This window comes from Gordonia sp. NPDC003585, from assembly GCF_040610755.1.
Taxonomy (GTDB): Bacteria; Actinomycetota; Actinomycetes; order Mycobacteriales; family Mycobacteriaceae; genus Gordonia.
Window position 1 is genome coordinate 1 of record NZ_JBEXMX010000040.1, and the last position, 48642, is coordinate 48642.

Below are 48642 nucleotides of genomic sequence, written 5' to 3' on the forward strand. Positions count from 1 at the left end.
GCCACCCGCGCCGCAGCGACCCGCACATCCTCGGCAGCCCCCACCGCAGTGATCTCCCCGGTCCCGTCCTCCAACTCGGCCGTCCACACCCCACGCGCATCCAACGCGTCTTTACGGCGCTGACGCACCGCATCCGGGTCATGGCGGTACACCACCCGGTCGATCATGTCGCGCATCCGCGCCCGCGACCACGTACCTTTCCGGGTGCGCAACAACGCAGCGATCTCCGCATCCACCACAGGTGCCGCCGACGACTCGTCCAACAGTTCGGTGCGTGTCACCGCGAGTTGTGCTTGCCAGGGTGCGATGATCCCGTCGCGTAAACAGTCGAACACCTCGGGCAGCCGGTCCCGCAACGACACCGCCTCACCCAACAGTTTCTCCGCGGCACGCTGCCCGATCCCACGGGCGCGGGCGATCCGCGCCGCACAATCGGCGTACCCATCGGTCACGAACCCCGACCCGGATGGTTCGACGAGTTTGGCCGCCACATACCGGTCATAGAGCACCGCCGCGGACCGATACTCGGCATACGCCAACGACGCACGCCCACGATCAATCTCAGCCATCCCCAACAGAAGATCGTTGGTTGGGGTTTCATCCGGATAGGCCGGGTCGACCCCACCGAGCAGCCCGGCAGCAAACTGCTCAGGCCACGGCGACGGCGTCGACAACACAGACACGACAATCCCTTCCGACACGACGAACCAACGGATCGGGACCATCCGCTCAACATGCTCATCATCAAAAGGAATCAGACCGGCAACCCGGTCTCAGTCATCAACTACCCAGTCATCACATCCCGTGTACAAACCAAGCTAAACCATGCCACCGACAAAACTCGTCAGCCCTGGTCAGCGCCCTTCATGCCGGCGTTCCGGAGCAACGTCGGGCAGTGCGCATTCACGAGGAGCAGGTCGGGTTCGTGCGCTGCCCACATTTCCGCAAGTCGATCGTGGTTGTCGCGCACCCGCTTCCAATCCTGAGCGATCACACGCTCCATCAGCGTGAGTGCTCGCGGTACATCACCGCTGCCGTCGACCTGACCGTGGTGGTAGAACGAGTCACCGACGTGCAGGACCCAGTGATCACCTGCGTCGACCGCGACTGCGGCATGTCCGCGACTGTGCCCCGGCAGGCCGATGAGCACGATTCCCGGTGCGATGTCGGTGAGCTCGATCGCCGACGCAAAGCCGCGCCAGGCATCGCCCGCACCGGGATCGTGCGCCACGATGTGGGGTCCGTGTGCACGCGACGCGGGCCGATATCGTTCCCGTTCCTTCAGCGTCGCCGGGTGGTAGGCGATCTGGTGTTCGGCCGCGGTGAGATGCACTCGCGCATGGGGAAAGTCGGCCAGGCCACCGATGTGGTCGGCATCGAAGTGCGTGAGCACGATGTCGCGAACGTCGGCCGGTTCGTGGCCGAGCGCGCGTACCTGAGAGACTGCGGCTTCCGCGTCGTCGAAGACCGGTCGCACGTAGTGGCGTGCGGGACCGAACCTCTTGCCCGGGTACTTACGGTCGAGGAGACCGAGTCCGGAGTCGACCAGCGCCAGACCATTCGGCGTCTCGATGAGCAGAACATGACACACGAGACCTTCGGGAGTGCGCCACGGACGCATGGTGCCACAGTTCAGATGCCGGACCTTCATGCGACTACCCGACCACTCAACCGAGTTCGGCCAGCAGTCGAGCGGCGGCCTCGGGATCTCCGCCGATCAATTCTGCGTCGATCTGCTGGATCGGATTGGACCCGTCCCAGTTATCGGCAGCCATTTTGATGAGACCAAAGATCATGGCCTTGGCGCCGCCGACATCAGAGATCTCGACGACGGTGCCCGGATGATGCTCGGTGGCGAGATAGGCGAATCGACCGTCGTCACCTCCGATGCGGCCCTCCTGTCCGACCGTGAAACCCGCTGCGAGAGCGCGGTTGTAAAGTCCCTGATAATCGTCGGTCCAATACGCCACGTGCTGCACGCCTTGGTTGCCGGCGTCGAGAAAGTCGCGATACATCGACGGTGCGTCGTTGGTCGGGGTGATGAGTTCGATCTGAATGTCTCCGCTGTTGGCCACCGCAACATCCATCACCATCTCCGATGGTTCTCCGCGGTAGGTGAAATCGCCGGGCGCGACACCCTTCAGATAGAACCACGGACCAATGCCCGCGGCGAGGAAGCCCTGCATCGAAGCCTCGATATCTTGTACCACGTAACCTATTTGGCGAATGCTGCCGAAGAAGTTCGCGATCGGTTCGGGTGTCGGAGTCCTGTCGGCATGGGCGTCGGCGAACGAGAGCACGACCTTGCCGACCGCGGTGTTCGCAAGTAGCAGTGATGCAGCCTCGTCTGCGTCCTCGACGGCGTGAACCGAGTCGAGGCGTGGTGCGATCGCGCCGGAGGCGACCGCGGGAAGTACCCGGTCGGCAAGTGCGGCAACCACATCACCGAGTTCGGTTCGGGTTCGGATGCTGAAGGTGGTGCCGATCAACCGCTGCCTGCGGAACGCGATGGTATCGAGATCGATCGATGTGGCCGAGCCTCCAAGACGCCCGATAGTGACGATTCGACCCCCGATCGCCGTGGCAGCCGGCAACGATCGGAACAGTTCACCGCCGACATGATCGAGCACCACATCGACTCCCGCACCATCGGTGGCCGCCAGCACGGATTCGACGAGGTCTTCGGCGGTGGTGTCGATCGTCACGTCGGCACCGGCGTCGATGAGGGCGGACTTCTTGTCCGCGCTGGTGGTCGTGGCGACAACCACGGCAGCGCCGAGCGCCTTCGCGACCTGGATTCCGAGCAACCCGACGGCGCTCGTCCCACCGACGATCAAAATGCTTTCGCCCGTGACGAACCCGGCCTGTGTGACCAACGCGTCGTGCTCGGTGATCAGACCGACCGGCAGACTCGCTGCCTCGTCGAACGACAAGCCATCCGGGATGGGCACGACGAGCCGCGGGTGCGCAAGCGCGTAGTCGCCGAATGCGCCTGTCGTGATCCCCATGACCCGGGTACCTGCCGGCAGGTCAGGAGCGAGCGGGCTACCACGCTCGATCACTCCGGCGATCTCCATACCCGCCGTAAATGGGCCCTCGCCTTGCGAATTCGCGGTGTATGAACCGTCGAGCGCATACAGGTCGGCTCGGTTCAGCCCGGCGGCATGCACCTGCACACGCAACGCGCCCAACTGATCGGGCAGCGGGATGCGTTCGAGCAGCCAGGTCGTACCCTTTCCTCCGATCAGGGCGCGCATGGTCTCTGGTGTGTCCACTGGGGTCATCGTCAAGGTCTTTCGCGTCGTTGTCGGTCAGTTGTCGAGGTTGGGCGCAACGGTATTCGTCAGACGTGGGTCCGGTGCCGAACCAACCGCTCCGAGTGCACCTTTCAGAACGCCGAGGAGTTTGAGCAGCCCTCTGGGGCGTCGGCGGTCGATACCCGCGATGAGTTGTTTCAGGATCGTGAGTTGGTCAAAGTAGATGCGCTCGGTGACGAGATGTTCATTCTCGTCGAAGATGAAGTACGCGGTCATCCGCGTTCGATGTCGCGATCCGGTGGGTGGAATGCGGCCGAGTTGGCCGTTGTGGGTACCCAACAGCCAGAATTCGACGATCACCGCATCGTGGCTGTGCCGAAAGGCGATCAGCTCGTGGTCTTGGTCGGGAAACGCGACGCGAGTGTCGTGGCAGTAGTCGCGAACCTCCGCATCTCCGTCGTGCACCAGCATCTGTGCGATCAGCTCGTAGTGCGGATGCGGGAAAGTCGAGAGGGTAGCATCCCAGTCCTGTCGAACCTCGTCGTGAAAGTGGTCGAGCACCAGACGTTCTCGCTCACGGAGTACTGCCTCGGACGGAAGGACGAAGCGGGCGGGGAGGTGCGCGGCTGCAGTGGGCGTGGTGGACATTGCGGCTCCGATGGTTTTACCCACGGCGTGGGTTATCTGCAACTTAGAATACCCACGTTGTGGATTAATGCAATACTTGTTCATACTGGACACATGACGAGCGCCTCTGCGGCCGGCCCAACGAGGCGAGGCCGGCCCCCCAAGGGCAGCACCCAACTCTCCCGCGACGCCATCGTCACGGCCACCCTTCAGGTGATCGACGCCGACGGCATATCAGCGGTATCGATGCGCACAGTCGCCCGCGCACTCGGCGTCGACGCGAAGAGTCTCTACAACCACGTTGACGGCAAGGACGGCCTCCTCGACGCGGTGGCCGAGAATCTTCTCGGAAGTATCGCCATCCCACGGGCCACGGGTGATGCCGCGACCGACCTCCGCGGCATCGCCGACGCCTTTCGCGCTCGGGCGCTCGCACATCCCGAGGCCGCGTCGTTGGTGCTCACCCGTCAGCTGACCTCGATAGCCGGCTTGGCCCCCGTCGAAGCGCTGCTCGCAGTACTCAGGGATGCGGGCTGTCCGGTCGATGAGTCCGTGCGGTTGCTTCGCGTGCTGGTAGCCGCAATCATTGGGACACTGCTGCGCGAGGTCCACGCGGGACCGACGTTCGGGGCCACCGACGCCGAAGGGCGGTCGACCCGACGCGACGCACTCGAACGGACCGAACTACCCCACATCGTCGAAGCCGCAGCGGAACTGGCCCACTACGACCGCGACGCCGAGTTCCGATTCGCGGTCGACGCCGCGATCGAGATCACGCTGCACCGCGTTGCTCATCTCGGCGGCTGATCCGCGTCCGCCAGCGGCGCGATCCGAACCCGCAGGCATGGCCGGACGATCCCGGCGTCACTCTCGACATCTGTGAGAACGGGATCAAGCACGTCACCTGGGCAGTCGAAACCCGTTGTCGGATGATTCATCTTGAACATCGCCCGGGTACCGCGACCGGCTTCCCGCTCGCGTGTCAAGACCTTCATGACCGACATGGCGGCACCCCAACCGGCAGCAGGATGGTGATAGTCGCTCTGCGAGTAGGGCTTCTCGTCGTTGGGGCCGTAGCCGGCCTGGCCGCTCGGATGGTCGCTGACGTCCCGGTCGCTCATCGCTGCGCTCGTCGCACCTCAGGCAGCGGAGTGGAACCTGTCCGGTGGGACAGGAATCGAGCTGACCACTCCGTCTGAACATCTGAGCAGATGAGCAGGTGTCCTTGTGGCGGCTGTGACCTGTGCAACACGGTGGACGGGTACCACCCATTCGCCGCAAGGGAGTAAGACCGCATGGCCATCGAGCTGAACCAGATCTGGGACTTCCCGATCAAGGATTTCCATCCGTTCCCCAACGCCAAACTCGGTGTCGGCGCACACGACATGCTGGGCGTGGAGGCCAAGAACCTCGGCATGACGCGCGTGCTGCTGATGACCACCGGCCTGCGCGGCTCGGGCATCATCGAGGAACTGATCGGCAAGATCGAGTACCAGGGCGTCGACGTCGTCCTCTACGACAAGGTCGAGTCCAACCCCAAGGACTACAACTGCATGGATTCGGCTGCGCTGTATCAGTCCGAGAAGTGCGACGGGATCATCTCGGTCGGCGGCGGATCGAGCCACGACGCGGCCAAGGGCGCGCGTATGGTGATCGCGCACGACGGCCGCAACATCAACGAGTTCGAGGGCTTCTCCAAGGCCACCAACAAGGAGAACCCCAAGCACATCGCCGTATCCACCACTGCCGGAACGGGTTCGGAGACGTCGTGGGCCTACGTCATCACCGACACCTCGGACATGAACAAGCCGCACAAGTGGGTGGCCTTCGACGACACCTGTCTCGTCGACCTCGCGATGGACGACCCGCTGCTCTACTACAGCTGCCCCGAGCACTTCACCGCGTTCTGCGGATTCGACGTCCTCGCCCACGCGAGTGAGCCCTATGTGTCCCGCTTGGACTTCGCGCCATCGCTGGGCAACGCGAAATACTCGATCGAACTCATCCGCGACCACCTGCGGACTGCTGTGTACGAGCCCCGCAACCTCGAGGCGCGCACGGGCATGATGCACGCGCAATACATTGCGGCACAGGCATTCAACTCGGGCGGACTTGGCCTCATTCACTCGCTCTCGCATGCGGTGAGCGCGTTCTACGACAGCCACCACGGCCTCAACAACGCGATCGCCCTGCCGCGCGTCTGGGAGTACAACCTCCCCAGCCGCTACGAGCGCTACGCCGACATCGCCTCCCTGCTCGGCATCGACACCAGCAAGATGACCACCGTCCAGGCGGCCGACGCGGCGGTCGAAGAGGCGATCCGCCTGTCGAAGGATCTCGGCATCCCCGACAACTTCGGTCAGCTCTCCGTCGACAGCTACGACAAGAACCGGATGAACACCGGCAAGTACGAGGGCCGTGGCGACACCATGGACACCTCGGACAAGCAGGTCCGGGCCATCGCCGAGCACATGATGGACGACTGGTGCACCCCGGGCAACCCCCGCGAATGCACCGTCGAATCGTTGATCCCCATGGTCACGCACGCCATGACCGGGAGCTACTGAGCACTGATCGACAGTGGGGCGCTGTCGCGTCGCAGGCCGGGCCGGGCATCTCGATGCCCGGCCCGGGCTCACCCCGTTCGACCAATTCCCTTGCCTGGACGATGAATCCCTGGACGATGAATCGAGGAGACATGTCGCTCATGTCGACAGTGACCGACCAACCCACCACCTTCGAGAGCGTCGACGAGCTCGCTGCCGCTCTCGGCGAGCAGGGCTATCTGATCGATGACGAACTCGCCGTGGTGGTTCACCTCGCCACGCTGCTCGATCGGCCGCTGCTGCTCGAAGGTCCGGCCGGCGTGGGCAAGACGGAACTCGCGAAGGCACTCGCGGCGGCGTCGGGCCGGGAACTGATTCGCCTGCAGTGCTACGAGGGTCTCGACGAGTCACGCGCGCTCTACGAATGGGACTACGCACGACAACTCCTGCACGTGCAGATGCTGCGCGATCGCATCAGTTCCGAATTGGCCACCGAGACAACACTTTCCTCTGCATCGGCCGCGCTCGCACGCACCGACGTCGGCGTGTACACCGAGGACTTCCTCGTACCCCGACCACTTCTGGCCGCCATCATGTCCACGCTCCCGACCGTCCTGCTGGTCGACGAGATCGACCGCACCGACGAGGCGATGGAAGCGATGATGCTCGAGGTGCTCGCCGAGCGGCAGGTCACCGTTCCCGAGCTGGGTACCTTCGCCGCGCGATCGGCACCGTGGGTCATTCTGACCTCCAACGACACTCGCGAACTCTCGCCCGCCTTGAAGCGGCGGTGCCTGCACTTCCAGGTCGACTACCCGTCGGTGGATCGAGAACGGCGCATCGTCGCCGTGCGTGCACCCGAGGTCGAGGAGGCGGTCATCGCTCGCGTCGTCGAGATGGCCCGCGACCTCCGTGAGCTGCCGTTACGCAAGAGCCCGTCGATCGCCGAGGTCATCGACGCAGCCCGCGCCGCAGCGCTGCTGGGTGATCGCACCGGCGACCCGTCGACCAACCGGGCGCTGCTGTCACTGCTGGTGAAGTTCGGCACCGATCTCGACATCGCCCGACGCGCACTCGAGCGCCCGACGAAGAGCGAAACCATCTCCACCACAGGAGAAACCGGACCTCGAGGAACCGTCACCGCTACAGCGTTCGGGGCCGGTCGCGCCCGCAGCGCGCAACGCCGGTAGTTGCTGGTGCTCACCACCGAACGCCCGATATCACCGGGACGAGACGGCGCACTCGACCTTCTCGCCGTGCTCTTCGGACAGGTTCTCCGGTGTCACGGCGTCGCCGCGTCGCCCGCCGAGGTCATCGAGATTCGACGTGTGCTGTCGATCGTCGGGGCCGCGGACCTGACGCTCCTGCGTGCAGCGCTGCGCAGCGTGTGCGTCAAGTACACGCACGAGGCCGACGGCTTCGACCACGCCTTCGACCTGTTCTTCCTTGACACCACCGACGACAGCACTCCCGACGCCCTGCCCCGAACCCGTGGCGCCGCAGCCGAATTGCCCGATGACGTCGAATGGGACGAAGACTTCGAAGGTGCCGCCCGACGCATCGGCGCGGACGAACACACCGACGAGATCGGCGATCTCATGATCGACGATCCGGACGCCGCCGAACGTCACGCCGAGAGCGCCCATCGCGAGGAGAACGACTTCACCGTTTCGGCCGGCACCGAACAACTCGGTGTCGACGCGGAGAGCGACACCGTGTCCGGAGGCATCACGTACACCGTCGAGATCGACGAGGCCGACTCGGCCAGCGTCGGCGAACTCGTGGGGTCGGCAACACGGGTCCGGGGAACTCCGTTGGGGCTCAAGGACGCTGCGGCGATCCTGCGCGCGCTCGACGCCTACGATGCGCGCAGCGCCTATGGCACCGACGGCGCAGAAGGCCTCGACGACCGGCGTCGTGCCGAACTCGAACGCGCCTTGACCGCATTCATCGACGCTCTGGCCGCTCGCCTCGACACCGAGTTGTCGGTGCTCGCGCAGGACACCGACTTGGCGTCACGAACGACGACCGATCAGGCCGACATCGACCGCGCATGTCATCGCCTCGTGCAACGGATGAACGGCGCACCCCGTCGGGTCCCGCGTCGGACCGACCGCGGCCGGCTCGACATACGACGCACGATGCGAGCGTCGGTGCCGACCGATGGCGTGCCGGTCACGTTGTGGCGACGCGCTCGGACGCCCGGCCCGGTGCGCATGCTGATCGTCGCCGACGTCTCGCTGTCGGTGCGACCGGTCGCCGGCTTCATCCTGCGGCTCGCTCAGACCCTCCACCGGATGGGGCGGCACTGCGAGGTCGTCGCGTTCGTCGACCAACCCGTGCTCGTGACGTCGGCCCTGCGCGCCGCCCATACCGACGACGCCCTGGCCGCGGTGCTGGCAGCCGACGGCCTCGATCTCGCCGCGACGAGCGACTACGGATCGATGTGGTCGACGATGCTGGAACGCTTCGGAGATCTCCTCACCGCCCGAACCTCGGTGCTCGTGGTCGGCGACGCGCGCAGCAATGGCTTCGACCCCCGTATCGACCTCGTTGCCGAAGTATCCCGACGAGTCCATCGCCTGGCCTGGGTCACGCCCGAACCGTCGAGGTACTGGACCCAGGCGGGTTGCGCAATGGCCGACTACGCCGACCACTGCAGCACCGTGGTGAGTGCCCGCGACGGTGCGGAGATGCTGAGCCGCGCCGACGAGCTGGGTGCCGCGTTGAGCTGATGCTGAAATCCCGCGCAAAAAGAACCGAGATCCGACCCATCCGCCGACCATCCTCATCCGAACACCCGATATGAATCACAGTATGAATGTCCGGACCACCCGGCCCATCAGGCGTTGGTTGACGGCCCTCGTATGTGCGCTCGGCGCACTCGGGGGGTCGATCGTCGCGACCACCACCACGGCCCCAGCCGCGTCGGCTGCGCCCTGCTCCGACGTGGCGGTGGTGTTCGCGCGCGGTACCGCCGAACCCGCCCCGATGCTGGGGCTGACCGGTATCTCCTTCGTCGAGTCGATGCGGTCGCAGCTTCGCGGGAAGTCGGTCGCGGCCGAGGGCGTCAACTATGCGGCCAGCGACAAGTTCAACAATCGAGTGGTCTTTGTCCGCAGTGTCGCCGACGGTGTTCGGCAAACGCAGCGGGACGTGACGGCGATTGCCCGCAGCTGCCCGAAGACCCGGATCGTGCTGGGCGGATACTCGCAGGGCGCCGTGGTCGCGGGGTACGCGACGAGCGGCAAGATCGCGATCCCCGACCGCTACCGCCAGTACGAGCGTGAGGTACCTCCGCCGCTGCCCGCCGACGTCGCAAGCCACATCGCCGCGATCGTCATGTTCGGTGCGCCGTCGGACCGCTTCATCACCGACATCGGCGCGCCGCCGGTCCGCGTCGGCTCCGCCTATCGCGGCCGCACGGTCCGCTACTGCATCCCCGGCGACACCATCTGCAACGGCGCGCCCGTCGGCGGCCCGAACGCAACCCACGTCCTCTATACGGTCAACGGAATGACGATGGACGCGGCTCGATTCGCGGTGCGTCGCCTCTGAGTCCACTTCATGGGCGATGATGGTCGCGACGTCCGCGACCATCATCGGGAGAGAGCATGGCGACCGGGTTCGACCGCTTGATCCCGTCGTCGATGCTCGCCGTCGATTCCGACCCGGTAGGCCCGCTGTGGCGTGCCGCGCAGATCTTTCGCCTGGCGTCGTTCATCTACGCGCTCGGTTTCCAGATCGTCATCAACGACAACCTGGACAAGCCCGGTCTCACGTGGGCCCTGTTCGGCCTGATGACTGTCGCGAACGTCTGGTGGGCGACGGGCTACCTGGTCGGCTTCGGCCGCCGATGGTGGTTCGTCGCTTCCGAGGTGGCCGTGTCGGTGGTGATGATGCTGTCGACCTCCTACGTCGCCGACGAGGGATGGGTCGCGGGGAACCAGACCTGGCCGACCACGCTGTGGGTGGCCAATTGTGTGCTGTCGAGCGCTCTGCTCGGCGGTCCGGTGTGGGGTGTGATCACGGCGGTCGTCGTCGGCTGCGCCAACTTCTTCGTCAAGGACGACATCTCACTCAACTTCGGCCGCAACGCCACCCTGCTCCTGCTGATGATGACCGGACTGGCGGTGGGGTTGGCCGCGTCGCGGGCCCGGGTGACCCACGCCCGTCTGACCGCGGCCATTCGCACGGCCGCGCAGGCCACCGAACGCGAACGCCTCGCCCGCGAGGTGCACGACGGTGTGCTGCAGGTGCTCGCCCTGGTCGCGCGACGCGGCGCGGAAATCGGGGGTGACGCGGCCGAACTCGCTCGGCTCGCAGCCGAACAGGAGCAACGCCTGCGCCGACTCATCGCCGATCAACCCGAGACCTCGACGGGCGGCCCGACACCGTCGTCCGACGTCGACCTGGGTGCCGCGCTACGTGAACTCGGTGCCGACACGGTCAAGGTCAGCGCTCCCCGTGAGCCGGTACCGGTGTCGGCGCACATCGCCGACGAGGTGCTCGCCGCGGTCGACAATCTTCTGCACAACACCGCAGAGCATGCCGGGAGCGGAGCCCAGAGTTTCATCCTGCTAGAAGACATCGACGACGAGGTGGTGATCAGCGTCCGCGACGACGGACGCGGCATCGCACCGGGCCGGCTCGAGGCGGCACGGCAGGAAGGCAGGATGGGTATCGCCCGGTCCGTCGTCGGGCGTATCGAAGATCTCGGGGGTCGCGCGCAGCTGCAGACATCCCCCGAGTCCGGGACCGAATGGGAGCTGACGATTCCCCTTCAGGAGGGCCGCGTCCGATGACCGAGAAATCCGTGCGGGTGATGGTGGTCGACGACCATCCGATGTGGCGCGACGGCGTCGCCCGTGATCTCGCCGACGAGGGATTCGAGGTGGTGGCGACCGCCGATGGCGTGCGTGCAGCCACCGAACGGGCCGCCGCCGCCCAGCCCGACGTAGTACTCATGGACATGAACATGCCCGACGGCAACGGTGCGACCGCGACCGCCGCGATCCTCGAGAAGTGCCCCGACGCGCACGTGTTGGTGCTGTCGGCGTCCGACGAACGCGACGACGTCCTCGACGCCGTCAAGGCGGGCGCCACCGGGTACCTGGTCAAGAGCGCTCAGCGGGCCGAACTCGTCGCAGCGGTCCTCGCCACCTCGAATGGCCAGGCAGTGTTCACCCCCGGACTCGCCGGACTGGTGCTCGGCGAGTATCGCCGCATCGCCCGTGATCCCGGTCCGTCGACGCCGGTACTCACCGAGCGGGAGACGCAGGTGCTGCGGGAGGTCGCCAAGGGGTTGTCGTCGCGGCAGATCGCCAACCGCCTGTCGATCAGCCCTCGGACCGTCGAGAACCATGTCGGCGCATCGCTGCGCAAGCTGCAACTGGCCAACCGCGTCGAACTCACGCGCTACGCCATCGAACACGGACTCGACACGGACTGACAACTACCCACCGAAAGTGGGTACATCTACGCATGATCGTCGGGAGCCGGCGGTCGAAGGTGGACGGTATGAATGCCACCACTTCATCACCCGGCCCGGAGTCACCGGCCGACACCGTGAATCGCATCCGGGGAGAGTTCGCCGACATCACGCGGCGCCTCTCGCACGCATCCGATGAACTCACCGCACTGCACGGGGTTCTGTTGACGCAGACCGCTGCCCCCGCGCAACCGGTCCACACTCCCCCGATCCCGCCGCAGCCGACGCCGACACAGACGCCGCAATTGCATCCGTTGCAGCCACCAACAGCCACCTTCCCCCCTCCCCTGTTCACACCGAACCATCGTGTGCCGCAGTACGCGCCGACTCCGCCCCGGGTGCAGCCGCTACCACCGCCGCCCCGGCCACTTCCAGTCCCCCCGCGGGCCTCGACCGCCGAGAAGATGACCGCGGCGTCGGAGGGCGGACTGATCGGCAAGATCCTCGCCGGCATCGGTGTCGCGATCACGCTCATCGGCGTCGTGCTGCTCCTCGTGCTTGCCGCCCAGGCCGGACTGCTGCGTCCCGAGCTCCGCGTCGCCGGCGGCGCACTCCTCGCCGCCACCCTGTTCGGCATAGGCGTTCGACTCGGGCACAACGTGCAGAAGCGTTCTGGTGCAGTCGCACTCGTCGCGACGGGGGTGGCAGCCGCGCTGTTCGACGTGCTGGCCGCCACCGCGATCTACCACTGGCTGCCCGACTACGCCGCACTCCTCGTCGCCGCGGTGCTGGCCGGCGGCGGCCTGGTGGTCGCGCATGTGTGGGACAGTCAGGCCCTCGGCCTCATGGTCGGCATCCCGCTGGTTGTCCTCGCACCGTTCCTCGCCGGCGGCGACGACGAGATCCTGGTCGCCTTCCTGCTCACCTACGTCGCAGTGACGTTGTGGATTCAATTGGGCCGCAACTGGACTGCCATGTTCATCACCAACACGGCGGTCGGCACCCTACCTGTTCTGTACGGACTCGTGGCCTGGTCATCGGACGATCGGTGGTTCTTCGTGATCGCCGCATCGCTCAACGTCGTGCTGGCGATCGTGTCGGTGCTGGTGCTGATGCGGTCCTCGACTCGCCCGGTGATTCTCGCTCTGACGTCGTCGGCGACGGTGTTCCCGATGTTCGGCGCCGTGCACATCACCGGCGGTCCGCTGGCGTCGACGCTGCTAGGCGTCACCGCCGCAATCCTTCTCGCGCTGGCCGTCGCCGGTCGCCCGCTGGGCGTCCCGGTTCCCGTCCGGGTGGTGTGGCTCGCGACCAGTTCGGTCACCGCCCTCGTGGCCTGCGCGTCGATTCTCGAGGGTGCGGGTCTCGCCGTCGCCGTGGCCGGCATCGCCGTTGTCACCGCCTGCGCCGCCGCGGTCGGAAAGGTTTCGGGCACCGGAGGGGACCTGAACCTCACCGTCGCGGTCATCGCGACGATCGCCACCGGGATCTCGCTCGCCGGCACCCTGCTCTCCGGTGCTGTTGCCCAGCTGCTGTTCGCCGATGCGCTGCCGACCGGCGATCAGGCGCTGATGCTGATCACCGAGGTCCTCACCCTCGCCGCCATCGTCGTGCTGGCGTGGTCGTGGGCGCAGGGCGCCGGCGGCGAGCAGTTGGAGGCGATCTGGACGGTCGGGACCGTGGCCGCGTTGTGGCAGGTCACGCTGCTGTGCGTGGGACTCGGCGCACTGATCGGCGGCGGCAGCGACGCGGGAATCCGGGGTGGCCACGCGGCGGCCACGATCGTCTGGGTGCTCACCGGTGCGGCCGGTCTGCTGTGGGCCCGCCGCCAACGCGGCAGTGCACGCACCGTGACGCTCAGCGTGAGCCTGTCGATCATCGGTGCGGCCGTCGCGAAACTGTTCCTCTTCGACCTCGCCACGCTCGACGGCGTGTTCCGGGTGATCGCCTTCATCGTCGTCGGACTGCTACTGCTGTCGCTGGGCGTCGCCTACGCGCAGTCGCTCAACTCCGACGACGACCGTTCCGTCACCCCGCGTTGAGATCACGGCCCAGTGAGCCGACGACCGACCCGACTTCCCCGTCGAACTGATGACCGCCGACGGCGTGTTCATACAGACGAGCCTGGGGAAGTCGGGTCGCGTTGAGCTTCAAGTGCCCAACCGGCACAGCCTCATCGTCCCGACAATGGTGCAATGCGAGCGGGACTGTCGGCTGCCGATCGCGGAGGTCGTATTCGGCGATGTCCCAACCGTCCGAACTCCAGTCGGGCATGGCCAGCAGCACCGCCGCGTGCACCGCGATTCCCGGATCGTCGGACAGCACCTGCATCAGCATCGATGCACCGAAGGAGTGGGCGATGACCACGTCGGATGCACTCAGTGATGCCACGGCAGGACGAATGACCGCGGCCCGCGACATGTCGTCGGGCGGGATCACCGGATAGTCGAGCGTCATCCCCAGCGTCTCGGCGAATTCCTCGGCGAGTGGTCGGTCGTCGAGGTCGCCGCCCGCACCGTGAATGAACAGCAATCGTCTCGCCACAATCATCCTTTCGAGCTGCCCCGGAGGTGTCGACTCGGCAACGGGCGACAACTCATCGAAGAATTCGTCACCATCGATGTAGAGGATGGGTCGACGGCTCCGTCTCAGGTATGAACGCGGCCGCAGGGGTCGCGTCGGACCAGAGGAGAAAACAATGGCGAAGTACCTGCTTCTCAAGCACTACCGCGGCGGCAAGCCCGCCACCAACGACGTCCCCGCAGATCAGTGGACCGCCGACGAATGGGAGGCGCACATCCAGTTCATGCGCGATTTCTCCGACCGGCTCGTCGAGACCGGGGAGTTCGTCGACGCCAACGCCCTCGCCGAGGACGGGGTGTGGGTGCGCTATGACGGGGAAGGACGTCCACCGGTCACCGACGGACCGTTCGCCGAGACCAAGGATCTGATCGCCGGCTGGATGATGATCGACGTCGATTCCTACGATCGGGCACTCGAACTGGCCGGGCAGTTGTCGGCGGCCCCCGCGGCCGGTGGCCGACCACTCGGAGAATGGCTCGAACTCCGGCCGGTGATGAGCGAACCGCCCACCATCACCGAATGACCGAGCCCGACCGTGCAGGTGCCACCGCATTGAGCGGACAGGTTCCTGCGGTGATCGGCATCCTCGTCCGGCGCGGAGCAGACTTCGCGTCGGCCGAGGATGCTGTGCAGTCCGCACTGGTGCGGGCGCTGGAGACCGGGGAGCGGCCCCGGGACCCGAAGGCCTGGCTCATCACCGTCGCGTGGCGCAAGTTCTTGGATCAAGTGCGCAGTGATGGCTCACGGTCGGCACGCGAGGAAAGCGTCGCACGAGAGCCCGAACCCGGTGACATCACGGGAGCCGATGACTCGCTGTGGCTGTACTTCCTGTGTGCTCATCCGTCACTGACCTCGTCGTCGGCCATCGCGCTCACTTTGCGCGCCGTCGGCGGGCTGACGACCCGGCAGATCGCCGACGCCTACCTGGTGCCGGAGGCGACGATGGCGCAACGCATCAGCCGGGCCAAGCAGCGACTCCGTTCGGTGCGCCTCGATCAACCAGGTGATGCGAGCACCGTCCTGCACGTGCTGTACCTGCTCTTCAACGAGGGATACAGCGGCGAACTCGACTTGGCCGCCGAGGCCATTCGCCTGACGCGCCAGTTGTCGGAGTTGCTCGACGAACCCGAAGTGGACGGTCTCCTGGCGCTCATGCTGCTCCATCAGGCTCGACGCGAGGCGCGGATGAGTGCGTCGGGTGCCCTGATTCCCCTCGCCGAACAGGACCGATCCCGCTGGGACACCGCGATGATCGCCGAAGGTGTCGAGATAGTGCAGTCCGCGCTGGCCCGCGACCGGTTGGGCCCCTATCAAGCGCAGGCCGCGATCGCCGCCCTACACGCCGACGCCCCGAACGCCGACGAGACCGACTGGGTGCAGATCGTCGAGTGGTACGACGAACTGGTCGCGCTCACCGACTCGCCGGTCGTCCGACTCAATCGTGCCGTCGCCGTCGGGGAAGCCGATGGGGCCCCGGCCGGGCTCGCCGCCTTGGCCGACGTGGATCCCGGCGTTCCGCGGCACGCCGCCGTCTCGGCCTACCTACATGAGAGAATCGGCGACTTCGACACCGCCACAAACGAATACGCTCTCGCGGCGAGGGTAGCGACCAATGAGGCAGAGCGAGACCACCTCGCTCGCAAGTCTGCGCAATGTGCGCGAAAGCGGATCCAGGATCGCTGACCCTGCATAGCATGAGGCAGATGATCAAGCGTCTGCTATTGGTGATTTCCGGTCTCACGATGGCCATCGGCGGGTCGATCGTCGTGGCCGATGCGCCGGCGATGGCCGCACCGTGCGCCGACGTCGAGGTGGTGTTCGCGCGCGGCACCGTCGAATCCGCACCGCCGGTCGGGCTCACCGGACTCTCGTTCGGCGCGGCTCTGCGCCAGCGTCTGCCCGGCAAGTCGGTGAACGTCTACGGGGTCAACTACCCGGCGAGCGACAAATTCAACAACCGGCTTCTGTTCGCACAGACGGTCGCGAACGGTGTGCGTGACGCGCAGAACCGGGTGAAGTACGTCGCGGCGACCTGCCCGCGCACCCGGATCGTGCTCGGCGGTTACTCGCAGGGCGCGGTGGTCGCGGGTTACGCAGTCCAGGCCAACATCGAGGTTCCCGCCCGCTACCGCCAGTACGCCGACCGCGCACCCAAGCCGCTGCCGGCCAGCCTGTCGAAGAACATCGCGGCAGTGGTGCTGTTCGGTCCGCCGTCGGACCGGTTCATCCGCGATGTCGGCGCGCCGCCGATCCGGATTGCCCCGGCATACCGCTACAAGACCGTCCGGTACTGCATCCCCGCGGACACCATCTGCAACGGCTCACCGGTCGGCGGGCCCAACGTTTTCCACGTCCTGTACGCGGTCAACGGCATGACGGTCGACGCAGCGAACTACGTCGCACGGCGCCTGTGAGCTGAGTGCAGGGCCCGCTGGTCGATGCCGACTCAGCGCGGGAAGGCACGCGCTCCGAGGATGGTGTCACATGCGGCAGCACCCCGGTGGAGCCCGGCGTCGAACGCGGCGACCCGTTGCTCGCCGGCGCCATGGCCGGGATCGCCTATCTCCCGGAACAGATTGCGACTCTCCCGGACTACAGCGGACGGCAGCATCCGCTGGGAAACGAACCACGCGATTCCGACGCCGGACCAGCAGTCGGCGGATTGTTCCAGCGGGAAGAGTCGCCGGTTGTCACCGGACAGCGTGACGGCGACCGGGTCGAATCCGGCCCGCTCCTGTAGTCCGTGCCCCGACTCGTGCACGAGCGCGGTGATCGCCCGGACATCGCTGGTCAGGATTTTCGCGTCCCGCCTGGGCTCGATGAACGTCAGCCGATCACAGTGATGCAGGCCGAGACCGATGGGACCCACCCGAGCGAAACCACAGATCCCGTCGGTGGTGCTGCTCGGCCAGACGCCGACGCTCGGCTGCTGCACAAGGACGGTCTCACGCACGACGCCGCCCACACCGCGGTTACGCAGGAAGCGTTCGGTGAACGCGGCGCCGCAGCGCGCATACCGCACGAGGTCGGTGCCGCCACACGCCGCCGTCGACGGCTGGATGCGAACAGTTCCCCACGGCGACGCCTGCGCCGGTTGTGCCGGAACGGCTCCGAGCAACAGGGCCGCGGTCAGCATCGCGCCCGCGAGGACCTTACGCATCCAGTGGAGCCCCGTCGAACCGTTCCCAGGTGACGAACTCCTCCACCGGCCGGCGTCGCAACTTGGTGAGTTGTTTCACCGGCTTGCCGAGGGGTACGACGGCCGCGATTGCGTGAGTATCGGGTAATCCCAACAACTCTCGCATGGCGGGTTCCTCGGCAACCGCCATCGTGGTGAATGTGCCACCGAACCCGAGCGACCGCGCCGCCAGCAGCGTGTTCCAGATCAGCGGGTACACCGACGCCCCACTCACCACGCCGATCCGATCGAGGTTCTGGTCGACGGCCGCCACCACCGCGAGATCGACCGAGAAGACCAGCAGGACAGGGGCTTTCCCAACCGGTGCGACAAAGTCGTCGACGCCGGGCACCTCGGCGATCTCCTGCTGAGTGATGCCCGGCGGACGCACCGGGTTCCACGGACTCTCACCGGCGCCGCGTTGCGCGAGATAGCGTCGAGCCGCTGTCTTGCTCAACTCGGCGACGCGGGCGCGCGTGTCGGGATCACGGATCACCACGACGTGTCCGCCCTGTCGGTTGCCGCCGCTGGGAGCGAACCGCGCGAGGTCGAAGATCTGCCACAGCACCTCGTCGGACACTGGGTCGTCGGTGAACTCTCGCGCCGCGAAGGTCGTTCTCATCACCTCGTCGAGTTCCATGAACCCAACTATGCCTTGCCGCTGGTGCGTCCGTCCCCGCCTGCGGCGATCGCCCACAACACCAGGACCGGCTGGAAGAACAGGCGAACCAGTCGCTTGGTGTCAGTGTCGAGGCCGAACGCGTCGATACCGGCCACGTACTGGTGGATGTTGCCCGGGAATACCGCGACGAAGAAGGCCGCCACCACCCACGACACGATGCGACGGTGTCGGGGCAGCGCGATGAGCGCGGCACCCAGTCCGACCTCCACGACACCCGAGGCCAGCACGGTGAAGTCCTTGCCCAGCGGCACCCAATCGGGCACCTGTGCCTGGAACTCGTCGCGCTGGAAGGTCATGTGCCCGATCCCGGCGAGCGCGAGCACCACGCCGAGCGCGATGCGTGCGAACATCCGGCCGCGGGACTGGGGTGTGGTCGTGGGTGCGATCAGTGTCTTCAGGTCGGGCATCGAAACTCCTGTCGTCGTGTGCGTCGGCGGGGTATTCGGAACCATCCTCACACCGGATTGGCCGGGATTAGGCGAGTCTCGTCCGCTGATCGAGCCGCCCCCGCTGATCGAGCCACCCAACCGCTGATCGAGCCGACTCCGAGCCGCCCCACGCTGATCGAGCCGACTCCGAGCCCCCCACGCTGATCGAGCCGACTCCGAGCCGCCAGGCGAGGCGTCGTGTCGAGATCACTTCCGCGCCCACAGCCCTGTGGACAAGCGAACCACTATCCGGCACCAAAGCGCCAAAGTGTGTGCATGATCGGCTACTTGTACATCCTTGAATGCGCTGACGGCACCCTGTATGTCGGCAGTACGCGGAATATCGAGCTGCGATTCGAGCAGCACCAAAGTGGACGCGGCTCGCGGTACACGAGCAGCCGCCTACCGGTCAGGCTCGTGTACTTGCTCGAATGCCCCTCTGTCGCAGAGGCGTACGCGCTGGAGAAGCGTCCAGAACTGGTCGCGGGCCAAGCGTCTCGCATTGATCGAAGGACGGTTCGACCTGTTACCGGAACTGTCTCGACGGCGGGGTAAGTCGTACGGTTCGGAATAGTGATCTCGACACGGGTCCTCGCCTAGCGGCTCGGTCCCGGCTCGATCAGCGTGTGGGCGGCTCGGTCCCGGCTCGATCAGCGTGTGGGCGGCTCGGTGTCGGCTCGATCAGCGTATGGGGCGGCTCGATCAGGCGAAGGAATAGTGCACGTCGGTGAGGTCCTCGGCCACGTCCCACAACTGCGTGGCCACCGCACGATCCTGCGCGCGCGCCGACGGCGTCACGAGTGCCGGCGGGCCGGCGAGGCCCAATCGTCCTGTCGGACCGTAGTATTCGCCGCCGATAGCCCGAGGATCAGTTGCCGCGCGAAGGATCGAGAGCACACCTTCGGGCGGGTCCATGATGAAGCGGTCGGTCAACCACCGAAGCGACGGGGCGAAGTAGGCCCACTGCAGGAAACGGTTCTGCTCGCGCATAACGCCGGTTCGCGTCCCGCCGGGATGGGCTGCCAGAGAGGCTATCTCCGACTTGGCATCCCACAGCCGCCGGTCGAATTCGAACGCGAAAAGCATCTGCGCCAACTTGGCACGGGAATAGGCCGACGCCGAACTGAATCCGCGGTCGAGCCGTAGGTCATCGAAGTCGATGGCGCCGGTGCGGTGTGCGTGACTGCCGACCGTGACCACCCGACCGTCACCCGAAACCTTCGGCAGCAGAAGACCCGTCAGCGTGAAATGACCGAGAAAGTTTGTCCCGAAGTCCATTTCGAAACCGTCGACGGTGAGCTCACGTTGCGCACGCATCAGGCCGGCGTTGTTGATCAGCAGGTCTATGCTGTCGTTTCGGTCGATGATCTCTGCTGCCGCGCGTCGCACCGAGGACTGGTCGGACAGGTCGATCGTGACGACGTCCAGCTCGGCTCCCGGCACCATGTCGACGATGTCCGCGGCGGCGGCGGTCGCCGTCTGCTCGTTGCGGCACGCGAGGACGACGCGAGCACCCAGGGTGGCCATACCCATGGCAGCAGCGCGGCCGATGCCGGAGTTGGCCCCGGTGATGACCGCGGTGCGACCGGTCTGGGGTGGAGCATCGGCGAGCGTCCAACCCGATCTCGCCACGTCAGCCCCTTCGCCACCATCCGGACCCGATCATCGATCGGTCGACTGACTTCGTATCACATTGTCAACGAAACGAGCACCTCAGCGACCCACCCGCGCCGACGTCGTCGGCGATCGTGGAGTCGGGAAGAGCGCGCCCTCGTCGCAGAAACCGCACGTGTCGCCAGAAACCTCACTTGCGGTCAGGGACCGTCGGCAGTTCCGAAGGTCCCTGACCAGAAACGAGGTCCCTGTCGCCCCGGAGCATCCGCGCCGCCGGCACTCGCGACAACCGGAGCCGAATTGGGGAACGCGAGTGCTGCAGCACTCGCGTTCTCCAACTCAACTCGAGTTCTCGCAGGACGACGCGGGACATGGCCAGACCGAAGCCGAGGCCGCCCTGGGCGGTGATGTGCCATGGGTGGCCTCAGACCACACCCTGCGTCGAGTCGGCTCAACCGTGTGCTGCAGCACACAGATTCTCCAACAGGACACGGAGTGTCCGAGGCGCCTCCTCGGAAGGCTGCATTTCCCCAGTTCAGCGGGCTGTCACTACTCTTCGGATCGGCGACCCACCCGCCGACCTCGTCGGCGATCGTAGAGGCGGGAAGCGTCCGCCGGAGCGCGGCGCGGCGACGATGATCCACGAAAAATAGGGGAAGAAACTCGTCCCCTATCCCTGGAGTCCTCCCCGCGAATTTTCTCGCGGACGACTCAACAAGCAGGGGCAGAAAGTAGGGGAAGAACCTTCCCCTACTTTCAGTGGTCCGGCGCCTCGCTGACGTGGCCCGTTCGCCTGCCCTTCGAGGCATCCCTCGGCCGGCGCCTCGGGCACCTCAGAGAGCGGTGGGGTGGTGGACGCTTATGTGCAGGTCAGAGCGCTAGTCACCGACCTCTTCGAGTCAGGGAGCGGTAGGAGCCACTCGCACCTCAGCTCAGGAGCGGTAACCCGTCAGGCGGAGACGGGCGCGGGTGCCGAGGTGAATCTGCCCGCCGGCTCGAAGCGGCCCAGCACGTCGTCGGCCGGTTCGCCTGCGACGGCGGAGATGAAGCCCAGGACGTCGTCGCGGCTCTCCAGCGTGAGCAGCGGGTTGGGCTCCGACAGCAGGCCGAAGAGAGCCGACGCGATCTTCTCGTCGACCGCCGCAGCCGGGAAGGAGAGTTCGAGGTGAGTGGCGTAATCGGGGTCGCCGAGGTACAGGCGCGTCACCTCGACCGCCGCCTTTCCGCGTCGCTCCCAATGCTTTTCGAACTCCTGTGAGAGCCACTCGGCGCTGAACTCACCGTCGTTCGCAGCGGCGGCCTTGACCAGTTCGGCGACCTGGATCAGGGTGTTCTGCGCGCCCTGCCCGGCGACCGGGTCGACGGCGATGGCGGTGTCACCGATGGCGGCCACCGGATGGCCGCTGCGCGTCGTCGCGACTGCCTGGCGGACGGTCGGGGTCACCGCGCCCTTGAGCCACGACACCGGGTCAGACTCGATGACCTGCAGCTTCTCGATAACCGGTGCGTCGTGCGGGAAGTACTCGTCGAAGATCTCGACGATGGCGGCGCGGGCCGACGCCGCGTCGTGCACGTCGTCGATCTTGGGCGCCCAGGCACCGCCGGGCTTGGCGAACACGATGAACGACCAAGTTGCACCGGCGTCCTTGTGCAGGAACGGTCCGACGAAGACCTCGCCGTTCTCGCTGTCGAGGTTGAACAGCGAATGACCGCCGCCCTCACTGCTGCGGTAGGCGAAGGTCTGTGGGCCGTGATCGAGCCCGGTCAGCGTGACCTGCAGGAGGCGGCGCTGCGGCTCGCGGTAGTGAGTGCGCGACTCGTCGACGGGGAACAGGGTCGACAGCCCACCCTTGCCGGTGGCGACCAGCGTGATGTCGGCGTCGGCGGCGATCGCGTCGAGACGGTCGAGGTCGACGGACTCCACCGAGAACCGACCCCCGCGATCCAGGAAGCGCCCGAGCCGGTCGTCGGCACGCAGGCGAAGATCGACGGCCTGGGCGACATAGCCGTAGTCGGGGTTGAACTCGAGCACGTCGGCCCGCTCGTCGCCACTGCCCGAGTGCAGGCGAACGCTGATACCGGTGGTGTTACCGACCTCGTACAGATCGTCGATGATCTCGGCATCCCATTCGCGCGACTTGCCGAACAGCACGCCGACACCGGTCGGGGGCACCTCGTTGCGCAGAGATGCGCGGTCGCGGTCGCTGTAGAGCGTCACGTCGAATCCGGCGTCGGCGAATCCGAGCGCGGCACTGGTCCCGGCCAGTCCCGCGCCGACGATCGCGACCTTGCGACGGCTGTCTGCTGTCATGATGTTTCTCCCTCACGTTGTGGTCCGCGCACAGCGTGCCGGTGCCGTGGCCCGGCGGGGAGGGTTAGACGCAGTACGATTCCGGCTGTGCGCACGCCCATGACCGATGAGAAGTCGGTCGCGACGCCCAACGAGGACGCCGCGACCGGCAACACGTCGGGCTACCGGCTCGACCTCGACGGGCTGCGCGGAATCGCGATCGCGCTGGTCGCCATCTTCCACGTCTGGTTTGGCCGGGTGTCCGGCGGAGTCGACGTCTTCCTGACGCTGTCCGGCTACTTCTTTGTCGCGTCGTTGCTCAAACACGTCATCGCGACGCAGCCGGCGTCGGTGTCGTGGAATCGGGCCATCAATCCCGGCCCCCGCCTGTGGCGCCTGTTCCGACGACTCATCCCCGCGCTCTTCCTCGTTCTGGCCGTCGTCACGTTGCTGATCGCGCTGGTGATGCCGAAGACCCGGTGGGGTCCGCTCGGCGCCGAGGTGCAGGCCAGCGCGCTCTACTACCAGAATTGGCACCTGGCGTTTCAGTCGCAGGACTACGCCGCGGCCGATTCCGCGATCAGCCCGATGCAGCACCTGTGGTCGATGTCGATGCAGGGCCAGTTCTTCGTCATCACCATGGTGTGCGCACTCCTCCTGGGCGGGCTGCTGAAGGCACTGGCGCGACGCTTCGAGGTACTTCGACGGCCGACGGTGATCCGCGGGATCGTCGGCGGCACACTGGCCGTCGTCGCACTCTTCTCGCTGGCGTGGGCTCAATACCGGCATGGCATCAACCAGCCGTTCAACTACTACGACACCGTCGCACGACTCTGGGAGCCGTTGGCCGGTGGCCTTCTCGCGGTGTGGATGCCTCGGCTCGCACTACCGCAGCGCCTGCGCACCTGGCTCGGCGTCGGCGCACTGTTGCTCATCGTGACGTGCGGCTGGTGGATCGTCGGTGTGGCGCAATATCCGGCGGCCTGGGCGCTGGTACCGGTCGGTGCGACGCTGCTGCTGATCTGGGTCGGCTCGCCGCAGACCGCGGCCACCGCCACCGGGCCGACCCCGACCAGCCGCGCACTGGCCCACCCCCGTCTGGTGTGGCTGGGATCGATCGCGTACGCGCTGTATCTCTGGCACTGGCCGCTGCTGATCTTCTACCTGAATTGGCGCTACCAGGACGACGTGTCGTGGCTCGAGGGCACCGGGATTCTCGCGGTCTCGTTGGTACTCGCGTGGGCGACCACACGATTCGTCGAAGCACCGCTGCGGTCCGGACGCGGCGGCGGCTCGAAGCAGTACCGACGAATCCTGGTGCTGGCGCTCGTCGCCGCGACCGTCGTGAGCGCGGCGACCGTCACCATCTGGCAGCGCGACGCCGCCAACGCCACGGTGGACACCTTGAACCTCGACCCGCGCCTCTATCCCGGAGCACGCGCCTACCTGTACGACGCGGGCGTGCCGAACGTTCCCATGCAGCCGAGTCCTGAACTGGCGCCGAAGGATTGGCCGATCACCTGGGAGGATTCGGTCACCGGACAGTTCACCGACGCTCCCGACCGCATCCGCTCGGGCGTCTACGGCGACCCGACCGCCACCCGCACCATCGCGCTCGTCGGCGGCTCCCACGCGGACCAGTGGATCGACGCACTCAACATCATCGGCCAGCGGTACCACTTCAGGATCAAGACCTACCTGCGCGTCGGGTGCGCGCTGACCACATCGCACGTCTACACCTGGTTCGGCCGCAAGTACCCCGAATGCAACGAATGGTCGCGGCGCGTGATGGCGCAACTCGCTGTCGACAAGCCCGACGTGGTGTTCACCAACAGCACCCGCCCGGCCGAAGAAGGCCCGGGCGACTACGTACCGTCCGACTATGAGGAGATCTTCGCGCAGTTCCGCGACCGCGGCCAACGAGTTATCGCCCTGCGCGACAACCCTTGGGTGAGTGCAAAACTCAAGCCGCCGGAGTGTTTGGCGACCGGCCGCAAGCCGCAGGTGTGCGGCGTCGACCGGGATCGTGCGATGTCGCCGGTCGACCCGACGATCGCCATCGCGGGCAAGTATCCGAACATGACCTTCCTCGACTACACCGACGGCATCTGCAACGACACCTATTGCCCCGCGGTGGTCGGCAACATCGTCGTGTACCGCGACTTCCACCACCTGACGGCCACCTACATCCGGAGCTTCATCCCGCAGCTGGAAACGGACCTGCAACGGTCGTTGCGTTGGTGGTGAACCGGGTCAACCGACGATCGACAACAACGCCCGCGGCTGCGCGAAGAACAGTTCGCGGACGTGGTTGCGGACGATAGTCCATGTCGGACAAGGGCATTCGGCGTTCACCCCGACGGCGTCGACTCCGCGGTCGCGACACAGTGCGATCGCCCGCGCAAGGTGGAAGTCCTGGGTGACGACGACCATTTCCCGTTCACCGAACACGTCGTGTGCGCGCCGACAACTCGCCTCGGTGTCGAATCCCGCTGGATCGTCGACGATGTCGGCGGCCGGCACCCCACGCTCCTGGAGATACGCGCGCATCACGGCCGGTTCGTTGCCGGCCTCGGCAGAGCCGTTGCCGGAATTGATGATTCGGTCCGTCTTGCCCGACCGGTAGAGAGCAAGAGTGGTGTCGAGCCGGCCGCGGACGTAGTCGCCGGGTTCGCCGTCGTCGACGAGTGATCCGAGCACCAGCGCCGTGCGCGGACCCGCGAATTCGTCGGCGTCGAAGATCCGCCCGACCGACGCGACGTACATCCAGGTGGCCGCCACCGTGACGATCAGTTCGACCACGACCAGTCCGACGAGCACCGCCGCACGCCCGAAACCCCCGAGAACCCCGAAACCTCGGACTGTGAAACACCTATCAGTTGCCCGATAGCGACCACCTCTGTGCACTGCCGGGACGATACTGAAGCAATCAGCAGCCCATGTGTGCCGGGGGTCACACAGCATCGCGAAAGTGAGGTCGAGCGATGCCGTATATGCCCGTCACGGAATCGATGTTCCTGATTGCCGAGACTCGCGAGCAACCCATGCATGTGGGCGGCCTCCAACTGTTCGTACCTCCCGAAGGTCAGTCGGCGACCGAACTCGCCGAGGAGATCTTCGCGACGTTCCACCAATGCAAGGACGTCCATCCGATGTTCCGGAAGCGTCCCGCGTCGCCGGTGACGCTGCTCGGCAATGTGGCGTGGTCCTACGACGACGACATCGACTTCGACTACCACGTCCGACGCACGGTGCTGCCCCGACCGGGCCGGATCCTCGAGTTGCTGCGTTACGTGTCGCTCAACCACGGCGCCCTGCTCGACCGCTTCCGGCCGATGTGGGAGTTCCACGTGATCGAAGGCCTCGAGGACGGTCGGGTCGCCCTGTACTCCAAGCTCCATCACTCGCTCGTCGACGGTGTGTCGGCGCTACGACTGCTCGAACGCACACTGTCCAACGATCCCGACGACCGCAACGGCAGCGCACCCTGGGACCCGGAACTGGTCAACCGCCGCAAGCGTCGGCCTGCCCGACCGAGCCCCAGCATCGCGTCGCGGATCGGCGGAGTCTTCGACGTCGCAGGCCAGATAGCGGGCATGGCACCCGCCGCGGCGAAGGTCGCGCTCACCGGCATGACCGACCCCGATTTCGTCGCACCCGGACTCACCGCGCCGCGCACGATCCTGGACGTGGCCATCGGCAGCGCCCGGCGATTCGCCGCACAGCAATGGGAGATCAGCCGCATCCGCACCGTCGCGTCGGAGATGCAGATCACCGTCAACGACGTCGTCGTGGCCATGTGCGCCGGAGCCCTGCGCGCCTACCTCATCGATCACGACGCGCTGCCGGACAAGCCGCTCGTCGCGTCGGTGCCGGTGTCGATGCACACCGACGACGACAAGGACGGCAACGCGGTCAGCGCGATCCTCGTCAGCCTGGCCACCGACCAGCCCGATCCCGAGCGGCGACTCCGATCCATCGTCGCGTCGACCCGCAAGAGCAAAGAGGTGATCCGGGGCCTGCGTCCGCTGCAGGCGCTCGCGCTCGGCGCGGCGAACTTCGCACCGCTCGCCTTCGCGACCATCCCGGGTGTCGTGCAATACACGCCGCCGCAGTTCAACATCATCATCAGCAACGTGCCGGGCCCCAAGGAGCATCTGTACTGGAACGGCGCACGGCTCGACGGCGTGTACCCGGTGTCGATCCCCATGGAGGGTCTGGCCCTGAACATCACCGTGACCAGCACCGCCGAGCACATCAACTTCGGGCTGATCGGCGCACGCGCCCAGTTGCCGAGCCTGCAGCGCCTGCTGACCCATCTCGACACATCTCTGGAAGAACTGGAAAAAGTGGCGTCGACCAAGCCCTGAGGTGGCGATCGACACACCCAGCGGGCCTCAACCTGACTAGACAGTAAGTTACTCGTGAGTATTATCTGGGTAACATGTCTCGCCCGACAGAACGTTAGTTAGGTCATCCTTGGCAGCGCGCCGGGGGCGCGAGGATTTACGGTTACCTGTAGTACACCGTCGACCAGTGGTGCATCAGCCCTGCGCACAGCGCGAACCACGGCGGCGGACGACCTAGGAGAAAGGCCGGTACGCGCCCGTGACAGCCACCACGATTGCCATCGGCACGACGGCCGCCGTCATCAGCCTGTTCTGTTGGGCTTTGTTCCTCAGCGGCGTCTGGCGAATGTTCCGCACCATCTCGCAGGGCCAACGCGTGGACAGCGCACGCTTCTGGCCGCTGCTGCCACGCCTGGGCACGATGATCAAGGAGTTCATCGCCCACACGCGGATGACGAAGTTCCGGACCGTCGGCTGGGCGCACTGGCTGGTGATGATCGGCTTCCTCGGCGGCTTCTTGCTGTGGTTCGAGGCGTACGGCCAGTCCATCAACCCGGAGTTCCACTGGCCGGTGTTCGGCGACTGGTTCATCTGGCACCTGTGGGACGAGTTGCTCGGCATCGGGACCGTCGTGGGCATCATGACGCTGATCGTGATCCGCCAGCTCAACCATCCGCGCGTGCCCGAGCGGATCTCGCGCTTCTCCGGTTCCCGGTTCGGCGCCGCCTACTTCGTCGAGATCGTGGTGCTGCTCGAGGGTCTCGGCATGATCATGGTGAAGGCGTCGAAGATCGCGACGTATCACCACAGCGACCCGTACTCCGACTTCTTCACCATGCAGGTCGCCAAGATCCTGCCCGCCTCCCCGACGCTGGTGTCGATCTTCGCGGTGATCAAGTTGATGAGCGGCATGGTGTGGCTCGCGGTGGTCGGCCGGAACATCAACTGGGGTGTCGCATGGCACCGCTTCTCGGCATTCCCGAACATCTACTTCAAGCGCGAGGCCGACGGTGGCGTCGCACTGGGTGCGGCCAAGCCGATGATGAGCAATGGCGTGATTCTCGACATGGAGACCGCCGACCCCGACGTCGACGCGTTCGGTGCGGGCAAGATCGAGGACTTCTCCTGGAAGGGCTGGCTCGACTTCACCACGTGTACCGAGTGCGGTCGATGCCAGTCGCAGTGTCCGGCGTGGAACACCGGTAAGCCGCTGTCGCCCAAGCTGCTGATCATGTCGCTGCGCGACCACGGCTACGCCAAGGCGCCCTACCTGCTGGCCGGTGGTCGCAAGGACATGGGCGGCGACGAGGTGGGTCTCGTCGACGCCGACGGAAATGTGCTCGAGGACAAGCTGAACGCCATCCCCGAGGCCGCTCGCGCCGAGGCCGCCCGCAAGCTCGTCGGTGAATCCAAGGGTGCGCTCGGCGGTGGCGAGGGCATTGTCGCCGAGGAGGGTGCGTTCGATCCCGAGGCGCTCGGAGCGGTCATCGACACCGAGACCCTGTGGAGCTGCACCACCTGTGGCGCCTGCGTCGAACAGTGCCCCGTCGACATCGAACACGTCGACCACATCCTCGACATGCGCCGCTACCAGGTGCTCATCGAGTCAGACTTCCCGACCGAACTCGCGGGCATGTTCAAGAACCTGGAGAACAAAGGCAACCCGTGGGGCCAGAACAGCTCGGCCCGCACCAACTGGATCGACGAGATCGACATCGACATCCCGGTCTTCGGCAAGGACGTCGAGTCGTTCGAGGGCTTCGAGTACCTGTTCTGGGTCGGCTGTGCCGGCGCATACGAGGACCGCGCGAAGAAGACCACCAAGGCCGTCGCCGAACTGCTCGACGTCGCAGCCGTGAACTTCCTCGTCCTCGGTGAGGGCGAGACCTGTACCGGTGACTCGGCCCGACGCGCGGGCAACGAGTTCCTGTTCCAGATGCTGGCGCAGCAGAACATCGCGATGTTCGACGAGGTGTTCTCCACGGCCCCCGAACAGCGCAAGAAGATCGTCGTCACGTGTGCGCACTGCTTCAACGCTCTCGGCAACGAGTATCCCCAAGTGGGCGGGAAATACGAAGTGGTGCACCACACCCAGCTGCTGAACCGCCTGGTGCGGGAGAAGCGGCTGGTACCGGTCGCGCCGCTCGGCGAGGGCGTCACCTACCACGACCCCTGCTATCTCGGCCGCCACAACAAGGTCTACGACGCGCCGCGTGAGCTGATGGCCGCCGCGGGCGGACAGCTCACCGAGATGCCGCGTCACGGCGAACGGTCGATGTGCTGCGGCGCCGGTGGTGCGCGCATGTGGATGGAAGAGCAGATCGGCAAGCGGATCAACATCGACCGCGTCGACGAAGCGCTCGACACCCTCGGCGACCAGGTCGGCAAGGCACCCACCAAGGTCGCGACCGGCTGCCCGTTCTGCCGCGTCATGCTGACCGACGGCGTCACGGCCCGGACGTCCGGCACCGAGAACGAGGGCAAGGTCGAGGTCGTCGACGTCGCCCAGATGCTTCTCGAGTCGGTCAAGCGCGGTGCGCCCGAGGTCAAGCTGGGCGGACGCTTCCTCGGACCGCGACCGGCCGCTCCCGAACCAGAGCCGGAACCAGAGCCCGAACCCGAGAAGGTGGCTGCGGCCGCCGCACCGGCCGCGGAGGCCGGGTCGAAGCCGAAGGCCAAGGTCGGCCTCGGCATGAAGGGTGGCAAGAAGCCGGGTTCCGCAGCCGCAAAGGCCGCACCAGCAGAGGCACCGGCAGAAGCCGCTCCCGCCGCCGAGAAGAAGCCCGCCGCCAAGGGATTCGGCATGGGCGCCAAGGCGAAGAAGCCCGGTGCCGCCAAGACAGACGCCGGATCGGCTGCTCCGGCGCCCGCCGAGGCAGAGTCGTCGGAAGCGGTCGAATCGGCGGCGGAACCGAAACCGGCGAAAGCCAAGGGCTTCGGCATGGGCGCTGCAAAGCGTCCAGGTGCCAAGAAGCCGGGTGCTGCGGCTCCTGCTGCGGGTGTCACCGCCCCGGCCGAAAGCCAGGTGTCGGAGTCCGCTGCGGACGCCGAGCCGACCGCCGACACCGCAACGGCTGCCGTCAGCGAGGAAAAGCCTGGCAAAGCCAAGGGATTCGGGATGTCCGCGGGTAAGAAGCGCCCCGGCGGGATTGGCAAGGCGGCACCGGCTGCCAAGCCTGCGGCAGAATCCGCACCGGCCGAAACTGCGCCTGCCGCAGCCGAGACCGCAGAGGCCGAGCCTGTTGCCGAAGTGAGCAGCGCGTCGGCGGTCAGCGAGGAGAAGCCCGGCAAGGCCAAGGGATTCGGCATGTCCGCGGGCAAGAAGCGACCAGGGGGCATCGGCAAGGCGGCACCCAAGCCGGCCGCGGCGGCAGCACCGGAAAGTGCGCCCGCCGAGCCGGAGTCGACCCCAGAGCCGGAGGTCGCGGAGGCCACGCCCGAGTCCGAGGTGGCCGAAACTGCCGGTGCGGCAACCGCTTTGACCGAGGACAAGCCGGGTAAGGCCAAGGGCTTCGGCATGGCCGCGGGCAAGAAGCGTCCGGGCGGTGCAGGATCGGCGGCACCCAAGCCGGCAGCCGCACCCGAACCGACGCCAGAGCCGGAACCGACGCCAGAGCCCGAGCCGGAACCGGAGCCCGAAGTCGCAGAGGCACCCGAGGCCGAAGCAGCCGAGACGCCCGAGGTAAGCGAGACCCCGTCGTCCAACGGCACGTCGTCGAACGGCGCGGGACCCGATGACGGTCGCACCATCGCCGAGGTCGGGGCGTCGAAGGCCAAGGGATTCGGTATCGCCGCGGGCAAGAAGCGTCCGGGGCACAAGTAGAGATCGCACTACGCCGTAGATTTGTGTCACCTGGTGGCACAAATCTACGGCGTAACGTTCGTCGATGAATTTCGTCCTTTGATGCAGTCTTATCTGCATGGGCAAACTCATCTACGGCTTCACCGTTTCGCTTGACGGGTACATCGCCGATGCGAACGGCAGCATCGACTGGTCCGATCCGAGCGAGGAACTGCACCAATACTGGAATGATTTCGAGCGCGAGACCGAGCTGTCGTTCTACGGGCGGCGGCTCTACGAGTTGATGTCGGGACACTGGCCGACGGTCCACGAGGACCCCGACGCGACCCCGATAATGCGGGACTTCGCCCAGGTCTGGTGCGACATGCCCAAGGTCGTGTTCTCGAGCACGCTGGAGTCCGTCGACTGGAACTCACGCCTGGAACGGGAGAACCCCGTCGACGTGGTGAAGAAGCTCAAGGCCGAGACCGACGGCCAGATGGAAGTCGCCGGTCCGACGCTGGCCGCACCGATCGTGCAGGCCGGACTCGTCGACGAATTCCGACTCGTGGTCGCGCCCACCGCGGTCGGCGGCGGTCTCCCGTTCTTCCCGACGCTGCCGTCGTGGATCTCCATGCGACTGCTGGAGACCCGTACCTTCCCGGGCGGCATCGTGCTGCTGCGTTATGAGGCAAAGCACGACTGACCGGAGGGACCGAAGAATCGGTTTGCCTGCGGCTGCGACAATGTACTGGTGAGTAGGCCACATGTATCGCACCTGAATCAGAACCTGAAGCCACTGGAGCAGTCCCTGAAGCTGCAGAACGTGTGCTACGAGATCAGGGGACCCGTGCACGCGCACGCGGCGCGACTGGAGGCCGAGGGGCATCGCATCCTCAAGCTCAACATCGGCAACCCGGCCCTGTTCGGGTTCGAGGCGCCGGACGTGATCATGCGCGACATGATCCACGCACTGCCGTACTCGCAGGGCTATTCGGAGTCGGCGGGTGTGCTCTCGGCCCGCCGCGCCGTCGTCACGCGCTACGAGCTCATCCCCGACTTCCCGTACTTCGACGTCGATGACGTCATCCTCGGCAACGGGGTGTCGGAGCTCATCACGATGACCATGCAGGCGCTGCTCAACGACGGCGACGAGGTGCTCATCCCGGCCCCCGACTATCCGCTGTGGACCGCCATGACCACCCTGTCGGGCGGGCGTCCGGTCTACTACAAGTGCGACGAGGACAACGGCTGGAACCCCGACATCGCAGATATCGCGTCGAAGATCACCGATCGCACCAAGGCGATCGTCATCATCAACCCCAACAACCCCACGGGCGCGGTGTACTCGCGGGAGGTGCTCGAGCAACTCGTCGACCTGGCACGAGAGCACTCGCTACTGATCCTCGCCGACGAGATCTACGACAAGATCCTCTACGACGACGCCGAGCACGTGAGCATCGCGTCGCTGGCCCCGGATCTGTTGTGCCTCACCTTCAACGGCCTGTCGAAGGCCTACCGGGTGTGCGGGTACCGCGCCGGCTGGGTCGTCATCACCGGCCCCAAGGACCACGCGACCGGCTTCATCGAGGGTCTCGGCATCCTGGCGTCGACGCGATTGTGTTCCAACGTGCCCGGCCAGCACGCCATCCAGGTGGCGCTCGGCGGGTACCAGAGCATCGAGGCGCTGGTCGCGCCCGGCGGTCGCCTGTTCGAGCAGCGCAATGTCACCTGGGAGAAGCTCAACGAGATCCCCGGCGTGAGCTGCGTGAAGCCGATGGGCGCGCTGTACGCGTTCCCGCGCCTCGACCCCGAGGTCCACGAGATCCACAACGACGAACTGTTCGTCCAGGACCTGCTGCTGCAGGAGAAGATCCTCGTCGTGCAGGGCACCGGCTTCAACCTCGACGACCACAACCACTTCCGCATCGTAACCCTCCCCTGGTCACGCGACCTGGGCGAGGCCATCGAGCGCATCGGCAACTTCCTGTCGTCGTACCGCCAATAGCTCTGGAGTATTCCTGTAACCGTTGGTAACGTCTATCCCCATCCGATGACTCGAAGGGGAGATTCATGGTCGACTGGCGCAAGCGAGTTGTCACCAACGGCGGGGTGAACCTGGCCGTTTTCGAGTTGGGCACGCTCGAACCAGGGCGCCCGACGGTGGTCCTGGTGCACGGTTGGCCCGACAGCCACCACCTCTGGACGCACGTAGCGCCGCAGCTGGCCGAGGACTTCCACGTCGTCGCCTACGATTGCCGCGGATTCGGCGAGAGCGATCGCCCGACCGGCGACGCACCCTATCGCCTCAGCGAGATGGCCGACGACCTGTTCGCGGTCGCCGACGCGGTGAGCCCGGACGCGTCGGTACACGTGCTCGCGCACGACTGGGGTTCGGTGATCTCCTGGGAGGCCGTCACCCGGCCCGGAGCCGAGCGCCGGATCGCATCGTTCGTATCGGTGTCCGGTCCCAACCTCGACTACCTCGGGGCATGGGCACGCAAGAACCTGAGTCGGCCGACACCCCGCAACCTGGCCAAAGCGCTGGCACAGAGCGGCTCGTCGGCCTACACGGCGATCTTCCAGTTGCCGGTGGTTCCGAAGGTGTTCTTCCAGCTGACCGGTTCACCGCGCCTGTGGGGCGAGTTCCTCCATCGGGTCGACGGCACGCCCCGGGAGAACGCCACCTTCGCGCCGACCCTGCGCGAGGACATGATCTCGGGACTTCGTCTGTACCGAGCCAACATTCGGCCCAAGTTGCGCAATCCCGAACCTCGCCCCACCGCGGTGCCCGTCCTCGAGGTCATCAACGACCGCGATATCGCCCTGCGGCCGAGTATCTTCGACGACACCCACCTCTACACCGAACGCATCTGGCGCCGACGCACACCGACAGGACACTGGTTGCCGCTCACCCGGCCCGATTACCTGGCGAGGACCGCACGCGAGTTCATCGCCGCTCAGTCCGGCGACACCACGGTGGCCGGTCTCGTCGATCGCACCCGAGTGTTCGGTGCGCCCAAGCCGTTGTCCGGCAAGCTCGCAGTGATCACCGGCGCGGGCAGCGGCATCGGTCGGGAGACCGCGTACGCGCTCGCCGAGGAGGGCTGTGAGCTGGTTCTCGCCGACCTCGACCTCCCGTCCGCGGAAGAAACCGCACGCGAGTCCAAGACGTACGGCGCACAGGCGACGCCCTTCGAGCTCGACGTCTCCGACACCGCGGCCTTCGTGGCCTTCGCCGAGCAGGTCCGCGCCGAGCACGGCGTCCCCGACATCGTGGTCAACAATGCCGGAATCGCGCTTGCCGGTTCGGTTCTCGATGCCACCGACGAACAGATCGACCGGCTGCTCGCGGTCGACCTGCGCGGCGTCATCACCGGCAGCCGGGAGTTCGGACGTCAGATGGTGGCGCGCGGCGTCGGCGGGCAGATCGTCAACGTCGCGTCGGCCGCGGCCTTCACCCCGTCCCGCGACCTCGGTATCTACTCGGCCGCAAAGGCCGGCGTCCTGCTGTTCTCCGAGTCGCTACGCGGCGAGTTGGCCGAGCATCGCATCGGCGTGAGCGCGATCTGTCCCGGCATCGTCGACACCAACATCGTGTCGAAGACACCGATCGCCGGCGTCGACGCCGAAACCGAAACCGAACAACGCAATCGGCTCGACGCGTTCTATCAGCGACGCGGCTTCACCCCTGACCGTGTCGCCCGCGACATCGTCAAGGCGATCATCGGCAACAAAGCTGTCGTGCCGGTGACCCCGGAGGCCAAGATCGGCTATCGCGTCTACCGATTCGCACCGTGGTTGTCGCGACTCGGCGCCCGCCAGAAGGTCGCACGGTAGGAGGACCGACACATGACTGCACACGCCTACGACCCCGATCATGATTCCGATCCCGGGCCCGTCGAACTGCACGCCCGCAACGTGACCTTCGACTGGTCGAATACGCCGCTGCACTGGATTCCCGGCCACCCGGTGGCGTCGAACTTCGTCAGCGTGCTCAATCTCCTTCTGCCCGAGGGTGAGCGCTGGTTCGTGCAGACCTACAACGAAGCGCTGCCGCTCGTCACCGACGACGAACTGGCCGCCACGATGCGCGGTTTCATCGGCCAGGAGGCGATGCACGCCGAGGCACACGACCACGTGCTCTGGGAGTTCCTCGACCACCACGGTATCGACCCGCGTCCGTACGCCCGCCAGGCCGAGTGGATCTTCCGAAAGGTCCTCGCCCCCATGGACAAGGGCAGCGCATCGGCGCGCCAGAAGCACCTCGTCGAACGACTCTGGTTGATCGCGGCTCTCGAGCACTACACGGCACTTCTCGGTGATTTCGCCCTCAACAACACGTGGGTGGAGCACGACGCCGACCCGACCATGACGGACTTGTTCACCTGGCACGGCGCCGAAGAGGTGGAGCATCGCGCCGTGGCCCACGATGTCGCGGTGTATTTCGGCGACAGTTACCTGCGTCGGGGTCGGGCGATGCTCTTGGCGCTGCCCGTACTTCTGTTTCTCGTCCATCGAGGCTTCCGGTACATCACCAAGCAGGACAAGACGCTGCACTACAACATGTTCGCGCGCAAGTATCAGTATTTCCGCGGCGTACGTGCTGGGGTGCTACCCCAGATGTGGAAGATCATCTTGTCGACTTTCAGCTATTTCCGACCTGGTTTCCATCCCGACGAGATCGGCTCCACCGCACAGGCCGTCGCCTACCTGGCATCGTCGCCGGCTGCTCGCAACGCACAGTGAACCTCAACGCCCGATGAACCAGCGCGCCCACCCACATACGACGACACTCACGTCGCCGCCCCCGCATCTGCACGGGCGGTGGCGTCACGACCCCCTGCTCACGCTCGGCACGGTGATCGCCAAGGCGTGGTGGCCCTTCTGGCGGCCGATGTCACCGCTGCGTCACACCGCCGAGAACGACGGTGTGACGACAGTGAAAGTCGTTCGGCGCGAGGTGGTTGCCGAGGACGAGAACGTCGTCGCCCTCACCTTCGCGGCTCCCGACGGCGGCATGCTGCACCGCTGGCATGCGGGCGCCCACCTCGACCTCCTACTTCTGTCCGGGCGGATGCGTGAGTACTCACTGTGCGGCGACCCCGCCGACCGCTACACCTACCGGATCGCGGTGCGCCGCATCCCCGACGGCGGTGGCGGGTCGATCGAGGTGCATGACACTCTGAAGATCGGTGACCTCATCTCGATCAAGGGACCGCGCAACGCCTTTCCGCTGGCGGTCCCCGGCCACGGATCGCCCGCACGCTCGGTCCGATTCATCGCCGCCGGGATCGGCATCACCCCGATCCTGCCGATGCTCGCGGCTGCCGAACGCTTTGGGCTCGACTGGTCGATGATCTACACCGGCCGAACCGCGGACTCGATCCCGTTCCGCGACGAGGTGGCCCGGTTCGGCGACAAGATCACCATCCGCACCGACGACGCCGCCGCCGGGAGCGGAGCGAGCGGGGCGCATGTCCCAGTCGGTCTACCGACGATGGACGAACTACTCGGTCCGGTCGACCCGGAAACAGGCCGTGCCCCAGGCGGTCTGGCGGTCTACTGTTGCGGACCCGTTCCGATGCTCGAGCGCCTGCGGACGCACCTCGCCGACCGCGCCGACATCGAACTTCACTACGAGCGGTTCTCTCCGCCTCCCGTCGAGGACGGTGAACCGTTCACCGTCACGCTTGCCTCCACCGGACAGCAGATCGACGTGGCCGCAGACGAATCCGCGCTGGCCGCGATTCGCCGGGTCCTGCCGTCGGTGCCCTATTCGTGCCAGCAGGGATTCTGCGGCACGTGCAAGGTCGCGACATTGTCGGGCGAGATCGATCACCGCGACAACATCCTGACCGAGCCCGAGCGCGAGGCCGGAACCATGCTCACGTGCGTATCACGAAGTCGCGGTGACAACCTCACGCTCGACCTCTGATCCCTCCGGGGCGGTATGCCCGCGGAGCAGATACAGTGCCGCAAGCCCGGCGAAGGCGGTGATCGCGACGGCCGCCCACACGGCGTTGTGGAGACCGTCCATGAACACGTCCTGTATGGCGGCTCGCACGGTGTCGGCCACGGCACTCGGCGCCTGATCGGCGACCGCGCCGCCGGCCATCACCGACTGTTCGGCGATCTCGCGCGCCTCGCGGGGTACTCCGATGTCCGACAATCGATTTCCGACGCCGGCGACGTACGCGGACGTGAGGATCGACCCGAGGACGGCCACACCGAGGGTGCCGCCGATCTCCCGGGTGGTGTCGTTGACCGCGCTGCCCGCACCGGCCTGCTCGGGCCGCAGCGAATCCATGATGAGCTGGGTGCACGGTCCGGAGATGAACGCGAGACCGGCCGCCATCAGCGACATCGACCAGATGATGAGCTCCCAGTAGCCCGACATCCGCGACGACACCTCGACCAAGGCAAATCCACCCGACATCAGGAATGCGCCGGTGACCGCGACCGGCCGCGCACCGAATCGGTGCGACAACGCCATCGCCACCGGCGAGAGCGCCGCCATGACGACCGCGAACGGCAGTGTGCGAAGGCCTGCTTCAAAGGGACCGTAGCCCTTGACCGCCTGAAAGAACTGCGTGATGAGGAAGATGAAACCGAACAGCGCGAAGAACGCGACGCTGATCATGCCCGCCGCGGTCGCGAAGCGGCGATTGGTGAAGAGCCGGACGTCGAGGATGGGGTGATCGATCCTCGCCTCGCGCCAGCCGAACAGAGCCAGAAGACCCAGTGCGACAACAAGTCCCCCGAGGGTCCGCGGATCCGACCAGCCGAAGTGCGGTCCTTCGATCACCGAGTAGGTGAGCAGCCCGAGGCCCGCGATCGACAGCGCCAGTCCGAGCAGGTCGAACGGTGCGACCACCTCCGGCCGGGTACCGGGCACCACCGCGAGGATCGCCACCAGCGCGACCGCCCCCAGCGGGACGTTCACCCAGAACACCGATGTCCAGGAGAAGTGTTCGAGAAGCCAGCCGCCCAGGACCGGTCCGATGGCCACTGCCACGCCCGACGTCGCCGCCCAGATACCCACGGCCGCAGCACGTTCGGAAGCCTCGGTGAAGATCGTGGTGATGATGGCCAGCGTCGCCGGAAACACCAGTGCAGCAAAGACTCCGAGGCCACCGCGGGTGGCGATGAGTTGCGCGAGATCCTGCGTCGACGCCGCGGCAACCGAGACTGCCATGAATCCGACGACGCCGGTGATCAGCATGCGCCGGTGACCGAACCGGTCGCCGAGGTAGCCGCCGGTCAGCAGCAGCCCGGCGAAGACGAGCGTGTACGCGTCGACGATCCACTGCAGCCCGGAGATCCCGGCATCGAGATCGCGGGCCATGGTCGGCAGCGCGACATTGACGATCGTGTTGTCGACCATGACCAGAAGCTCGGCGAAGCAGAGCGCCCCCAGCGCCCACCAACGATTGTTCAGCGTCTTCATGACGTGCCCTTCGGAGTTTGTGGAACATCGATCTATTGTTGTAGTACGTTGTTCTATTCAAGAAGAACACTGTTCTAGTAGGTTGTCAATATGTCCTCGGCAAAATCACGCACTCGAACCTCCGGCCCCGACATCCGCGTCGGTCTCATCGCGGCCGGGCGAAAGATCCTGGAGCGCGACGGCGTGGCCGGGCTGACAGTGCGTGCCGTCGCCGCCGAGGCGGGCGTCGCGCCGATGGGCGTCTACAACCACTTCGACGGCAAGGAAGGCCTGATCGACGCGGTGGTCACCGACGGGTTCGCGGAGTTCGCGTCGGCCATCGCCGCCACCGACGACGACCCGGCACTCCGGTTGAGCAACAGCGGCCGGGCCTATCGCACGTTCGCGCTGGCCAACCCGGTGTTGTACTCGTTGATGTTCTCCAGCGAGTGCGAAGCCGACCTCGAGGTGGCCGCCCGCGGCTTCCTGGCGCTGGCCGACATCATCCGCTACGGACAGGTCGCGGGACGCATCATCTCAGGTGACGCCAACGAATTCGCGCTGCAGGCGTGGTCGTGCGTGCACGGTGCCGTCGCGTTGGAACTCGCCGGATCCGCTCCCCCGTTCGTCGACACCGCTGCCAACTTCGAACACATCCTCGAGCTGATCGCACGCGGTCTCGCACCGTGAGGACAACGCCATCTGGGACAATGACCGCGTGACTGAGTATCGGATCGACGATCTCGCGCGCGCGGCCGGTACGACGACGCGCAACGTGCGCGGCTATCAGGACCGCGGCCTGCTGCCCCGACCGGTCCGCCGGGGCCGGATCGCCATCTACACCGAGGCGCATCTCGCACGCCTCAAGGTCATCAACGACCTGCTCAAACGCGGCTTCACGATCCGTCACATCAGCGACTTCCTGTCCGGCATCCAGCGTGGCGACGACCTCGCCGAGGTCCTGGGTTTGCAGGAGGTGGTCTCCGAGCCGTGGTCGAAGGCGACGTCGACCACGATGTCGGCCGACGACCTGCGCGACCTGCTCAACACCCGTAACCCTGCACATTTCGCGCAGCTCATCGACTTCGGCCTGATCAGCCCCGACGGCCCGGCGGACCCGCCGGAGAAGTACACGATTCTGGACCAGGAAACCGTCTCGGCATACGGACGCCTCGTGAAGCTGGGCGTTTCCCTCGGCGGCATCCTCGATGTCCACCGCAGGCTCGACGGCGAGATGTCGGCGGTGGCGGCCACCGTCATCTCCGCCGGTCGGCGTGCGGTCACCGAAGGCCGTGAGGACGGCTGGATTCCCCAGACGACCGCCGAATCCGATTGGGCCACCGAACTGCTGACCGAGCTGCGGCGCGCAGGAACGGTCACCGCCCACAACGCGCTCGACCGCGCACTGGACCGGGACCTCGCCCGGCAACTCGAGGAGTACCTCGGCGAAGCTCGGAAATCGCGAAAAGATCAGGACCGACCCTCGTAGCTCCCCACCTCAGGGAATGACGATCGGCGGTAGTCCCGGTAGCGGAATCGTGAGCCGTGGTCGCGGGCGTGGGCGTTGGCGTGGCCGCGGTCCCGGCGTCGTCTCGTCGGGTGTCGATTGCGGCAGTGGCGGCGGAGGCGGCGGGGTGTAGCGCGCAGCGGGCAGCCGCGCCTCGGCCAGGACGGCTGGGTCTGCATAGGACGGCTGTGCGGGTGACGACGGCACGGATTGTGCGGCGGCCTGGTTGTCGGATGTGGAGTCGCCGCCGAGTGCGAAGGCTGTTGCCACGCCGACCAGCGCGAACACCGCGACGGCACCGACAACGGCGGCAACCCGCCGGCCCGACGCCCGACTCAGCAGCCCACGAGTCCGCGACGGCGGCGCCGGGGCCACGTCGACCACGTCGTCCGGCATGAGCTCGTCGTCGGGTGCGACCTCCTCGACCTCCGAGTACGCCAACGACGTCGCGGCCACCGGGATCGGCTCGGTCGGCCGGTCGTCGGCGGCGATCGGCTCCGGCTCTGCGATCGGCTCAGGCTCGGGCACCTGCTCCGGCATCGGCGCTGATTCGGGTGCCGGCGTCATCTCCGGAACGACCACCGGCGGCATCACGGGGAAGTCCGCCGAGCCGAGGTCATCGGCATCGACGTGGGCGTTCACCACGGGTGTTTCGGGGACGTCGAGATCGAGTACCGGCACGGCGACGGCGCGCGCGATCGAGTCGCGCAGGCCGGGCCAGTTGCGAACGCCGTCGGCCGCGACCACCGCGACCACGTTGCCACCGGCGTTCGACACCGCACCGCGGGTCAGGGTCTCCACCTGCGCGATCAGCTGTCGAGTCGGCTCCTCGACGTCGCGTCGGGCCAACCGGAACAGCCGGAGATGCCGGCGCCCCATGATGAATGTGCCGTCCGATGCACGCAGTCGCTGACGACCCTGCGCGACGAGGTCGAGCAGTTCGCGATCCCAGTCGGCCGAGGTCGGCCTGTCCACACGACCGACTCTGATGAGGTGGTCGGCGATCATGCGGTCGAGCGTGGCGGGGCCGATGTCGTCGTCGGCCTGCGCAGATACCACCGCGCGCGATGCGAAATCGACGGTCAGGACCACGAGGCCGCTCTCGTCGAAGTCGAGGAGGACGACGCGCTCGTCGGTCGGCAAGCCGCGGGTTCGCAGCAGTTCGGCGATCTGCCCCAGCGAATCGACGATCTGATCGCGCGCAGCATCGTCGGCCGGTTGGCTCACGGCGTGGGCGGTGTCGTCGTTCATCGTGGTCATCAGTGGGCGGATTTCTGCGGTCAGGGACGGCTCTCAAGCTTGCGTCGCACATCGCCCCAGCGCCCCCACCGGCGAAAATGTGCCGAGTCGACCACCGTCGGTCGACCCCCTCGGAGCTTCAAACTAGCACGTGTCAGCCGCGCAGGGTCTGCGCAGCGTGCCCGACCACGTGGGCATTCGCTGTGTGCCGCTCCCGGCGTCGACCCGTCACCGGCCCTCCGATGGCGTGGTACTGCCATCCCGCGTCGAGCCACATCTGCGGGTCCAGGCATCGTCGGCCGTCGACGATGACCTTGGCGCGCACCACCTCGTCGAGCTCGTCGGGCGACATGTGCACGAATTCGGCCCACTCGGTGGCCACGACGACGGCATCTGCCCGGTCGCAGGCGTCGGCACCCGACGACGCGTAGGCGAGCATCGGGTAGGTGCGACGCGAATTCTCGAGGGCCTTGGGATCGAAGACGGTCACCGACGCGCCGCGCAACGCCAGCTGGCCGGCGACGCTGAGCGCCGGCGAGTCCCGAACGTCGTCGCTCTCCGGTTTGAAGGCCGCGCCGAGCACCGCGATGTTGCGTCCGAGAACGTCACCGCCGACCGCGTCGGACACGAGGTCCACCATCGCGGTGCGTCGTCGCATGTTGATCGCATCCACCTCACGCAGGAACCCCAGGGTCCGGTGGGCACCGAGCTCGTCGGCGCGGGCCGTGAACGCTCGGATGTCCTTGGGCAGGCATCCACCGCCAAAACCCAATCCCGCGTTGAGGAACCGCCGGCCGATCCGCGCGTCGTGGCCGATCGCGTCGGCGAGGGTACTCACGTCGGCGCCGACGATCTCGCACAGCTCGCTGATCGCGTTGATGAACGAGATCTTGGTGGCGAGAAACGCATTCGCCGACACCTTGACGAGTTCTGCTGTTGCCCAGTCTGTTTCGATGAGGGGAACACCGGTGTCGAGAATCTCCCGATAGATGTCCCGGATCACCGGGACCGCACTCGACGTTGTGCCGGCCGGGTCGGTGCCCACGACGATGCGGTCGGGCGTCAGGGTGTCCTCCACCGCGAAGCCCTCGCGCAGGAATTCGGGACTCCACGCCAGCTCCACTGCGACACCGTCGGCGGCCAGTACAGCGATCCGTTGGGCCAGGCCGGTGGCGGTACCGACCGGGACTGTCGACTTGCCGATGATGAGGTGGTCACCGCGCAACACCGGCACCAGGGCGTCGATCGCCGCGTTGACGTGCCCGAGATCGGCGGCGTGCCCGCGAGGTTCCTGTGGTGTCCCGACGCCGAGGAAGTGCACCGACGCATGTGCGGCCGCCGCACGGTGATCGGTGGTGAACGAGAGTCGTCCGGATGCGATGTTGCGGCGCAGGATATCCTGCAGGCCGGGTTCGAAGAACGGGACCTCACCCGCAGTCAGCCGCTCCACCTTCGCCTCGTCGACGTCCACGCCGAGCACGTCGTGGCCGAGTTCGGCCATACAGGCCGCGTGAGTCGCGCCGAGGTATCCGCATCCGATGACCGTGAGCTTCATGTCTCAGTGAGTACGCGGGTCGTTCGGCCATCGAACGACAAGAGACTGTCGAGTCGTGATCGTCTCGGTGAACTCCCGACGAACCGATTTACGGCTTGGTGAAGTTGAGGTATGCCTTCGACGGCGTCGGCCCGCGTTGTCCCTGGTACTTGGAGCCGACGGCCGCGCTGCCGTACGGATTCTCGGCGGGACTGCTCAGCCGGATCAGGCACAGCTGGCCGATCTTCATGCCGGGCCACAGCGTGATCGGCAGGTTCGCGACGTTCGACAGCTCCAGGGTGATGTGACCGGAGAAGCCGGGATCGATGAAGCCGGCCGTCGAATGCGTCAGCAGACCGAGCCGCCCCAGCGACGACTTGCCCTCGAGCCGTCCGGCGAGGTCGTCGGGCAGACTGCACACCTCGAGCGTCGAACCGAGGACGAACTCACCCGGATGCAGCACGAACGGCTCATCCTTGGCCGGTTCGACGAGGCTCGTCAGTTCGTCCTGCTGCTGCGCCGGGTCGATGTGGGTGTAACGGGTGTTGTTGAAGACGCGGAAGAGGCTGTCGAGCCGCACGTCGACGCTGGAGGGTTGGACCAGCGTCGGGTCGAAGGGGTCGATGCCGAGGCGGCCCTCGGCGATCTGGGCACGGATGTCGCGGTCGGAGAGCAGCACGTTGTGAGGTTATCGGACCGGCTGTTCGCCGTAGGCCCCGACCGTGAGCCAGACAACATCGAATCATCAAGAGTTGTTTACGTCGTGGACGCTGCCGAACCGGCAGAGGATCTCTAGAGTTTGTTTCGCAACGCGCAGGATCGAGATCGATGCTGTCGACGGGGGACGTTGCACGTATGGATGGGGAGATCCATGGTCGGGGTTCGGCTGGGGTGGCATCGCTGTGTCATCGCGACGTTGTCGGTGGTGTTGGCGGTTGCGATCGCGTTGACGGCAGGCGAGCGGGGTGTCGCCGCGGTGGCAGCGCCGTCGAAGTCGCCTGCGGCGCCCACCGAATGCGTGGGTTCGCGGTTCGCGACGCTCGGCGCGGTGTACGACGCGATCTTCGATTCGTTTCTGCCGATGATGCCCGCGCAGATCCGTGATCGGTCCGCGTCGATCAAAGCGCAAGCGCACCGCGACATGGGGGCGCTGAAGATCTCGACGCTTGCGGTGTCGACGCACCCGTACGACCTCGGAGCCGACGAGCGCTCCCCGATCATGAAGTACCGAGATCCGGTGTCGCAGTGGATCGTCACGCAATTGGTGAACGTCCGCGACGGCCACGGCGGCGACGTCATCTCGGTGGAGAATCTCACCGTCGCGCAGGCAGTCGAGACGGTGTGGCTGTATCTCTATGTGACGGTGATGGTTCCGTTGACCATCGCCCGACGCAGCATTCCGTCGATCGGCCCGCTGGTGGGACCGTTCAGCATCGGCACGCTGCTCACCCTGCCGATCGTGCTGGGCGTCCTCGGTGCCACCGCCGTCTACAACAGCCTGAGCTCCAACCTGGTCAAGGCATGCATCGTGTCGGTGACCGAGTCGCAGAAGCGTTCCGCGGGAAAGCCGGTCAAGGATCTGCGATTCACGAATGCGGTTCCGGCGATCGTGCGTGACATCGCGAGTCAGGTGTCGGTCGCCGATCCCAAGACCTGCCCGGCCATCGGCAATCTGCCGGTGTCGCGCATCGTCGACCGGACGTCGACCTACCTGCGCGCCATCACCCGCGACGCCGGTACCCAGCGCCAGATCGGCGACCTGAGCACCCGCGTGCAAACGTTCCTCCGGTCATACCGTGTGCCGCACAACCTGATTCCCGCCGACCCCGCCGACTTCAACTCCGGCGAGGGCGCACTCTCCCAGATCGGCCTGATCCTGATCCCCTACGTCGGCGGCGCACCGCTCGACATCGCGATCGGCCTCAACCACAATCTGCGCGACGGCCACATCGCCGACACCGTCCCGCTGTCGGACCTGACCGTCACCAAGAGCCTGACCGCGGCGTACTACACCTACGCCCTGACCGCCCACTTCATCGAACTCATCTGGCGCTACGGCGCATCCGACCCGACCGCCACGATGATCAACAGCCTCTTCCCCGGCGCCGGCATCACCGCCGACATGATCCCCCGCAGCACCGGAATCATCGGCGCTCCCAACCTCTATGGCCTGGTGGTCTTCCACAACGTCCTGCGCTCCCTCTGCCTCACCGAAGACAAACGCCCAGCCTCGACGCCGCGCTGGTGACCACCCGCTGGTCGAGCCGACACCGAGCGCCATGCGCGAGGCGTCGTGTCGAGACCACCGCCGCACGTTCCGCGGAACGCACCCACCCCGCTGGTTCAGCCACGCCCCTCTGCTGTTCAGCCATGCCCCTCTGCTGTTCAGCCGCCCCCCTCTGCTGGTTGAGTAGGCGAGCCCCCCGGGGCGAGCCGTATCGAAACCCGGCGACCTGACAATGTCAGTGCACCCCACACCAATTCCGACCACACCGGCGTTCCGCGGAACGCGGTTGTGGACAGCCCGACGTTCCGCGGAACGTTTCTGTCGGTACCCACCGATACCTTGTCCGTAGTGAGATCACGATCCACACATCGGGGAGGGCCCATGCCAAACACTGCGGTGACATCGTTGTCGGACACCATGTTTGACCACACACCAGCCGACAAACTCTCCACCCCGGAACTCACCGAACGCGTCGTCGGGTACTCCGGCCAGATCGCCGCAATCACCGCCCGATTCCTCGAGTACCTCGCCGTATTCGACGACCGCCACGCCTGGTCCGGCGAAGGCATCCGCAGCTGCGCCCACTGGCTGTCCTGGCGCACCGGCCTGTCCCTACGCACCGCCCAAGACCACATCCGCGTCGCCCACGCCCTCACCACCCTGCCCGCCATCCGCACCGCCTTCGCCCAAGGCCGCATCACCTACTCCAAAGTCCGCGCCCTCACCCGCGTGGCCACCCCCATCCGCGAGAACGAACTGCTCAACGTGGCGCTGTCGGCGACTGCGTCTCAGGTCGAACGGCTCGTGAAATCGATGCGCCAGATCGATGCTCTCGACCCCGACACCGGCACACCACTGGAACCCACCACCGTGCGCCGATCCAAAGGCAGCTGGCGGTGGAACTTCGACGGCACCCTGTCGGTCTCCCTCACTCTGTCCCCCGTCGACGGGGCCGCGTTCCTCGCCGCGATCGTGCGCGCCGAATACGAACGCCTGCGCACCGCCGACGACGCCGACGTTCCGCGGAACGCGCTCACCGACCCCGAAACCGCTGGTCCCACCGACGGCAACCTGAAAGAACCCGGAGAACGTATCGATCTATGGCGGGGAGTGCCCCACGACATCAGCGCCGCCGTCATCGCGATGGCCGACACCACCCGCACCCTGACCGACGTCCCCGAACTGACCCGCGGCGCCGAAATCATCGTCCACAAACCTCTCGAGGACGACCTCGAAGACGCGCACCTCGAAGACGGCCCCGCGTTGACCGACGCCGAGGTCGACACCCTCGAATGCGGGGCATCGGTCCGCGAGATCGGGAAACGTCAGGGCGTCACCCTGCGGTGGGGACGTAAACGCCGCCCACCCACCACCGCGCTGGTGCGGATGATCTCCGGCCGCGACCAGCACGAATGCGCCCATCCTGGCTGCGGGCGCACCCGCCACCTGCACCTGCACCACGTGCGCCCGTGGTCGAAGGGCGGCACCACCGACCCCGACAACCTGATCCTGCTGTGCTCAGCCCACCACGCCGCGCTGCACCGCGGCGTGTTCGGCATCACCGCCCACGGCAACCAGCACTTCACCTTCCACCGCCCCGACGGCACACCCATCGACACCGCACCGCACACCAGAGCACCCGACCGCTGGCGTCCCGACCCGCACATCGCACCCGACGCCACCGCACCGGTCGGCGGCGGCCGCTTGAATCTCGGCTACACCACCGAAGTCCTCTACGCCGCATGGGCCTACAAAACCGAACGAGCGAACACCGGTGAGTTGGCTGCGGCCTGATCGATCGACATCCTTCCTGCTGGTCGCGTCGAGACACCCCTTCCCCCATTTGCTAGGCTGTCGATCGCGAGTCTCACCGCTCGCACGCCGATGTAGTTCAATGGCAGAACATCAGCTTCCCAAGCTGAATACGCGGGTTCGATTCCCGTCATCGGCTCAGTCGAAAGCCCCGGTCAGGGCGTTTTGACCTGGGCTTTCTTGGTGTCTGCGGCGATTCGGGGCCGCGACGGGGCCGCGTGTTGCGGTCGGTTCCGAACAGCGTCGCCCTTACGTGCAACAATCGCATGCTGTGGGTGAAGCAACCAGAGGACTGACACCAGGGCAGAGGTTCGACCTGGCGATGGCGATGCGTGAGGCTCTTCTGGGCAGGCAGATGAGCTATTTTGAGGACAAGCACCTAGTAGACCTCTTCGGGATCGAACTTGTGGAGACCCAAGACGAGCAGGGGTACGACTACGTTGAGTGGACCGCGACGTTCACAAATGCACATGTCGATCGCCTCACTGAGTTAGCCGACTACCTCGGTGTTGAATTGCCACTAGATGCTCGCCCTGAGGTCACCCCGACTGCGACAGCGGTGGACGCCTACACGGAACTGGTAGCCGCTGAGACGGCGCTGCGCGACGTGATTCGGCTCGCCGTTCCCGCGTGGCAGTCGCAGCTGGACGAGGATGCAGTCGCTAAGCTTGAGCTCAAGCGCGCGGAGGAAGACAAAAAGCGCGACGGGATTACTGTCAGCCAGGACCTGTTGGACTATACAGAAATCTGTCAGCTGCAAAAGCTGATAGATACTAACTGGCAGGACGTCAAACCGATCCTCGACGACAAAAAGCGCACAGAAGTATACCTAGACATCATCTTTGATATTCGGAACACCATCGGACACTCCCGGCCGGTCGTCCCATCCGAGCGATTGTTGCTAGCTGGCGCCGCGGGGCAGATCCGCAACCAACTGGCGCGCTACCGGAGTGGCCAGGATGGTTCAGCGATGCACTACTCGTCGATTGATTCGGCCCGGGATAGCCTGGGCACCAACGGCAAAGGCAACGTTGATGTTTCGTCTGTGGATGGCTCGGACGCACCCCGCTTGGACGTCGGAGATGTAGTGACATTTCAACTGGAAGCGACAGATCCGCGTGGTCGCGAGGTGAGCTGGTCGGCCTTTCTAGCACCCAGTCATTCTTCGGCGAGACTTGCCATGTCGGGTCCGACACGGCTCACGGCTAGCGGCAGATCGGCGACAGTTGTCAAGGGACATGTAGAACTGCCCACTGGTGGCCATCAAGACTGCCCGTAGGCGGTCACGTGGGGATGCCCGGTGGCGGCCATGAAAGTGCCCACGAGACCACCACCGGGTTTGGAGTTGGGGTTAGGTCAGTGCGGTGACTCCTTTCCCGGTGAGGGCTTGGGCCAGGCGCACGGAGTCGCCGCTGGTTTGGCAGAGGTGTGCGTGATGCAGCAACCGGTCCACGGTGGCGGTGGCCAGCGTTTTCGGCATCAGCTCGTCGAATCCCGACGGGTGCAGGTTTGAGGACACTGCGACGGATTTGCGTTCGTAGGCGGCTTCCACGACGCGGTAGAGCCCTTCGGCGGCATCGGTACCCACCGGGAGCAGACCGACGTCGTCGATGACGATCAGTTCGGCGCGCACGATTTTGGCGATTGCTTTGCCGAGGGTGTCATCGGCCCGGTGGGCACGCACGAGGGTGCCGAGTTGTTCGAGGCTGAACCAGGCCACCGGCATGCCCGCTTCGATCACTTTCTGCCCGAGGGCTTCGAGGAAGAATGTCTTACCGGTCCCGGCGGGCCCACACACGACGAGGTTCTCCCGACGACCGACCCATTCGAGGGTTTGCAGGGCGTGTTGGGTGGGGATCGGGATGGAGGAGGCGGACTCGTCCCACACGTCGAAGGTTTTGCCGGTCGGGAAGCTCGCCGCTTTCCGTCTGGAGGCGAGCATGGAGCGGGCGCGGCCGGCGGCCTCTTCGTCGAGGAGCGCTTTGAGGACGTCGGCGGGGTCCCAGCGTTGCGAGCGTGCGGTCGCCAACACTTCGGCGGCGATGGCGCGGGCATGGGGCAGGCGGAGTTGTTTCATCAACGCTTCCACCTCGGCGGGCAACGATGCCAGTGTCGTGGTCATCGACCA

Annotated in this window: 41 protein-coding genes, 1 tRNA gene and 1 pseudogene; 26 read left to right on the top strand and 17 right to left on the bottom strand. The window is 66.2% G+C overall.

All coding sequences use genetic code 11. The features are described 5' to 3' along the window. From ABZW74_RS12865 to ABZW74_RS12880, 4 genes are all read right to left on the bottom strand, one after another. Positions 1-683, bottom strand: a 683-nt coding sequence (locus tag ABZW74_RS12865; RefSeq protein ID WP_355276652.1) for a DUF222 domain-containing protein, incomplete at its 3' end; no start/stop codon positions are given. A gap of 161 nt (positions 684-844) precedes the next feature. Next, positions 845-1651 (bottom strand): MBL fold metallo-hydrolase, encoded by an 807-nt coding sequence (locus ABZW74_RS12870; RefSeq protein WP_355276654.1) that lies wholly within the window; start codon positions 1649-1651, stop codon positions 845-847. Between the two features lie 16 nt (positions 1652-1667). Continuing rightward, on the bottom strand, positions 1668-3275 hold the full coding sequence (locus ABZW74_RS12875; protein ID WP_355276656.1) for a zinc-binding dehydrogenase: 1608 nt from the start codon (positions 3273-3275) through the stop codon (positions 1668-1670). 36 nt (positions 3276-3311) lie between these two features. Beyond that, positions 3312-3905, bottom strand: a complete 594-nt coding sequence (locus ABZW74_RS12880; protein ID WP_355276658.1) for an ester cyclase — start codon at positions 3903-3905, stop codon at positions 3312-3314. Between the two features lie 93 nt (positions 3906-3998). On the opposite strand from ABZW74_RS12880, the gene ABZW74_RS12885 reads away from it, so the two are divergent. Next, positions 3999-4691 (top strand): TetR/AcrR family transcriptional regulator C-terminal domain-containing protein, encoded by a 693-nt coding sequence (locus tag ABZW74_RS12885; protein ID WP_355276660.1) that lies wholly within the window; start codon positions 3999-4001, stop codon positions 4689-4691. Here the strand turns inward: ABZW74_RS12885 and ABZW74_RS12890 are convergent. Then, complete coding sequence (locus ABZW74_RS12890) at positions 4676-5005, bottom strand: hypothetical protein (RefSeq protein WP_355276662.1); 330 nt, start codon at positions 5003-5005, stop codon at positions 4676-4678. The two genes, ABZW74_RS12885 and ABZW74_RS12890, sit on opposite strands and share 16 nt — an antisense overlap. A gap of 174 nt (positions 5006-5179) precedes the next feature. On the opposite strand from ABZW74_RS12890, the gene mdo reads away from it, so the two are divergent. The 7 genes from mdo to ABZW74_RS12925 all read left to right on the top strand — a co-directional run bounded on the left by mdo (position 5180) and on the right by ABZW74_RS12925 (position 13903). Next, positions 5180-6451, top strand: coding sequence for an NDMA-dependent methanol dehydrogenase (gene mdo / locus ABZW74_RS12895; protein WP_355276664.1), 1272 nt, complete (start codon positions 5180-5182; stop codon positions 6449-6451). A gap of 140 nt (positions 6452-6591) precedes the next feature. Further along, entirely contained in the window at positions 6592-7620 is a 1029-nt protein-coding gene (locus tag ABZW74_RS12900) for a MoxR family ATPase (RefSeq protein ID WP_355276666.1), read from the top strand. A gap of 6 nt (positions 7621-7626) precedes the next feature. Next, positions 7627-9165: a VWA domain-containing protein gene (locus tag ABZW74_RS12905; RefSeq protein ID WP_355276668.1), complete on the top strand. Its 1539-nt coding sequence runs from the start codon at positions 7627-7629 to the stop codon at positions 9163-9165. An 82-nt stretch (positions 9166-9247) separates the two neighbouring features. Further along, the gene (locus tag ABZW74_RS12910) at positions 9248-9988 is read left to right on the top strand and encodes a cutinase family protein (protein ID WP_240857816.1); all 741 of its coding nucleotides are present in this window, start codon (positions 9248-9250) and stop codon (positions 9986-9988) included. A gap of 56 nt (positions 9989-10044) precedes the next feature. Next, entirely contained in the window at positions 10045-11235 is a 1191-nt protein-coding gene (locus ABZW74_RS12915; protein WP_355276670.1) for a DUF5931 domain-containing protein, read from the top strand. Then, positions 11232-11882: a response regulator transcription factor gene (locus ABZW74_RS12920; protein WP_355276672.1), complete on the top strand. Its 651-nt coding sequence runs from the start codon at positions 11232-11234 to the stop codon at positions 11880-11882. Before ABZW74_RS12915 ends, ABZW74_RS12920 begins: the two co-directional genes overlap by 4 nt. Positions 11883-11950: 68 nt before the next feature. Next, a complete protein-coding gene (locus ABZW74_RS12925) occupies positions 11951-13903 on the top strand; it encodes a DUF2339 domain-containing protein (protein WP_355276674.1) in 1953 nt (650 codons plus the stop codon). Here ABZW74_RS12925 and ABZW74_RS12930 read toward each other — a convergent pair. Beyond that, positions 13890-14411 (bottom strand): alpha/beta hydrolase, encoded by a 522-nt coding sequence (locus ABZW74_RS12930; RefSeq protein WP_276614877.1) that lies wholly within the window; start codon positions 14409-14411, stop codon positions 13890-13892. The two genes, ABZW74_RS12925 and ABZW74_RS12930, sit on opposite strands and share 14 nt — an antisense overlap. Positions 14412-14559: 148 nt before the next feature. On the opposite strand from ABZW74_RS12930, the gene ABZW74_RS12935 reads away from it, so the two are divergent. From ABZW74_RS12935 to ABZW74_RS12945, 3 genes are read left to right on the top strand one after another with little or no spacing between them, the layout of a single operon-like run. Beyond that, positions 14560-14967, top strand: a complete 408-nt coding sequence (locus ABZW74_RS12935; RefSeq protein WP_240857821.1) for a YciI family protein — start codon at positions 14560-14562, stop codon at positions 14965-14967. Next, complete coding sequence (locus tag ABZW74_RS12940; RefSeq protein ID WP_355276677.1) at positions 14964-16127, top strand: DUF6596 domain-containing protein; 1164 nt, start codon at positions 14964-14966, stop codon at positions 16125-16127. Before ABZW74_RS12935 ends, ABZW74_RS12940 begins: the two co-directional genes overlap by 4 nt. An 11-nt stretch (positions 16128-16138) precedes the next feature. Then, a complete protein-coding gene (locus ABZW74_RS12945; protein ID WP_355276679.1) occupies positions 16139-16858 on the top strand; it encodes a cutinase family protein in 720 nt (239 codons plus the stop codon). A 32-nt stretch (positions 16859-16890) separates the two neighbouring features. Here the strand turns inward: ABZW74_RS12945 and ABZW74_RS12950 are convergent, their stop codons facing one another. Genes ABZW74_RS12950 through ABZW74_RS12960 form a run of 3 tightly spaced genes read right to left on the bottom strand, consistent with a single transcriptional unit; the run spans position 16891 to position 18711 of the window. Next, positions 16891-17604, bottom strand: a complete 714-nt coding sequence (locus ABZW74_RS12950) for a hypothetical protein (RefSeq protein WP_355276681.1) — start codon at positions 17602-17604, stop codon at positions 16891-16893. Then, positions 17597-18262: a nitroreductase family protein gene (locus ABZW74_RS12955; protein ID WP_355276683.1), complete on the bottom strand. Its 666-nt coding sequence runs from the start codon at positions 18260-18262 to the stop codon at positions 17597-17599. Before ABZW74_RS12955 ends, ABZW74_RS12950 begins: the two co-directional genes overlap by 8 nt. A gap of 8 nt (positions 18263-18270) precedes the next feature. Next, positions 18271-18711, bottom strand: coding sequence for a DoxX family membrane protein (locus ABZW74_RS12960; protein WP_240857826.1), 441 nt, complete (start codon positions 18709-18711; stop codon positions 18271-18273). A 297-nt stretch (positions 18712-19008) separates the two neighbouring features. Here ABZW74_RS12960 and ABZW74_RS12965 point away from each other — a divergent pair. Beyond that, positions 19009-19306: pseudogene (locus ABZW74_RS12965) on the top strand (GIY-YIG nuclease family protein). Between the two features lie 128 nt (positions 19307-19434). Here ABZW74_RS12965 and ABZW74_RS12970 read toward each other — a convergent pair. Beyond that, the gene (locus ABZW74_RS12970; RefSeq protein WP_240857827.1) at positions 19435-20364 is read right to left on the bottom strand and encodes an oxidoreductase; all 930 of its coding nucleotides are present in this window, start codon (positions 20362-20364) and stop codon (positions 19435-19437) included. A gap of 931 nt (positions 20365-21295) precedes the next feature. Further along, positions 21296-22657: a styrene monooxygenase/indole monooxygenase family protein gene (locus ABZW74_RS12975; RefSeq protein WP_355276685.1), complete on the bottom strand. Its 1362-nt coding sequence runs from the start codon at positions 22655-22657 to the stop codon at positions 21296-21298. Positions 22658-22744: 87 nt separating this feature from the next. On the opposite strand from ABZW74_RS12975, the gene ABZW74_RS12980 reads away from it, so the two are divergent. Beyond that, on the top strand, positions 22745-24883 hold the full coding sequence (locus ABZW74_RS12980; RefSeq protein ID WP_355276687.1) for an acyltransferase family protein: 2139 nt from the start codon (positions 22745-22747) through the stop codon (positions 24881-24883). Between the two features lie 6 nt (positions 24884-24889). Here ABZW74_RS12980 and ABZW74_RS12985 read toward each other — a convergent pair whose 3' ends face one another. Beyond that, the gene (locus ABZW74_RS12985) at positions 24890-25402 is read right to left on the bottom strand and encodes an ElyC/SanA/YdcF family protein (protein ID WP_355276711.1); all 513 of its coding nucleotides are present in this window, start codon (positions 25400-25402) and stop codon (positions 24890-24892) included. A 218-nt stretch (positions 25403-25620) separates the two neighbouring features. On the opposite strand from ABZW74_RS12985, the gene ABZW74_RS12990 reads away from it, so the two are divergent. From ABZW74_RS12990 to ABZW74_RS13020, 7 genes are all read left to right on the top strand, one after another. Then, entirely contained in the window at positions 25621-27006 is a 1386-nt protein-coding gene (locus ABZW74_RS12990; RefSeq protein ID WP_240857830.1) for a wax ester/triacylglycerol synthase family O-acyltransferase, read from the top strand. Between the two features lie 238 nt (positions 27007-27244). Continuing rightward, positions 27245-30808, top strand: a complete 3564-nt coding sequence (locus tag ABZW74_RS12995; protein WP_355276689.1) for a (Fe-S)-binding protein — start codon at positions 27245-27247, stop codon at positions 30806-30808. A 97-nt stretch (positions 30809-30905) separates the two neighbouring features. Further along, on the top strand, positions 30906-31472 hold the full coding sequence (locus tag ABZW74_RS13000) for a dihydrofolate reductase family protein (RefSeq protein WP_355276691.1): 567 nt from the start codon (positions 30906-30908) through the stop codon (positions 31470-31472). Positions 31473-31520: 48 nt separating this feature from the next. Further along, positions 31521-32774: a pyridoxal phosphate-dependent aminotransferase gene (locus ABZW74_RS13005; protein ID WP_308221041.1), complete on the top strand. Its 1254-nt coding sequence runs from the start codon at positions 31521-31523 to the stop codon at positions 32772-32774. 65 nt (positions 32775-32839) lie between these two features. Next, positions 32840-34606 (top strand): SDR family oxidoreductase, encoded by a 1767-nt coding sequence (locus ABZW74_RS13010; protein ID WP_355276694.1) that lies wholly within the window; start codon positions 32840-32842, stop codon positions 34604-34606. A 12-nt stretch (positions 34607-34618) separates the two neighbouring features. Next, positions 34619-35515 (top strand): metal-dependent hydrolase, encoded by an 897-nt coding sequence (locus ABZW74_RS13015; RefSeq protein WP_355276696.1) that lies wholly within the window; start codon positions 34619-34621, stop codon positions 35513-35515. Positions 35516-35528: 13 nt separating this feature from the next. Beyond that, positions 35529-36704 (top strand): PDR/VanB family oxidoreductase, encoded by a 1176-nt coding sequence (locus tag ABZW74_RS13020; protein WP_355276698.1) that lies wholly within the window; start codon positions 35529-35531, stop codon positions 36702-36704. Here the strand turns inward: ABZW74_RS13020 and ABZW74_RS13025 are convergent. Continuing rightward, complete coding sequence (locus ABZW74_RS13025; RefSeq protein ID WP_240857836.1) at positions 36666-38216, bottom strand: MFS transporter; 1551 nt, start codon at positions 38214-38216, stop codon at positions 36666-36668. The genes ABZW74_RS13020 and ABZW74_RS13025 overlap by 39 nt on opposite strands. A 90-nt stretch (positions 38217-38306) precedes the next feature. Between ABZW74_RS13025 and ABZW74_RS13030 the strand changes: the two genes are divergently transcribed. Both ABZW74_RS13030 and ABZW74_RS13035 read left to right on the top strand, forming a co-directional pair. Further along, positions 38307-38885, top strand: coding sequence for a TetR/AcrR family transcriptional regulator (locus tag ABZW74_RS13030; protein ID WP_240857837.1), 579 nt, complete (start codon positions 38307-38309; stop codon positions 38883-38885). Positions 38886-38913: 28 nt separating this feature from the next. Continuing rightward, positions 38914-39684: a MerR family transcriptional regulator gene (locus ABZW74_RS13035; protein WP_240857838.1), complete on the top strand. Its 771-nt coding sequence runs from the start codon at positions 38914-38916 to the stop codon at positions 39682-39684. A 9-nt stretch (positions 39685-39693) separates the two neighbouring features. Here the strand turns inward: ABZW74_RS13035 and ABZW74_RS13040 are convergent, their stop codons facing one another. The 3 genes from ABZW74_RS13040 to dcd form a co-directional block, all read right to left on the bottom strand. Continuing rightward, positions 39694-40962: a hypothetical protein gene (locus ABZW74_RS13040; protein ID WP_355276701.1), complete on the bottom strand. Its 1269-nt coding sequence runs from the start codon at positions 40960-40962 to the stop codon at positions 39694-39696. Between the two features lie 133 nt (positions 40963-41095). Continuing rightward, on the bottom strand, positions 41096-42496 hold the full coding sequence (locus ABZW74_RS13045) for a UDP-glucose/GDP-mannose dehydrogenase family protein (protein ID WP_355276703.1): 1401 nt from the start codon (positions 42494-42496) through the stop codon (positions 41096-41098). Positions 42497-42584: 88 nt separating this feature from the next. After that, entirely contained in the window at positions 42585-43154 is a 570-nt protein-coding gene (dcd, locus tag ABZW74_RS13050) for a dCTP deaminase (protein ID WP_240857841.1), read from the bottom strand. Positions 43155-43346: 192 nt separating this feature from the next. Between dcd and ABZW74_RS13055 the strand changes: the two genes are divergently transcribed. The 4 genes from ABZW74_RS13055 (at position 43347) to ABZW74_RS13070 (ending at position 47793) form a co-directional block, all read left to right on the top strand. After that, entirely contained in the window at positions 43347-44723 is a 1377-nt protein-coding gene (locus ABZW74_RS13055) for a hypothetical protein (protein WP_355276705.1), read from the top strand. 360 nt (positions 44724-45083) lie between these two features. Beyond that, positions 45084-46496, top strand: coding sequence for a DUF222 domain-containing protein (locus ABZW74_RS13060; RefSeq protein WP_355276707.1), 1413 nt, complete (start codon positions 45084-45086; stop codon positions 46494-46496). 86 nt (positions 46497-46582) lie between these two features. After that, positions 46583-46653 (top strand) — tRNA-Gly (locus ABZW74_RS13065). 132 nt (positions 46654-46785) lie between these two features. Then, on the top strand, positions 46786-47793 hold the full coding sequence (locus ABZW74_RS13070; protein WP_355276709.1) for a hypothetical protein: 1008 nt from the start codon (positions 46786-46788) through the stop codon (positions 47791-47793). Positions 47794-47865: 72 nt separating this feature from the next. On the opposite strand, the gene istB is transcribed toward ABZW74_RS13070, so the two are convergent. Then, positions 47866-48636 carry an IS21-like element helper ATPase IstB gene (istB, locus tag ABZW74_RS13075; RefSeq protein WP_355276713.1) on the bottom strand — a complete coding sequence of 257 codons (771 nt, stop codon included), beginning with the start codon at positions 48634-48636 and terminating at the stop codon, positions 47866-47868. Between the last annotated feature and the right edge of the window lie 6 nt (positions 48637-48642).

Bases quoted from the DNA above. Each gene is read 5' to 3' on its own strand.
- ABZW74_RS12870 (WP_355276654.1), bottom strand. From the start codon at position 1,651: ATGAAGGTCCGGCATCTGAACTGTGGCACCATGCGTCCGTGGCGCACT.
- ABZW74_RS12880 (WP_355276658.1), bottom strand. From the start codon at position 3,905: ATGTCCACCACGCCCACTGCAGCCGCGCACCTCCCCGCCCGCTTCGTC.
- ABZW74_RS12885 (WP_355276660.1), top strand. From the start codon at position 3,999: ATGACGAGCGCCTCTGCGGCCGGCCCAACGAGGCGAGGCCGGCCCCCC.
- ABZW74_RS12890 (WP_355276662.1), bottom strand. From the start codon at position 5,005: ATGAGCGACCGGGACGTCAGCGACCATCCGAGCGGCCAGGCCGGCTAC.
- mdo (WP_355276664.1), top strand. From the start codon at position 5,180: ATGGCCATCGAGCTGAACCAGATCTGGGACTTCCCGATCAAGGATTTC.
- ABZW74_RS12900 (WP_355276666.1), top strand. From the start codon at position 6,592: ATGTCGACAGTGACCGACCAACCCACCACCTTCGAGAGCGTCGACGAG.
- ABZW74_RS12910 (WP_240857816.1), top strand. From the start codon at position 9,248: ATGAATGTCCGGACCACCCGGCCCATCAGGCGTTGGTTGACGGCCCTC.
- ABZW74_RS12915 (WP_355276670.1), top strand. From the start codon at position 10,045: ATGGCGACCGGGTTCGACCGCTTGATCCCGTCGTCGATGCTCGCCGTC.
- ABZW74_RS12920 (WP_355276672.1), top strand. From the start codon at position 11,232: ATGACCGAGAAATCCGTGCGGGTGATGGTGGTCGACGACCATCCGATG.
- ABZW74_RS12925 (WP_355276674.1), top strand. From the start codon at position 11,951: ATGAATGCCACCACTTCATCACCCGGCCCGGAGTCACCGGCCGACACC.
- ABZW74_RS12930 (WP_276614877.1), bottom strand. From the start codon at position 14,411: ATGATTGTGGCGAGACGATTGCTGTTCATTCACGGTGCGGGCGGCGAC.
- ABZW74_RS12935 (WP_240857821.1), top strand. From the start codon at position 14,560: ATGGCGAAGTACCTGCTTCTCAAGCACTACCGCGGCGGCAAGCCCGCC.
- ABZW74_RS12940 (WP_355276677.1), top strand. From the start codon at position 14,964: ATGACCGAGCCCGACCGTGCAGGTGCCACCGCATTGAGCGGACAGGTT.
- ABZW74_RS12945 (WP_355276679.1), top strand. From the start codon at position 16,139: ATGAGGCAGATGATCAAGCGTCTGCTATTGGTGATTTCCGGTCTCACG.
- ABZW74_RS12950 (WP_355276681.1), bottom strand. From the start codon at position 17,604: ATGCGTAAGGTCCTCGCGGGCGCGATGCTGACCGCGGCCCTGTTGCTC.
- ABZW74_RS12955 (WP_355276683.1), bottom strand. From the start codon at position 18,262: ATGGAACTCGACGAGGTGATGAGAACGACCTTCGCGGCGCGAGAGTTC.
- ABZW74_RS12960 (WP_240857826.1), bottom strand. From the start codon at position 18,711: ATGCCCGACCTGAAGACACTGATCGCACCCACGACCACACCCCAGTCC.
- ABZW74_RS12975 (WP_355276685.1), bottom strand. From the start codon at position 22,657: ATGACAGCAGACAGCCGTCGCAAGGTCGCGATCGTCGGCGCGGGACTG.
- ABZW74_RS12985 (WP_355276711.1), bottom strand. From the start codon at position 25,402: ATGTACGTCGCGTCGGTCGGGCGGATCTTCGACGCCGACGAATTCGCG.
- ABZW74_RS12990 (WP_240857830.1), top strand. From the start codon at position 25,621: ATGCCGTATATGCCCGTCACGGAATCGATGTTCCTGATTGCCGAGACT.
- ABZW74_RS13000 (WP_355276691.1), top strand. From the start codon at position 30,906: ATGGGCAAACTCATCTACGGCTTCACCGTTTCGCTTGACGGGTACATC.
- ABZW74_RS13010 (WP_355276694.1), top strand. From the start codon at position 32,840: ATGGTCGACTGGCGCAAGCGAGTTGTCACCAACGGCGGGGTGAACCTG.
- ABZW74_RS13015 (WP_355276696.1), top strand. From the start codon at position 34,619: ATGACTGCACACGCCTACGACCCCGATCATGATTCCGATCCCGGGCCC.
- ABZW74_RS13020 (WP_355276698.1), top strand. From the start codon at position 35,529: ATGAACCAGCGCGCCCACCCACATACGACGACACTCACGTCGCCGCCC.
- ABZW74_RS13025 (WP_240857836.1), bottom strand. From the start codon at position 38,216: ATGAAGACGCTGAACAATCGTTGGTGGGCGCTGGGGGCGCTCTGCTTC.
- ABZW74_RS13030 (WP_240857837.1), top strand. From the start codon at position 38,307: ATGTCCTCGGCAAAATCACGCACTCGAACCTCCGGCCCCGACATCCGC.
- ABZW74_RS13040 (WP_355276701.1), bottom strand. From the start codon at position 40,962: ATGACCACGATGAACGACGACACCGCCCACGCCGTGAGCCAACCGGCC.
- ABZW74_RS13045 (WP_355276703.1), bottom strand. From the start codon at position 42,496: ATGAAGCTCACGGTCATCGGATGCGGATACCTCGGCGCGACTCACGCG.
- ABZW74_RS13055 (WP_355276705.1), top strand. From the start codon at position 43,347: ATGGTCGGGGTTCGGCTGGGGTGGCATCGCTGTGTCATCGCGACGTTG.
- ABZW74_RS13060 (WP_355276707.1), top strand. From the start codon at position 45,084: ATGCCAAACACTGCGGTGACATCGTTGTCGGACACCATGTTTGACCAC.
- istB (WP_355276713.1), bottom strand. From the start codon at position 48,636: ATGACCACGACACTGGCATCGTTGCCCGCCGAGGTGGAAGCGTTGATG.